Raw genomic sequence first — 56,368 nt, forward strand, 5'->3', positions numbered from 1 at the left:
CGCCGCGCCGGGCACGGCGGCCGGGAGGGACGCTTCCGGCTCCCCACCGGATGCGGGCCCGGCCCGGCGCCGCGTCCAGTCGGGGACGACCGGAGCGCCGGTGTCCTGCCCTCCCGAGCCGGTTCCCCCGCCCCGGGAGAGAATGGAGGCGCCGAACCGGGCGCCGACGGAGACGGCCTTCGCAGCGGCCCCGGCGTCGCCGCGCACCATGGCCCCGAGGGGGACCCGGCGGCGGTCGGAGGCGTCCGTGGAGCAGACGCCCGCGTCGCACCGCGCCTCCCCGTCGGCGCGGCGGCGCAGTTCCTTTCGCGGGGCCGCGACGTCCACGGGAGTGCCCTTGCCCGCGGCCGGACCGGAGACTGCGCTTTTCGGCATGGGGGCAGCGTTCCCGCAGGCGGTGTCGGCCACGCCGGGAATTCGGGACGGTCGGCAAAAAATGGCCCGGGCGGCGGCAAAGAAGGCAATGGGAGTGTCTTCGGGAAGAAATTCATGGCCCTGGTGAAGGGAAACGCTGTACGCATTCCCCTTTCCGTTTCCGATCGGGAGGCGTGCGTCGGGCCGCCCCGCCGGAGCCGCCCCCCGCGACGGCCTCCTCCACCTGGAGGCGCGCGGCCACCCCGGGAACCGGTACAGCCACCGCGTCGCCCCGGCCTCCCGGCGGGGCTCCGGGCGCAGGCCGCCGGACCGGGCCGCGCGGTGAGCCCGCCCGCCCGGGCGGGCTCGCCGAACGGCTACTGGCGGAGCGCGCGGCGCGTCAGAGCAGCCCCTTCAGATAGGCGCCGGTCCTGCTGTCCGGGGCGGCGGCGATCCTCGCCGGATCCCCCTGGGCGACGATCCGGCCGCCCTCGGAGCCGCCGCCCGGGCCCAGGTCGATGACGTGGTCGGCGGTGGCCACGACCCGCATGTCGTGCTCGGCCGCCACGACGGTGGCGCCGGCCCCGACCAGGTCGTGCAGGCGGCCCATCAGCACGTCGGTGTCGTACGGGTGGAGCCCGGTGGTGGGCTCGTCGAGCAGGTAGAGGGAGTCGGCGACCCGGCGGCGCTGGAGCTCGGTGGCCAGTTTGATCCGCTGAGCCTCGCCGCCGGAGAGCTCGGTGGCCGGCTGGCCCAGGCGCAGGTAGCCCAGCCCGACCCCGGCCAGGGTCTGCAGCGACCGCCGCACCGACGGCTCCCCGGTGAAGAAGCCCTCCGCCTCCTCGACCGACATGGCCAGCACGTCCGCCACCGTGCGCCCCCGGTACCGCACCCGGAGGGTGTCCTCGTTGTAGCGGGACCCGCCGCAGGCCGGGCACGGGGCGTAGGCGGTGGGCAGGAACAGCAGCTCCACCGACACGAACCCCTCCCCCTCACAGGTCGGGCAGCGCCCGCCCACGACGTTGAAGGAGAACCGGCCCGGCCCGTAGTCCAGGGCCCGCGCCTCCTCGGTGGCGGCGAAGAGCTTGCGCACCGTGTCGAAGAGCCCGGTGTAGGTGGCCAGGTTGGAGCGCGGGGTCCGCCCGATCGGCTGCTGGCTGACCCACACCACCCGCCCGTGCCCGGCGGCGCGGTCCGCGACCGCCGCCAGCAGGGTGGACTTGCCCGAACCGGAGACCCCGGTGACGGCGGTGAACACCCCCAGGGGGACGTCGGCGTCCAGCCCCCTGAGGTTGTTGCGGATGACCCCGCGCAGTTCCAGGTGTCCGCGGGGCGTGTGGGGGCGCCTCTCCGGCAGGGCGTCGTGGAACAGGTAGCGGCGGGTCACCGACTCCGGGACGTCGCGCAGCCCCGCCACCGGACCGCTGTAGAGGACCCTCCCGCCGCGCTCGCCCGCCTCCGGGCCCACGTCCACGATCCAGTCGGCCCCGCGCACGATGTCCAGGTCGTGCTCGACGAAGCACACGGTGTTGCCCCCGTCCCGCAGGCGCCGCAGGATCCCCGACAGCGCCTCGCAGTCGGCCGGGTGCAGGCCCGCCGAGGGCTCGTCCAGGACGTAGACCACGCCGAACAGGCCCGTGCCCAGCTGGGTGGCCAGCCGGATCCGCTGGAACTCGCCGGTGGACAGGGTCGGGGCCGGGCGGTCCACGCTCAGGTAGCCCAGCCCCAGTTCCTCCAGCACCTCGACCCGGCCGGTGATCTCCCCGGCCAGCGCCCCGGCGGCGCCGGCGTCCTCCCGCCAGGGGCGCAGCAGGGCGGCCAGCTCGGTCAGGGGCAGCCCCGCCACCTCGGTGATGGTGCGGCCCGCGAAGGTGACCCGCAGCGCCTCCCGGCGCAGCCGCCTCCCGCCGCACTCGGGACAGGTCCGGTCGACCATGAACCCCGCCGCCCGGCGGCGCCGCGCCTCGCTGGCCGAGGAGGCGTACGCCTTGAGCACCAGACGCCGGGCGCTGCTGTACTCGCCCTGGTAGCTGCGGTGCACGCGGCCCGCCTCCCGGACCGGGTGGACGGTCACCACCGGCTGCTCCTCGGTGAACAGGATCCACTCGCGCTCCTCCCGGGGCAGCTCCCGCCAGGGCCGGTGGATGTTGTACCCGAGGGTGTCGAGGATGTCGCGCAGGTTCTTGCCCTGCCAGGCCCCCGGCCAGGAGGCGACGGCGCCGTCGGCGATGCTCAGCGAGGGGTCGGGCACCAGCGACTCCTCGGTGACCTCGTGCTCGACCCCCTCCCCGTGGCAGACGGGGCAGGCTCCGGCCACGGTGTTGGGGGAGAAGGAGTCCGAGTCCAGGCGGTCCGCGCCGGGCGGGTAGGTCCCGGCGCGGGAGAACAGCATGCGCAGCGTGTTGGAGACCGTGGTGAGGGTGCCCACGGTGGACCGGACCGACGGCGCGGTGCGCGGCTGGGCCAGGGCCACGGCCGGGGGCATGCCGGTGATGTCGTCCACCTCCGGGGCCGGGAGCTGTTGGAGCAGGCGCCGCGCGTACGGCGCCACGGACTCCAGGTACCGGTGCTGGGACTCGGCGTACAGCGTCCCGAAGGCCAGCGAGGACTTGCCCGACCCCGAGACGCCGGTGAAGGCCACCAGCGCGTCGCGGGGCAGCTCCGCGTCCACGTTCCTCAGGTTGTGGATGCGGGCTCCGCGCACCCGGATGCGGTCGTCGTGGTTTTCCATGGGACCAGGCTTACCCGGTCGCGGTCCCCGCCGGATCCATGGACCGTCCGGGTACGGCAAACACCCCGGGCCCCGCACGCCCCGGGCCGGACGGGGCCGGCCCGGGAAGGGCGTGCGCGCTCCCCGGTCACGGGTTCCGGGAGACCCGGCCACGTTCTGTCCAACTCCGGTCGCCCCGGCCGCCGTCGGCGGGCGCGGTCCCGGCCGCCCCGCCCACAGCCCCCGCACCGAGGCGGTCCCGGGGCCCGGCCGCCTCCCCGCCGTACGGGCGCCCGACGCGGCTCTGTGCGCCCCCGGTCGGCCCCGTGTCAGCGGTCGGCGGGACCGCTGTGCGCGCTGCGCGTGCGCCCGGCGGGACCGGTGCCGGCCCCGCGTGGGCGGCCCCTCCTTTCGTGGCCTGGTCCCGACCGCCCACCGAGGGAGACACACCATGTGGACCGGACTGCTGCACACCGCCGAGCGCGAGTTCCTGCGTTCGGACCTGGACCCGCGAGAACTCGCCGCCCTGCTCGAACCGTTCACCGACCCGCGCCCCGCGACGCTGCTGGAGGTGCGCGAGGCCCTGCTCTCGGGCGCGGTCGCGCGCCAGGTGCGCGACGCCGTCTGGCGGCGGGTGATCATCGACGCCCGCCTGTCGGAGGAGTGGATGGTCGCCGCCGTCGGCCTGGCCGTGCCCGGGTTGAAGGCGTGCGCGCGGCGGCTGTGCGAGGGCCTGGAAGCCTGCGCGGCCGAGGACGTCCAGGGGGAGGTCCTGGCGGGTTTCATCGCCGCCGTCCACGAGATCGACACCGGCTGGTACCGGCTGCCGTGGATGCTGCGCTGCCGCGCCCAGCGAGCCGGCCTGCGTGCGCGCCGTGACGCCCTCGCCCACCCGGTGGCGGGGGAGGGGCCCGAGCGGGGCGCCCTCGCGCCCCGGCCGCCCGGGAGCCCCGACCTGGTGCTCCGGGACGCCGTCCGCCAGGGCGTGCTCAGCGAGTCGGAGGCGTGCGTCATCGGCCTCACCCGGCTGGAGGGCGTCCCGCTGACCCGGTTGGCGAGAGAACGGGGGACCGCGTACTGGAAGCTCGCCAAGCGGCGCTCCCGCGCCGAGAAGCGCCTGGCGGACGCGGTCCGCTCCGGCCGGGTCGCCGCCCGCTCGCCGGTCCCGGCGCCGGCCTGAGGGTCCGGACCGGGTAAAGGAATGCCTTGACCCGGTCCAATCCCGCCCCTCCACCGGCTTCTTTCCCAGTAGGCGAGCGGAAGGGGGCGGGATGGGGGATCCGCGCGGTACGGGACGGACGCGGCGCCTGCCGGCGGCACGGACCTGCGTCCTCGCGGCGGGAGCGGCCCTGGCGCTCGTCGCCCTCGGCGGCGACCCGGCCGCGGCCGAGGTGGAGGCCTACACCGTCCACATCAACGAGGTCGTCCGGCGCCTGACCCGGGTGGGGCAGAGCATCGCCGTCTCCTTCGCCGTCCTGTTCACCGTGGTCGCCGGTCTGCGCTGGATCCTGGCGGGCGGCGAGCCGGGGGAGATCGACAAGTCCAAGCGCGCCTTCGCCGGCGCGGGCATGGGCTACCTCGTCGCCTTCTCCGGCGAGGTGATCCTCCTGGCCCTGGACTACGTCAACGGCTACGACGCGTGACGGGGGCGCCGGTGAGGCCGGGGGAGCCGGAGGAGCACGGGGACGCCGCCACGGAGCAGACCTACGCGGAGGTCTTCGACTGCGGTGCCCTCGAGGTCTCCTGCCACATCACCCAGTGGTTCCACGGGCTGGTCGTCGGCGTCCTGGACCCCCTGCTGGGCTGGGTCGCGGGAAAGCTGTTCGCGACCCCCGGGCCGACCGCGGGGGTGACCGCCGTGTGGGAGGGCGTGTCCGCCACGGCCAACGCCCTCTACCTGCTCCTCGTCCTCGCCGCCGGGTTCGTCCTCATGGCACACCACAGCGTCCAGGCCCAGTACGGGGCCAGGGAGGTCCTGCCGCGCCTGGTGGTGGGGTTCGTCGCCTCCAACGCGTCGCTGAACGTGGTGGGCCTGGCGGCGGAGGCCTCCACCGCCGTAGCCCGGGCCGTCGGCGACGACGGCATCGACGCCGGCGCCGCCGCCCGCCACCTGAGCAGCAGGTCCACCCCCTTCCTCGCCGACGAGACCTCGGCGGTGGTGCTGTTCCTGCTGGTCCTCGTGGTCCTGCTCGTGCTGTGGGTGGTCGTGGAGATCGTCCGCGTGGTCATCGTGATCCTGCTGATGGTCGGCGGCCCGCTCATGCTGATGTTCCACGGGCTGCCGCAGACCAACCGGGTCGCGCAGATGTGGTGGCGGACCCTGGCCGCGGTGTGCCTCGTCCCGGTCGCCCAGGCGATCGCGTTCGTGGCGCTGACCCGCGTCTTCTTCGAGGGCGACACCCGTGCGCTGTTCGGGGTCGTGCACATCGTGCGCGGCGAGGCCGACCTCTTCGACCTCTTCCTCCTCCTGGTGCTCGTCTACGTTCAGATCCGCATCCCCGTGTGGGCCTACAGGGCCGTGTGGTCCCCGCCGGCCGGAAGGTCTCCGGCGGCGGACGCCGCCAGGTCCCTGGCCTCGACCGCGGTCCTGGTCGCGGTCACGGCCGCCACCGGAGGGGGAGGGGCGCTCGCCGCCGCGGCCCGGAGCACGGGCGGCCGGACCGGCGCGCTCCTGCGGGCGGTCGAGCGCCGCCCGCGCGCCGAGGCGAGCGTCCCCGCCCTCCCCAGGCGCGTGCGCACCTGGCGCTTCGGCACCCCGGACTCCGGATCCTCCCCCGGCTCCGCGTCCTCCGCGCCGCACCGGTCGGCCGCCGCCCCCACCTCCCGGAGCGCACCGGGACCCGCGCACGCCCCGCCACGGGGACGGGGAGGGCCGGCGGACGCGGCCGCGCACCGGAGGCCCCGCAACGCCCCGGCCCCGCCGCCCGCAGGACCGCCGGACGGACGGGGAGGGACGCCCCGGGCCGTCCCGCGCCGCCCGGGCACACCGCCCGCGACCGGGGCCGACGCCTCCGCCGTCCGGCCGGAGCCGCCACGGGACCGCGGCGCCGAGCCGCGGCGCGGCCGGAACCCGCCGGACCCCGACGCCCGGCCGGTACGACCCCGGGCCGAGCCCGGGCACCGCCGACCCGTTCCGCCCCGGCACCGGCCGCGGCGCGAGACCTGAACCGACACCGAAGGACGGCCTCATGGACCAGGACGCCTCCACCTGGCGGGCACGCGTGCCCGCCGACATCGACCGCCCCGAACCCGTGCTGTGGAACCTCACCGCGCGCCAACTGCTGCTCATGGCCCCCGCGGCACTGGCCTCCTGGGCCGTGTTCTCCGCCGGATCCGGACACCTGCCGGCGTGGCTGCCGGGGATCGCGGCGGCCGTACTGCTCGGCCCCGCCTGGGCCCTGGCGTGCGGACGCAGGGACGGCGTCGGCCTCGACCGCCTCGCCTGGTCGGCCCTGCGCTGGAGGACCGCCCCCCGCACGCGGCGGGCGGACGAGGCCCTGCCCGCGGTCGGCGCCGACGGGGTGGTGGACCTGGGCGGCAGGTCCGCCGTCGTCCTCGCCTGCACCAGCGTCCCGCTCCACCTCCTCTCCGGGGAGGAGCAGGACCGGGCCCTGGCCACGTTCGCCGCCCTGCTCGACTCCCTGGCCGAACCCGTCCAGATCCTCGTCCGGCGGCGCCCCACGGACCTGGCCCCGCACGCCCGGCGGCTGCGCCGCGACGTCCCGAGGCTCCCCGCGGGGCTGCGCCGCGCGGCCCTGGCCCACGCCGCGTTCCTCGACGACCTGCAGGCCCGCCACGAACCCACCCGCCACAGCGTCCTGCTCGTCCTCACCTCCGACGGCGCCCCGGAGACGGCGGGGGAGGCGCTCCTGCGCCGCGCCGAGGACACCGCCTCCCACCTGGCGGCGCTCGACGTCCGCGCCCTGACCTGCGACGGACCCACCGCCGAACGGCTCATCCGGGAGTCCCTCCCCACCGCCGGCACCGAGGGGGCCCACCGGTGACCGCACCCGAGATCCGCCTGCGCCCGCGCCGCCTGGACTCGGACGGCTGGTTCGCCCGGACGATGGTCGTCACCGGCTACCCGCACCAGGTGCGCGCCGGATGGGCCGACCCGCTCCTGTCCTTCCCCGGCAGGGTGGACGTGGCCTGCCACCTCACCCCGGTGCCCGGACCGCTCGCCGCCCGACGCCTGCGCCGGCGCCGCGCACGCCTGGAATCGGCGTGGCGCACCGACACCGCCCACGGACGCCTGGAGGACCCCCAGCGCACCGCCGCGGCCGAGGACGCCGCGGACCTGGCCGAACGCGTGGCGCTGGGGGAGACGCGCCTGTTCCGGCTCGCCGTCTACGCCACCGTGCACGCGCCCACACCGGAGGAGCTGGACGCCGACGTGCGCCGCCTGGCGGCGCTGGCCGGATCGATCCTGGTCGACCTGTCGCCCGCCACCTACCGCGCCTGGGAGGGATGGCGCTCCACCCTGCCGCTGGGCACCGACACCCTGCGCACCGGGCGCACCGTGGACACCGAGGCCGTCGCGGCGCTGATGCCCTTCGCCGGGGCCGAACTCCCCACCGGCGCCGGGCGCACCGCCGTCGTCCACGGGGAGAACGCCCACTCCGGCGGGCTGGTGGTCTGGGACCGCTTCCACGGCGGCCTGGACAACGGCAACGCCGTCATCCTCGCCCGCAGCGGCGCCGGAAAGTCCTACCTCGCCAAACTCGAACTCCTGCGCTCCCTCTACACCGGTGTGCAGGCGAGCGTGATCGACCCCGCCGACGAGTACGGGCGCCTGGCCGAGGCCGTCGGCGGCGACCGCGTCCGGCTCGGGCTGCCCGGGGGCCGCCTCAACCCCTTCGACCTGCCCGCCGCCGAGGACCGGGCCCCCACCACCCGGGCCCTGTTCCTGCACACCCTGGTGACCGCCATGGTCGGCGCCCTCACCGCGGACGAGGGCGCCGTCCTCGACCGTGCCGTCCTGGACGCCTACGCCGGACGCGGCATCACCCCCGACCCCGCCACCTGGCAACGCACACCACCGGTCATGGCGGATCTGGGCACGGCCCTGCGCGACTGGACCGGCCCGGCCGAGCAGGCCGGCGCCGCACGCACCCTGGCCGCCAGGCTCGGCCCCTTCACCCACGGCTCCCGCCGGGACCTGTTCGACGGACCCACCACCGCCCGCCTCACGGGCCACCTCACCGTCGTCTCGCTGCGCCACCTGCCCGAGGAGCTCAAGACCGTCGGACTGCTCCTGATCCTGGACGCCCTGTGGCGCCGGGCCCGCGACCCCGCCGACCGCAGACCCCGGCTCATCACCATCGACGAGGGCTGGACCCTGCTCCGCGACCCGGTCGGGGCCCGCTACCTGTTCGACCTCGCCAAGAACGCCCGCCGCCACTGGACCGGGCTCACGCTCGTCACCCAGGACGTCGCCGACCTGCTCGCCACCGACCTCGGCCGCGCCGTCGCCGCCAACGCCGCCACCCAGATCCTGCTCCGCCAGGCCCCGCAGAACCTCGACGCCGTGTGCGAGTCCTTCCACCTCTCCCGGGGAGAGCGCCGGATCGTCGCCACCGCCGAACGCGGCAGCGCCCTCCTAGCCGCCGGCCGCCACCGCGCCGTGTTCCGCGCCCTCGCCTCACCCGTCGAACACCGGCTGATCACCACCGACCCCGCCGAACTCGCGCACCTGGAAGGCGAAGACCGATGAGCGCCCTGTTCCCGGCCACCGCTGCCGCCACCGCCGGATCCGCCCTGCTGCTGTGGGCCGCCTCCGTCATCGCCCTGCGCCTCGCGCGCACCGCCTACCTCTCCCGAGGGGCCCACACCCTGGAGATCCACGCGCCGCCCCGGACCACCGTCGACCACGCCCTCGCCTTCTGGACCCACACCCTCGGACTCCTGCGCCCGCGCTGGACCCACCGACTCGTCCCACCCCACCTGGCCTGGGAGTACGTCGCCTCCGCCGACGGGGTGCGCATCCAGATCTGGGTCCCGGGCACCGTCGACGCCCACGCCCTCGCCCGCGCCGTGGCCGCCGACTGGCCCGGCGCCACCACCCGCCTGCGCCGCGCCACCGCCGCCGTCCCGCGGGGCGAGCACGTCACCGGGAGCTGGCAGCGGCTGGCCCGCGGGGACCAGTACCCGCTCCGCACCGGCTTCGCCGACGACCCCCTGCGCAACCTGTTCGGCGAACTCTCCGACCTGACCCCGGGCCAGCACGCCGTGGTCCGCGTCTGCGCCCGCCCCGCCGGACCGCGCCGGGCGGCCGGCGCCCGCACCGCCGCCGCACGCCTGCGCGGCCTCGGCACCCCGCTCCTGGCGACCGGCACGCCCTTTCGCGGCGGCGGCCGCACCACCCTGTACCCCGGGACCGCCGACGACGTGCGCGCCATCCTCACCAAGGCCGCCTCACCCCGACTGGCCTGCCAGGTCATCGTCCTGACCAGCACCGAGCACCCCGGCCGCCCGGCGGCCGGACGCCTGCGCGCCCGGGCCAAGGGCATCACCGCCTTCCTGTCCGCCTACACCTCCGGCCTCAACGGGTTCCGCCGCCAGTGGACCCCCTTCCCCGGCCTGTGGACGGGCCGCCGCCACCTGGCCCGCGGCTCCCTGCTCAGCACCGCCGAACTCGCCGCCATCGCCCACCTGCCCACCGACGCAGCCGTCCCCGGACTCACCCGTGCGGGCGCCCGCCGCGTCGCCCCCGACCCGCGGGTGCCCCGCGCCGGCCGCGTCCTGGGCGAGGCCGACGCCGGTCCCCGCCGCCCCGTCGCCACGGGGATCGCGGAGGCCCGCCAGCACACCCACGTCATCGGCAAGACCGGCTCCGGCAAGTCCACGCTCCTGGCGCGCATGGTCCTCCAGGACGCCGAGGCCGGACGCAGCGCCCTGCTCCTCGACCCGCGCGGCGACCTCGTCCTGGACGTCCTCGACCGCCTGCCCAGACGCTCCGTCGACGCCACCGTGCTGTTCGACCCGGCCGACCCGACGCCGCCGCCCCGGCTCAACGTCCTGCGCCTCGGCACCCCCGAGCACGCCGCCGACACCCTCACCGGCATCTTCCGCAGGATCCACGCCTCCTCCTGGGGGCCGCGGACCGAGGACATCCTCAGGGCCACCTCCCTGACCCTCGCCCGGGCCCAGGACCCCGGCCTGACCATCGGGCACATCCCGCGCCTCCTGGCCGACGACGCCTTCCGGGCGGGAGTCCTCACCGGACAGCGCCCCGATACCGCGCTCGACGACTTCTGGCACTGGTACACGCTCCAGTCGCCGCAGATGCGCGCCGCCGCCACCGACCCGCTCCTGAACAAGCTCCGCGCGATCCTGCTCCGACCCTGGGCCGCGTCCGTCCTGGCCTCCGGGGCCTCCACCGTCGACCTGCCCCACCTGCTCGACCACGGCGGCCTGATCCTCATGCGCCTGCCCAAGGGCCGCCTGGGCGAGGACACCGCGTCGCTCGTCGGCACCCTGGTCCTGGCCGCCGCCTGGAACGCCGTCACCGCCCGCGCCACCACGCCCGAGCACCGGCGCCCGGACACCTGCCTCTACCTGGACGAGGCCGCGAACTTCCTGCGCCTGCCCGGCTCGGTCGCCGACATGCTCGCCGAGGCCCGCGGCTACCGCACCGCCATGGTCATCGCCCACCAGGAACTCGGCCAGCTCCCGCCCGCCACCCGCGCCGCCGTGGCCGCGAACTGCCGCACCAAGGTCTTCTTCACCACCTCACCGGACGACGCCGCCACGCTCGCCCAGCACACGCTCCCGCACCTGAACGCCCACGACCTCTCCCACCTGGGACCCCACCAGGCCGCCGTGCGCACTCTGCACGGCGCCGCCGAACTGCCCGCGTCCACCATGCGCACCGAGCCCCTGCCCGAACCCGTCAACGGCCGCGCACGCCAGGTCCGCAAGGCCGCCCGCCGCTTCGCCCCGCAGCCCGAACGCACCCGACGTACCGACCCGCGCCGACAGGAGCACCACCGCTGATGGCCACCATCCGACTCACCGAGCGCGACCTGCGCATCCTGGACACCCTGCACCTCCACCGCGTCCTGACCACCCCGCAGATCGGCGAACTGTTCTTCTCCGGCACCGCCTCGCGCGCGGCACAGCGCCGCCTGCTCGGATTCGCCGAGAACGACCTCGCCGACCGCTTCACACCCCGCCACCACGGCTGGAACGCGCCCCACCACTGGACGCTCGGACCCGAGGGCGCCAGGGTCGTCGCCACCCGGCTCGGCCTCACCCCGAAGCAGATCGGCTACCGGCCCGACACCCACCTGCGCCTGCGCGCCTCCACCCGGCTCGGCCACGCCACCGGCCTGGCCCAGACCTACGTGCGCTTCGCCACCACCGCCCGCGCCACACCCGGCGCCACGCTCCAGCGCTGGTGGTCCGAGGCCCGCTGCCGCACCGCCTGGGGGCACCGCGTCTGCCCCGACGGCTACCTGCGCTGGCGCCAGGACGGAACCACCCTGGACGCCTTCGTCGAGTACGACACCGGCACCGAGCCGCTGGTCCGCCTCACCGAGAAGATCAGCCGCTACCGCGACCTCGCCGTGGAGACACGGCTGGCCACCCCGGTCCTGTTCGTCGTCCCCGGCCCCAGGCGCCTGACCAGCCTGTGCCGCGTCCTGGACGGCGGCCCCCGGGTACCGGTCCACGTGACCACGCACGCCCGGCTCGCCTACCCCGGCCCCACCCGCCCCGTCTGGCGCAGGGCGGGCGACCCCGACTGCGGTGTCCGCCCGCTCGTCGAACTCGCCTGACCGGTGCTCAAACCGGTCGTCGGGACCGCCGCCCTCGTCATGGTGCTGGTCACGGTGCTCGGCGCGGTCGGGACGGGGAGCGGCGAGCGCGAACGCGTCGAGGACGCGCGGGCGCAGGCGGGGGAGGTGCCCGGAATACCCGCGGTCCTCCTCGACGCCTACCGGCGCGCCGCCCGCGGCCTGGAGCAGCGGCACCCGGGCTGCACGGGGATGAGCTGGGCGGTCCTGGCGGGCATCGGCCGTGAGGAGTCCGACCACGCCGCCGGCCACACCATCGCGCCCGACGGGGACACCGACCCGCCCGTCGTCGGACCGAGGCTGGACGGCACCGGAGCGGGCGGCAACCGCACCGCCCACACGGACAGTGACAAGGGACGTTGGGACGGTGACACGGAGTACGACGCCGCGGTGGGGGTAACCCAGTTACTACCGGCGTGGTGGGCCGGGCACGGAGTGGACGGCGACGGGGACGGCGAGGCCGACCCGCACAACGTCTACGACGCCACCGCCTCCACCGCCGCGGAACTGTGCACCGGCCACCCCCTGGCGACGGTGGACTTCACCCACGAGGAACAGCTCGCCGACGCGCTCTCGCGCTATAACCCCTGGGACACCTACGTTGAGAACGTCCTGGCCAACATCGCCGAGTACGAGGAGTTCGACACCGCAGCGGACGGAGGGCACGCCGTGAGCGGATCCGGCGGCGAGAAGGGCCGGACCGCCGCCGAATGGGCCCTCGAACAGGTCGGCAAGCCCTACGTGTGGGGCGGGACGGGCCCCGAGGGGTTCGACTGCTCGGGCCTGGTCATGAAGGCCTGGCAGGCCGCGGGGGTGCGGATCCCGCGCGTGACCACCGACCAGGTCGATGCCGGGGAGACGGTCGCCCTCGACTCCCTCGTCCCCGGCGACCTGCTCTTCTACGACACCGGCAGCGGCCCCGCCCCCTCCCACGTGACCATCTACGCCGGCGACGGCACGATGGTCAACGCCGCCCGGTCGGGGACGGACATCCGCGTCGAGCCCGTCGAGGGGCCGTACTACTCCGCCCGCTTCATGTCCGCGACCCGCCCGGGGTAGGGGAGGGAGAGGGAACCGGGGAGCCGGTGACCTCTGCCGTGCCGAGGTGGTTCAGGGCGGTCGCGATCTGCGCCGATGAGTGCTCGCCCAGGTCGTAAGGTTGCGTTGGGAGACGGTCGCGGCTGTGGAGAGCCACTGGGCGACGGGTGTCCCTCACTCTGGAGCGCAGGGTGGTTTCCGTCCCGGCGAAGGTCCCTCGGTCACCGGAATGGTTGATCGGATGGAGTCCTCCCGCTGGTCACGACGGATCACCGTCGCGGCCGTGCTGCTGCTCGCGGGCATCGCCGCAGTGGTGTCCCGCTCCCACATGTACGAACTCGCCCTGCGCCACGGCTCGGCCCGCCCCGGTGCAGGAGTTCGTGTGTCGACGTCCGGCCCGAAGGGAGCCCCTGCCCATGATGGTCCCCACCGACGCGCTGGCGGAACTGCGGCGGATCCACGAGCACGAGCCCGCACTGCTGGACGGCCCGCTGCCCGAGTGGGGACTCACTCCGTTGTCGGGAGGCCGCAGCAACCGCGTTTACCGATGGGACAGCCCGGCCGGCCCGGTGTGCCTGAAGCTGTACCGCACCGACAAGCGCGACCGCTCCGGCAGCGAAGCCCTGGCTCTGTCCCATCTGGAACGGCACGGTGTGGACCGGGTGCCCCGGCTGTTGTGGCACGACGACCATGATGTGCTGCCTGCCGCAGCCTTGACGCTGCTGCCCGGCGCCCTGCTGGAAGCCGATGCGCACCTGGGCAGGCCCTGGCCTGCGCTGGTCGAAAAGCTGCGCGAGATGCTGAACGTGCCGGTCGGCCCGTTCGCCGAGCTGTCGCGGTCGGAGTCGGCCGGCCACTACATCCACCGCATCACCCGGGTGTGGGCGCCCGCCCTGCGCGAGGCCGAACCGGGCCCGCTCACCCGCGACCTGGAGGCGATGTCGGCGGTGTGGGAGGACGCCGGTGACGCCCACACCTTGGCCGCCCCTGCGCCACGGGTGTTCTCCCATGGCGACAGCAACCTGCTCAACTGGCTGTGGAACGAGGCCACCGGAACGATCGCGGTGGTGGACTTCGAGTTCGCCGGGTACAGCGATACGGCCTACGAGGCCGCCGAACTGGTCGAGCACATCAGCATGCGCCACATCGACGACGACACCCTGCGCGCCCTGGCCGTGGACATAGGCGTCGACGGCGGTCACCGGGAGCGGTTCCTGGCCGCGCAGCGCACCTGCGCGCTGCGGTGGCTGGCGGTGCTGTGGCGGCAGCGCGGCAAGCGGGCAGAGGAGTTCGACGTCCAACGCGAGCGGGTGCGGCTCCTCCAGCAGGCGCCGTTCCTGTGAGCCGCGGGCTCGCCCCCTGAAAGGGTCGGGCCCGCGCCTGCCATCGATAGCTCCGAGCACGGCTGTGCTGGACGCCTCTTTCACGCGCTGAGTTGCCGGGCCTGTGATGCCGTGTCCGCGGTGGGCAGGGCCGCCGAGGCCAGGAGGGCCAGCTTCTCCGCGTCCGAGGACCCGGCGTCCGGGTGGTACACCACGAGTTGCAGGGTCTCGGCCCCGCCGATACTCAGCCGCTCCCTGTTGAGGTTGAGCTCCCCGACCTGCGGGTGGTCGAACCGGAGCTTCTCCCCGCGCTGTCCCCGCACCTCGTGCCGGGCCCAGAGCTGGCGGAACCGGGCGCTGGCCAGGGCCAGCTCTCCGGTGAGTTCGATGAACCGGGGGTCGTCGATCTCGTTGCCCACGGCCTGCCGCAAGTTCGCGATGTAGCATTCCGTGACGTTCTCCCACTCCGGGTGCAGAGCCTGCTCCGCCGGATCCAGGAACATGTCCCGCAGTTGGTTGCCCCCCACCACCAGGCGCGGAGAGAGCTGCCTGGCCAGGGCGTTCGAGGCCAGGATGTCGAAATACCGATCCTCGACGAAGGCCGGTTGGGCGAGGGAGTCCAAGAGCTTGAGCGTGCCAGGAGGCACACTCTCCTTGCGCGGCCGCCGTCTGCGCCTGCGCGGTGTCTCGGCGACCAGGGTCGACAGGTGGGCGAAGTGGGCGTCGTCGAGGCGCAGCACCCGCGCGATCGACTCGAGCACCTGCGCCGAGGGGTTGCGATCGCGGCCCCGCTCCAGCCGCAGGTAGTAGTCCGCGCTGATCCCGGCGAGCATGGCGACCTCCTCGCGCCGCAGCCCGGGAACACGCCGCACGCCGAACTCGGGGATACCCGCCTGCTCGGGTGACACCAGTTCGCGTCGAGCACGCAGGAAAGCGCCCAGGGGGTTCGATGTCTCACTCATACGACCAGCCTAAAGAGTGCCGGGGCGGACAGAGGGGGCCCTGTCGCACCCCAGGCTCCGGAGGGCCCTGTCGTCGACGCGCGACCGTGCATAGCGTTCCCCACGACCCGATCGCGACACCTACTCCGAGGGGACGGGCATGACCGTCACATTGATCACCGGCGCCAACAAAGGCATCGGTTTCGAGACAGCCCAACAGCTGGTGGCGTTGGGCCACACCGTTTACATCGGCGCGCGTGACGTCGGACGGGGCGAGAAGGCGGCGGCGGAGGCCGGCGCGCGCTTCGTGCAGCTCGACGTGACCGACGACGCGTCGGTGGCCGATGCGCTGGGCGCCATCGACTCGGCCGAGGGCCGGCTCGACGTCCTGGTGAACAACGCGGGAATCCAGGTGCTCGGGGCCCCCGACGGTCCCACGGCCCTGCGGGTCTTCGACACCAACGTGGTGGGCATCGTGCGCGTCACGGAAGCGGCGCTGCCCCTGCTGCGCAGATCCTCCAACCCCACGGTGGTGACCGTGTCGAGCAGTGCCGGGTCGTTCTGGGCGGTGACCAACCCCGACCGGCCGGAGTTCCACCTGCCGTCCGCTCTCGCCCTCTACTCCGCGTCCAAGACGGCGGCCACCATGCTGACGCTCCAGTACGCCAAGTCCGAGCCGGGCATCAGGTTCAACGCACTGGAGCCCGGCACCACCGCCACGGACATGACGGCCGCCTTCGGAATCGGAAGGCCGCCCGCGGAGAGCGCGAGGGCCGTCGTGCGTCTGGCGGGTCTCGACGCCCACGGTCCGACCGGGACCTTCCAGGACGAATTCGGGGAGTTGCCCTGGTGAGCCCGTGCGGACCCCGGAGGAGAAGCAGGAGCGACCGCCGTCACGACCGGTCCGCGGAGGGCATCGCGAGTCGTCGGGATTCCGGTGCGGTTCCCGACCGGGTCCGGAGAGGAAGACATCATGGCCGACTTTGACATCCACGAGTTCTACCGTCGTTACGTCGGGGAGCTCAACGCCCACAAGTTCGACGGCATGGACGAGTTCATCCACGACGAAGTCGTGCTGAACGGTGTTCCGGGCACCCGGGACACCGTCATCGCGCTCCAGAAGGCGGACATCGAAGCAGTGCCGGACCTCCACTGGGAGGTCCAGGAGTTCCTCGTCGACGGCGACCGCGCGGCGGTCCGTGCGATCAACACGGGAACCCCCGTGAGGGAATGGCTCGGAGCGGCTCCCACCGGAGCCTCGTTCGAGATCGTCGAATACGCCGTCTACGAGATCCGGGACGGACGCTTCGCACAGATGACAGCCCTGCACGACGCCTCGGACCTGGAACGGCAACTGGCCGGCTGACCACCGGGGCCGCGGCCGGGCCCTCATCGAACCTTCCGGACACCCCGGTCCCCGCCTGCCTCCGCACGAACGCCTCCCGGGCGGCGCCGTAGCGGTTCCGGCAGGCGGGGAGCGTTCTCTCCGTGGGCTTCCGGCGCGGGGGCCTCAGGTCGCCCCGGCCGTCCTCCCGGCCTCGGAAGCCGGTCGTCCTGATCGCCGGGCCCCGGGAGGCCCGCTCCCTCACGCCTCCCAGGCGGATCGGCGCAGCAGGCGTGCGCCGTTGAGCGCGACCAGCACGGTGGATCCCTCGTGCCCTGCCACCGCCAGTGCCAGCGGCAGTGTGGCGACCAGGTCCCACGTGACCAGGACCGTGATCACGGTGGCGGCGACGGCGAGGTTGGCGATCACGTACCGGCGGGCCCTGCGGGACAGCCGCACCAGATTGGCCACCGAGCCGAGCTCGTCCCGCACGATGATCACGTCGGCGGTGTCCAGGGCCAGGTCCGAGCCCCGGCGGCCCATGGCCGCCCCCGTGGAGGCGGCCGCCAGGGCGGGGGCGTCGTTGATGCCGTCGCCGACCAGCAGGACCCTCTCGCCCCGGGCCTCCAGGCCGGTGACGAGGGCGACCTTGTCCGGTGGCAGCAGAGAGGCGTGTACCGTGCCGATGCCGGTGCGCTCGGCCACCGTGGCCGCGGCGGCCGGGTTGTCGCCGGTCAGCAGTACCGCGGGAGCCCCGGTGAGACCGGCTGCGGCACGGACCGCCGCGGGGGCGTCCGGACGCAGCCGGTCCGTCAGCGTGATCGTTCCGATCAGCGACCCGTCGCGTCGCACCTGTACCAGGGTGCCGGTGGTGGAGGAGTCGGCGGCGCCCCGCTCGACGGTCACGGTGCTCCCGTCCACACGGCCGACGACCCCGAGTCCGGGCAGGGCCCGAAAGCCGGTGACCTCCTGCAGGGGCAGGCCGCGTTCGGCGGCGGCGCGCACGATCGCCCGGCCCAAGGGGTGTTCGCTGTAGTGCTCGACCGCCGCGGCCAGGGCCAGGACCGTGTCGGCGCCGTGGCCGGTCACGGGACCGATGTCCGTGACCTCGGGGGCACCCTCGGTGAGGGTGCCGGTCTTGTCGAAGGCGACCACAGTGGTGCGGCCGATGCCCTCCATGACGGTCGCGGACTTGACCAGGACGCCGTGGCGGCCGGCGTTGGCGATGGAGGCCAGCAGCGGCGGCATGGTGGAGAGCACCACCGCGCAGGGGGAGGCGACGATCATGAACACGATCGCGCGCAGCAGCGCGTCCTCGAAGGCGTGGCCGAAGAACAGCATCGGCACGGCCAGTACCAGGAGGGTGGCGACGACCACGCCGAAGGAGTAGGTCTGTTCGACCTTCTCGATGAACAGCTGGGTCCTGGCCTTGGTCTCGGAGGCTTCCTCGACCAGGGTGGCGATGCGCGCGATCACGGAGGCGGAGGCGGGCCGGGTGACCTGCACGGTGAGGGTCCCGGTGCCGTTGACGGTGCCCGAGAGGACCTCGTCGCCCACCCCGCGGACCACGGGCACGGACTCGCCGGTGATGGCCTGCTGGTCGACCTCGCTGGTTCCGTCGACCACGGTCCCGTCACCGCCGATGCGCTCCCCGGGGCGGACCAGGATGCGCTCCCCGGGCTCCAGCTCGCGGCTGGCGACCGTGGTCGTGGTGCCGTCCCCGTGCAGGAGGGTGGCCTGTTCGGGGGCCAGGTTCAGCAGGGAGTCGACCGAGTCCGCGGTGCGCTGGGTGACGACGACCTCCAGTGCGCCGGAGGTCGCGAAGATGACGATGAGCAGGGCCCCGTCGAAGACCTGCCCGATCGAGGCTGCGGCGATGGCGGCGACGATCATCAGGAGGTCGACGTCCAGGGTCTTCTCGCGCAGGGCGCGCAGCCCGGCCAGGGCGGGTTCCCAGCCGCCGGTGGCGTAGCAGGCCAGGTAGAGGCTCCACCACAGCGGCGCCGGGGCGCCGCTCAGCTGGAGCCCCCAACCCAGGAGGAACAGGACCAGCGCGGCCAGGGCCCAGCGCACCTCGGGCAGCTTCAGTCCGGTGGCGAGGACCGAAGGGGGCCGGGGCAGGACCCGGTCCTGGACGACGGCCGGAGCCCGGGGCGGTGTCATGCCTGTTCCTGGGCGGTGTCGCCGGTGTCTGCGGCGGGGCAGGAGGCGGCCGTGCCCCGGTGCGGGCGCGCATCGACTCCGGCACGGTGGTGGGCGGGGGTCTCGTCCAGGGCGTGCTCGGCCTGGAAGACCGCCTGGGCGACCAGTTCTCGGGCGTGCTCGTCCTGGAGGCGGTAGAAGACCCGGGTGCCCTCCTGGCGGGTGGCCACGATCCGGCCCCAGCGCAGTTTGGCCAGGTGCTGGGAGACGGTGGTCGGTGACTTGCCGACGGCTTCGGCGAGCTCGCCGACCGAGTGCTCGGTCTCGCGCAGGGCCAGGATGATCCTGATCCTGGTGGGGTCGGCGAGGAGTCTGAACACCTCCGCCGCGAGATCCACGTAGGGGCTGTCCGGTCCGAAGCTGCAAACCTTCTTACCTTCACTCATGCGAATATAATAAGGTTCGAGTACTCCGAGGGCAAAGCGGGGTGTGAGGCGGCGGGGACGGTGCGGCGCCGACGCGCTCGGGCGCGGGGGCGCCTCGGCCCGCTCCCGGACGGGGTGGGCTCGAAGGCGGGGGCCGGGCCGTCCCACGGGTCGTCACCGACGCCGTGGAACGGCCCGGCCCCGGTGAACGGGGCCGCCTCTCGCGGGGATCTCCGGCCTGGACGACGTCACCGGGGTGCTGCGCGGCGGTGCGGCCCGGCAGGAGATCCTGGTTCAGAAGGCGTCGGGGTAGAGGCGGTGGGCGATCGTCTCCACCGCCTCGATGTTGCCGAGGGTACCGGGGTGCAGATCGCTGGAGGGAACGGCGATGAGGAGGTCGTTCTCCACGGCGGGAAGGTCGGGGAAGGTGCTGCGAAGGTAGTCGAGCGACCGCTCCTCGTTCCCGGGGCCGCTCACTCCGAACACGATGGCGTCGGGGGCACGGCTGATGATCTCCTCGGGGTTGATCTCGGCGGCGAAGAAGTCGGCGAACTCGGGGGAGTCGGGATCGAAGACGTTGTCCCCGCCGGCCGTGGCGATGATGTCCGCCTCGACGCCGGCGCCGATCGCCGACAGCGAGTTGCCCTCGATGAAGACCTGGGCGACGGTGGGGCGCGGCGAGCCGCTGATCGCGGATTCGACGGCGGCCAGCCGTTCCTCCGACTCCTGGGTGAGTTCCTCCGCGGCGTCGGGAACACGCAGGATCTCACCGAGGTTGGCGATGTCCGTCAACAGGTCGGTGACCTCTGCGGTGTTGCGGCGCTCCGCGCATCCCCCGGTCGCGACATAGGCCTCGGCGCCGTTCTGGTTCAGCTGGTCGATTCCGGCGAAGCCCTGTTCGGCGGTGAACTCGTACTCCGTGGGGGAGACGACGAGATCGGGTTCGACGGCGAGCAGGTCCTCACGTGCCGGCGGCGCGTCGGTGCTGATCTCAGGGACGTCGGCCGCGTGTTCGGCGATGTCGTCCGACAACGGTGAGACGGCGGTCTGTGCCTGGCCGACCAGGGAGTCCTGGACGCCGAGCCGGATGAGCAGTTCGGTCTGGGAGGGCATCATCCCGACGATGCTGGTGGGCGTGGTCCCGAAGGAGAGTTCGCGTCCGCAGTTGGTGATCACCACTGCTTCCCCCGCATCTGCGGTCTCCTCCGGGCTGACGACCCCCGTGCCGCAGGCGGTCAGCAGCAAGGGCGTCACGAGAGCGGTGCACGCGACCGCGAGGTTCGGGAGACGGCCGCGGAACACCGACGGGGTCTCGGCTGAGGGATGTGTCATGGGGCTTCGGTCTCTTCCTGGGTTCGGGAGAACTGGTGGGTCGTGGGACGGCCGTCCGGACTCTCCGGACTGCGGGAGTCGAAGAGGAAATGGCGCCGTCCGGAAAGGGGGTGGGCGACCGAGGTCGAGTCCACACCGAAGACCGAGCGGATCAGGTCGGTGTGGAGGACTTCCTCCGGAGCGCCGAGGGAGAGCAGGCGTCCCTGGTGGAGAACGCCGACGGTGTCGCATGAGCGCGCCGCGAGGTTCAGGTCGTGCAGAGCGACCAGGACGGTGCGGTCGGTGGACCTGATCAGATCGAGGAGTTCGATCTGGTGGGCGATGTCGAGGTGGTTCGTCGGTTCGTCGAGGACCAGGACCGGGGTGTCCTGGGCGAGCGCGCGGGCGAACAGGACCCGTTGCCGCTCGCCCCCGGACAGGGCGGAGAACGAGCGGTCCGCCAGGTGCGCGGCTCCCACGCGTTCCAGGGCCTGTTGTGCCGTGGCGATGTCCTGGTCGGAGTCGCGACCGTATCCGCGCCCGTGCGGGATCCGCCCGAGCAGGACCATGTCGAGCACGGGCATCTCGAACTCCTCGCTGTGCTCCTGGGCCATCACCGCCACGCGACGGGCCAGGTCCGTGCGTTTCAGGGCGGTGATGTCGGTGCCGTCCAGGCTCACACGTCCGGACGAGGGCGCGGCCAGGCCGGAGACCACCCGGAGCAGCGTGGACTTGCCGCTCCCGTTGGGACCGAGCAGTCCCAGCACGGAGCCCGAGGGCACCTGGATGCTCACATCGCTCACGACCGGCCGTCCACCGCGGTGGGCGGCCAGGTTCTCGATGTCCACTCTCATCGGTCCACCCCCACGCTTCCCGCGCGGTCCCGTCGCAACAGCCACAGGAAGAAGGGCGCTCCGACCAGTGCGGTGAGCACGCCCAGCGGGATCTCCGACGGGGCTGCGAGGGTGCGGGCCAACAGGTCGCAGGTCGCGAGGAACGCCGCGCCTCCCAGGAGAGCGACCGGGAGCATCTTCCGGTGGTCGGCGCCGACGAGGATGCGTGAGATATGGGGGATGACCAGGCCGACGAAGCCGATGCCGCCGCAGACCGCGACCACGGACCCGGTCAGCAGGGCCGCGGCGACGAGGACCCCGCTGCGCATCCGGTTGACGTTGACGCCCAGTGACGCGGCCGCGTCGTCTCCGATGAGCAGGGCGTTGAGGGCACGCGCCCGGAACACCGCGTAGAGTCCCACGGCGATCAGGGCCGCCACCGGCAGGGCGAGGTGTCCCATCGTGGCGGCGGAGACCGAGCCCAGAAGGAAGAACATGATGCTGAAGACGTTCTGGGCGTCGGTGGCGATGGTCAGGTAGCTGGTCACGGCGCTGAACAGGGAGCCGAGGGCGACCCCCGCGAGGATGAGGCGCTGTGGTGCGATGCGCCCGTTCTTGTGGGCGAGGAGGTAGACGGCCGCCGTGGCCATCAGGGCTCCCACGAACGCCGCGGTCCCCATCCCCAGGGAACTGACACCGACGCCCAGCACGATGAACGACACCGCGCCGACGCCTGCGCCGGCGGAGACGCCCAGAATGTAGGGCTCGGCCAGGGAGTTGTGCACCACGGCCTGCATCAGAGCACCGGCCAGGGCGAGTGCGGCCCCGGCGGTCGCGGCCAGGAGCGCGCGGGGGAGCCGGAACTGCCAGATGGCGTTGTCCTGCAATGTGCTCAGTGATCCGTCGGACATCCAGGGCATGCCGGGCACGAGGTGGCCGATGACGATACGCAGGGCGTCCGTCGGGGAGACGGCGATCGTCCCGACGGTCGTCGACAACAGCAGGACCGCCACCAGGACGAGCACGAGGGTCGGCACGAGTAGGCGAACGGCGAGGGCGCCGCGTCGTCGGCGGCCGGCTGCTTGCGTGGTTCCGGGAGGACCCTGCGGGCCGTCGGGCGCGTCACCCTCTGGCCGCGCCTTGCGCAGCAGGAGGTGAAGGAGGGACGGCGCGCGTCCCCCCGTGGTTGTTCTTGCCATCAGCGGTGGTTGCTCTTTCAGGTGGTCTGTGACCAGGTCGTGCGTGACCCGGTCGGGGCGGCGAAGCTGAGGACGGTCGCCCCGGGAAGGTGGGGGCTGTCGAGGTGGTCGCTGCCGTGACCGGTGCGCGGCACGCGCCACACGGTGGCGTCGCCGCCTGCGCGCCGCACCGCTCGGACCGCCGCGGTGTCGACGGTGTTCACCCGGGCGTCCTCAGCGGGCACGACGCCGAGAACGCGAGGGGGAGCGCAGCCGGGAGTGGGGCCATGGCGCGTTCCAGGGGGAGATCCGGCGCAGGTGCTCGACGCCCTCAGGGGTGTCCGGGTCACCGAACCCACCGAGCCGTCGTCGCCCCAGGGGGTGGGCCCTCATCCCTCACCGCCTGATGTGTCGGTGTCGCCACCGCGCCGGTGGAGGCGTCCGCCCTCGGCGAGCGGGCCGGGCACGGCGACGGTGTCGGGTTCGTCCCCCTCGGTCACGTGCGGCTGTCCGTCGCCGCCCCGCGTGACCGGGAACCCCGTCCCGCCGGGATCGACGGCTACGGCCCGCCTCTGTGCCGGTGAGCCGCCGGCCGGGTCCCGCGGTAGGCGCCCGGGGGCCGGTGGACGCGACATCGGGGGGAGCGGTGTCCGGTGAGGTACGTCCGTCCCGGGCTCGGCGCGGTCGACGGCGAAGGTCGGCGCGGAGCTCCCCCGGCCGCGCGGAGGCAGCTTGAGAACCCCGGCGTGTCCGGCCGGGACCGCGTCGCCGAGCTCACTCGCGGCCCCGCCGCCGACGGCGTACGTGCGTACCGCACGGTAGTCGGGCACAAGGAGCTTCTGGGGGTTCATGGGGCAAAGCTATTGTAAGTGAAAATCATTTTCAAGTACGGTGTGTGGCGTTCGCCCCCACGGACACGCGTCGGTGCGGAGCACCGGCGCGCGATCCGACCGTAAAAGGGGTCTCGTCGTGAACGACCGGATCGTCACCGAGATCGACGAGTCCGCGTAGCCGGCACATCTGCCGGCCTCGCACAGCAACGCCCTCGTCGAGAACCCTTGCGGGTGACCGCCGTCCCCCGACGTGGTCAGTGAGATCCCCCACCCGGTCGGGCGGCCTCCGTGCCGTTCAACCGGTTCGTCGCCACACACAACCGCCGGATCGTCCACGCCCCGGCGATGCTTCCCGGCGGACACGTCCTCGACAAGGAGCCCGACGCATGATGATCGTCCCCCAGCTGTGGCGGGAGGCAGCTCGTTTTCCCGCGGCTCTGGCCTGGAGCGTCGGGCTGCTGGTGCTCGTCTTCCTCACCCATCTCGGCCAGGCCGGGGCGATCGCCTGGTCGATGTCGGCGGTGCTGGACGGACGCCCCCGGGACGTGCTCGTGGCGGTCGCGCTCATCGTCGGTATCGCGCTGCTGAGACTGGCGCTCTCCCTGGCACAGACCTCTGCCGCGACGCTGCTGGGAGGCCGGGTCCGACAAGCGGTGCGCGGCCGCGCCATGGCGGCGGCGCTCGTACCCCGGCGCCTGCACGACACGGTCGCCCGCGACGGGTCGATGCGTTCGGGCCTCAGCGACGGCGTCGACGGCACCGACGCCTACGTTTCCAAGTACATCCCCGCCGTCGCGCACATCTTTCCCACCTGCGCGATCGCCGTGTCCGGCCTGTTCCTGCTCTCACCGGGAGCCGGGCTGCTGGTCGCCGCCGCCATCGTGTTCGCGCTGCTGGGACCCCTGGCCTGGAAGCGGATGATGGCCCGGCGCGGGCTCGATCACTGGGACAGTTACGACGCGCTCAGCGCCGACCTGCTCGAATCACTCCGCGGCATGGCCACCCTGCGCACCCTGGGCGACGTGTCGGGAACCCGGGAACGGTTGGACGACCGTTCAGAGGCACTGCGCCGCGCCACCGAGCGCGTCATGCGCGGTTCCCTGGCCGAAACGGCCGTCACCGACCTCGCCGTCCAGGCAGGGGTGGTCGCCGCCGCGATCGCCGCCACCGCGCACGCGGTCACAGGACAGGCCCCGGCCGTCGAGGTCTACCTGATCCTCCTCCTGGCCTCGGAGGCCTTCCGGCCCGTCCGCGACCTCTCACGGCACTGGCACGCCGGATTCCTCGGCCTCACCGCGGTTCCCGCCCTGGACCGCATCGGGGCGTTCACCGAACCGCGCGGCACCGCTCCGGATCCCGCGACGCCCGCTCCCGGGGGGCGGGCCCCCGCCGACGGTACGGCGGAACTGCTGAGCGTGAGGGGGTTGACCTTCCGCTACCCCGACGCCCACCGGGACGTCCTCCAGGACTTTGACCTGACCGCCCGGCGGGGGACCCTCACAGCCGTCGTCGGAGCCTCCGGAGCGGGAAAGTCCACCTTCTTCGACCTCCTCCTCGGCTTCCTCGCTCCACGTGCGGGGCACGTCGAACTCGACGGGCGGCCTCTGCGCACCTCCGATATCGCCGTGGTCTCCCAACGGCCCGTGCTCTTCGCCGGGACCATCCGCGACAACCTCGCCGTCACCGGCGACCCCGAGGAGGCGGAGCTGTTCGCCGCCTGCGACGCCGCCGGGATCCTGGACGAGATCCGGAGTCTTCCACTCGGTTTCTCCACCGAGGTCGCCGAAGCCGGCACGAACCTGTCAGGCGGTCAACGCCAGCGCCTCGCCCTCGCCCGTGCGCTGCTCGCGCGCCGGCCGGTTCTCCTCGTGGACGAACCCACGAGCGCGTTGGACGCGGATCGGGCCGCCGGTGTCATCGACACGCTGCACCGCGTCGCCCGCGATCGCGTCGTCGTGATGATCAGCCACCGTCCCGAATCCCTCACCGGGGTCTCTCACATACTGCGCCTCGACCCGGTGCACCTGGACAGGAACCCGTCATGATCACCCTCTCCGCAGCCGACACCTTCCGCGGGCTGCTTCCCGTGCTGCGACCGGAATGGCGCGGAATGCTGTGGAGCTATGCCGTCGGTACCGCGAGCGCGCTGACCCTGGCCGGCGTCACGATCCTCACCGCCTGGGTCGTCGGCCACGCCGTCGTGGAGCGGACAGCGCCGGAACCCGCGTGGTGGGCCGTCATCATCGGGCTCGTGCTGCTGCGCGTCGTCCTGACATGGCGTGAGATGGACGTCTCGCATGCTCTGGCCTACCGAGTTCTGGCCCGGCTGCGCATGGCGTTGTTCGACGCCTACGCGCGCAGCGTCCCCGGCCGGCGCCGCGAGCACTCGGGCCGCGCCGCCACCGTGGCGATGGACGACATCGAGAAGCTCGAGTTCTTCTACGCCCACACGATCGCCCAGATCGGCGCCTCCCTCACGCTGTTCACCGCTTCCCTGACCACCGCCTCGATCCTGTTGCCTGAGGCCGGGATCGTCGTCTTCACGGGCAGTCTCGTCCTGGCGAGCAGCGCGCTGTACTGGGCGCGAACGGCCAGACGCCTGGGGGAACAGGAGCAGCGGGAACGATCCGACCTGTCCACACGGATCGTCGACGCCCTGGGCGCACTGCGCGAGGTGCTCGCCTACGGCCTGTCCCCGCAGGTCGTCGCCGAGACGGGTGCGGCCACCGCACGCGCCACCGCCATCGCGCGCCGCCGCGAACTGCTCGCGCAACTGGTCACCTCGCTGCGCGAGTTCGTCACCACCGCAGTGGTCATCGGCGTCATCGTCGTGGGCAGCGCCGCCGCCGGCGTCCTCTCGGACACCGCGCAGACGCGGCTGTCCCCCGCCGAGCTGCCCGCCCTGATCGCCCTGGCCCTGGTCGGCGTCGCGGCGGTCACGGACGCCACCGCCACCTTCACGCGGCTGCACCCCCTCGTTGCCGGCGCCGAGCGCGTGTCATCCGGGATCAACCGGCCACCGGTCGTCGCGGTGTCCGACAACCCACGGCAGCTGCCGCCCGGAGCGCTCGGTCTGCGCTTCCGCGACGTGTGCTTCGCCTACGAGGACCGGCCGCCCGTTCTCACCTCCTGGTCCATGGAAGTGGCCCCCGGGGCACACGTGGGGCTGAAGGGGCCCTCCGGCTCGGGCAAGAGCACGGTGATCGCCCTCGCGGCCCGTCTCTGGGATCCTTCGTCCGGCATCGTGGAACTCGTCACGCCCCGAGGCGAGGGAGTGTCCGTCGCGGACGTCGACGACCGCGCTCTACGCGAGGCGGTCGCCCTGGTCGACCAGGATTCCGTGCTCTTCCACGGCACCGTCCGGGACAACCTGCTGCGCGGCGGCGCTCCGCGGCCGGACAGTGAGTTGAACACGATGATGGAACGCGTCGGCGCAGCCGACTGGATCGGTCTCGACGACGATCTCGGTGAAGCCGGTGTACGCCTCTCGGGGGGCCAGCGAGCACGCCTGTGCCTTGCCCGTGCACTCGTACGGCGGCCGCGGGTCCTCCTCGTCGACGAGGTGACGGCCAGCCTCGACCCCGCCACCGAGCGGGTGATCTCGGACGTCATCGCCGACTTCCCCGGTACGGTCCTTGTCGCCTCCCACCGTGCCGAGACCCTCGCGCGTCTGGAACACGTCGTGGAAGTCGCCGGGGCCGCTTCTGCCCGGCCGGGCAGCGCACCCTCCCGCGGACCGGACCCCGATTGCACGTGAGCGGGAGGACCGGCATCCACCGTTCGGTGGATGCCGGGGGTCGGCCGGATGCGCGGGGGATCGGGACCGGACGGGCGATCCGCTCCGGGGCCCGGGCGGACAGGCTTGTGGGCATGGCGATCGTCGAGGTCACAGAGCTCAGCAAGAGGTACGGCAAGCAGGTGGTCCTGGACCGGGTCTCCTTCTCCGTGGAGGAGGGGGAGGTCTTCGGGATCCTCGGGCCCAACGGGGCGGGCAAGACCACCGCCGTCGAGTGCGTGGAGGGCCTGCGGCGCCCCGACTCCGGGACCGTGCGGGTGCTCGGGCTGGACCCCGTGGGGCAGGGGACGGAGCTCCGGGAGCACATCGGGGTCCAGCTCCAGCACACGCAGCTGCCCGAGAACATCAAGGTGTGGGAGGCGCTGGACCTGTACGCCTCGTTCTACGCGAGGCCCCGCGACTGGCGGGAGCTGCTGGAGCGGTGGGGCCTCGCGGACAAGCGCGACGCCCGGTTCGCGAAGCTGTCCGGCGGGCAGAAGCAGCGCCTGTTCATCGCCCTGGCCCTGGTCGGGGACCCCAGGATCGCGTTCCTGGACGAGCTCACCACCGGGCTCGACCCCCAGGCCCGCCGGGCCACGTGGGAGCTGGTCAAGCGGGTGCGCGCCGAGGGCGTGACCGTGGTCCTGGTCAGCCACTTCATGGACGAGGTCGAGGAGCTGTGCGACAGGGTCGCGGTCTTCGACCGGGGCGGGGTCGTGGCCCTCGACAGCCCCGAGGGGCTGATCGACGGCGTCGACGCCGAGTACCGGATGAGCTTCCGGTTCATGGACGGGCAGGCCCCCGAGCCGGGCGGCCTGCTGGGGAGCCTCCCCGGGGTGGCCTCGGTGTCCCGCACCGGCGACCTGGTCGTCGTGGCCGGGCGGGGGGACTTCGCGACCGAGGTCACCGCGTCCCTGGCCCGGGAGCACGTGCTCGTCCGCGACCTGCGCATCGACAAGCGCACCCTGGACGACGCCTTCATCGCCCTGACCGGCCGCTCCCTCCAGGGCTGGCCTCCACCTCCGGGCCCGAGCGGCCCGGCCCCGAGAACGGAAGAACCGTCGTGAAGACGCTTGCCAAGCTCACCGTCGTCGAGACCAAGCTGCTCGTCCGCGAACCCGGAGCGGTGTTCGCCCTGGCCATCCCCCTCTTCATCCTCGTGGCCTTCGGCAGCGGGATCACGGAGGGCGACACCGTCCTGCTGCCGATGGCGGTGACGCTGGCGATCGGCATGGTCGGCCTCTACCTGCTCCCCACGACCCTGGCCTCCTACCGGGAGAGGGGCATCCTGCGCAGGCTCTCGGTGACCCCGGTCCGCCCCGGCAACCTGCTGGCCGTCCAGCTCCTGCTCCAGCTGGCCCTCACCGTGTTCGCGGTCTCCCTGCTGCTCGTCGCCGGCATCGGCCTCCTCGGGGCCCACGCGCCCGGGGCCGCGGGGTTCCTGGCGGCCTTCCTGGCCGGCACGGCCGCGATGTTCTCCGTCGGTCTGCTCATCGCCGCGCTCGCCCCCAACGGACGGTCCGCCAACGGCTTCGGCGTGCTGCTGTTCTTCCCTCTGGCCTACCTGGGCGGACTCATGCAGCCCGTCGAGCACATGCCCGATATCCTGGCGCTCGCCGGGGGGTACACCCCGATGGGCGCCCTGCGGCAGAGCCTCGACGACGCCTGGAGCGGTGGCGTCCCCGCGCCGCTGCCCCTGGTCACCATGGCCGCGTACGCCGTGGTCCTGGGCCTCGCCGCGGCCAGGTCCTTCCGCTGGGAGTGAGTATGGAGACGGTGTCCGAGCGCGACCTCGGGCTGCGGGAGGAGCGGCTGCGCCGCCACCTGGCCTCCGTGCCCTACGTCCTCCTGGCGGCCTCCACCCTCCTGACCCTGGTCACCCACGACCTCTCCCGGGCGCGGCTCATGGAGACGCTCGGCCTCGCGGCGCTCACGGCGGCCCTGTTGTGGGCGATGACCGCACTGAACCCGGACCCGGCCTCCCGCCCGGGGATGACGGCCGCCTCCGTCGCCGTACTGGTCGTCATGATCGCCGTGCTCAGCACCCGCAGTGTCTGGTTCGCGGGCTTCTTCGGCTTCACCGGCTACGTGTACTCCTGGCAGTTCCTGCGGGACCGGTGGAGGTTCGCGGGGGTGACGGCCACCGCCGCCGTCACGGTCGCCGCCTACATGGGCGGACTGCCCGATCCCACGCCCTCGTCGGTCCTCCTGTACCTGTTCTTCATCGCCGCCATGGTGGTCGTCGTCGCGGCGTTCAGCCTGCTCGGCGAGGTCACCACGGAGCACAGCGACGAGCGCGGGCGCATGGTGGAGCGGCTGCGGGAGACCATCCGGGAGAACGAGGGCCTCCACGCCCAGCTGCTGGTGCAGGCACGCGAGGCCGGGGCGCACGACGAGCGCGAGCGCATGGCCAGGGAGATCCACGACACCCTGGCCCAGGGGTTCGTCGGCATCATCGCGCAGCTCCAGGCGGCCGAGCGGGCCGAGGCCGGGGGAGGGGGCGGGAGCACGCCGGAGGGCGGCGGGACCGCAGGGAGCTCCGCCGGCGGGGCGGAGGGGGACCGTGCCGAGTGGCGGCTCCGGGTCGCCAACGCGATCCGCCTGGCCCGCGAGAACCTGGCGGAGGCGCGCAGGTCCGTGCACGCCCTGGGACCGGCGCCCCTGGAGGACACCCCGTTGCCCGAGGCCCTGGCCGGCCTCACGACCGAGTGGTCCCGGCTGAACGGTGTGCGCGCCGACTTCACCGCGACCGGACCGGTCCGCCCCCTGCACGGGGAGGTCGAGGCCGTCCTGCTCCGCACCTTCCAGGAGTCGCTGGCCAACGTGGCCAGGCACGCCCGGGCCGCCCGGGTCGGCGTGACCCTGTCGTACATGGAGGACCTGGTCGTCCTGGACGTGCGCGACGACGGTGCGGGCTTCGAGCCGCCCCCGGTCCCGGGGACCGACGGCCGGGGTCCGGACGGCGGGTTCGGCCTGACGTCGATGCGGCAGCGGGTGGGCCGCCTGGCGGGGACACTGGAGATCGAGTCCGAGCCCGGTTCCGGGACGGCGGTCTCCGCCTCCGTCCCGGCCGTTCCCAGGGAGGACCCCGGTGCGTGAGGCCCCCGTCCGCGTCCTGATCGCCGACGACCACCCCGTCGTCCGGGACGGCATCCGCGGCATGTTCGCCCGCGACCCGGGGTTCGAGGTCGTGGGGGAGGCCGCCGACGGCGCCCGTGCCGTCGAGCTCGCGCGGTCCCTGGAGCCCGACGTGGTCCTCATGGACCTGCGCATGCCGGGGACGGGCGGTGTGCACGCCATCCGCGAGCTGGCCCGGCTGGGACTCCCGGCCCGGGTCCTGGTCCTGACCACCTACGCGACCGACAGCGACGTCGGTCCCGCCATCGAGGCCGGGGCCACCGGATACCTCCTCAAGGACGCCCTGCCCGAGGAGCTGATGCGCGCCGTCCGCCTGGCCGCGCGCGGCGAGACCGTGCTCTCCCCGCTGGTGGCGACCCGGCTGGTCGGCCGCGTCCGCGAGCCCGCCGCGGCACTGAGCGACCGGGAACTGGAGATCCTGCGGCTCATCGCCGACGGCTCCACCAACAGGGAGGCGGCGGCCCGTCTGTTCATCAGCGAGGCCACGGTCAAGACCCACGTCCTGCACATCTACGGCAAGCTCGGCGTCAACGACCGGGCCGCCGCCGTCGCGGCGGGTTTCCGGCGCGGCCTGCTGGACCTGGGCGAGGGGTAGACCCCGGTTTCCCGGCAGACCCTGTGCGGTCCGGGCCGTGGGTCCGGGCGAGCAGTCGGCAGTGCCCCGGCCCGTCGGCATACTCGGACCGAGCCCTCCGCCGGGCGTGCGGGGCTGCCGGTCGGCGAACCCTCGGGGGTCGCGGGAGGGAGGGCCGTGCCCGTTAGGTGAACAGATGTGCGCGCGCCTGCGCGGCGGCGTGATCCGCGCCGATTCGGACGGGTGGCCGGGTCCGTAAGCGTTCGTCCTCAATGCACTTCCACCCCGGGTCGCAGATGCCTGCAAAAGCACCCATCTCCGCTGTGCACAAGGCGTAAAGCTCCGTTTTCTGTTTGCCATCGGGGCGTCTCCGGCAATGATCAGGGCGCACGCGGACATCACCGGCGACGCCGTGTCCTCCCCGTCCCCGAAAGCCCCGCAGCATCCGAGAGGCCGCACATGCTCCCTGCCATGACCCGAGCCGCACGCGAGGAGTTCCTCGCCGGAGTCCACGTGGGCGTCCTCGGCGTCGACGACCCCCGAGCGGGCGGCGCCCCGCTGGTCGTGCCGGTCTGGTACTCCTACGCCCCCGGCGGCGACGTGGTCGTGCAGACCGGCCGCGACTCCCTCAAGGCGCGCCTCATCGGCGCCGCGGGCAGGTTCAGCCTGTGCGCGCAACAGGAGGAGCCCCCCTACCGCTACGTCAGTGTGGAGGGGCCGGTCGTGGACGTCGCCGACCCCGCCGACCCGGACGAGCGCCGCGCCATCGCGGTCCGCTACCTGGGCGCGCGGGAGGCCGGGGACTACCTGGCCGCGACCTCCGGCCAACTCGACGACGACGTCACCTTCCGCATGTGCCCCGAACGCTGGCGGACGGCGGACTTCTCCTCTTTCGCCGCGTCGGTGTTCACCTGACGCCGGCACGACCTCGACTCGACGAGAGGAACCCCTCGTGACGAAGAGTCCGGCAACGCACGCCCCCTCCGAGGCGGACCTACGCGGTCCGGTCACCGACCACCTCCGCGACGCGCTCCTGCACGACATCTTCGCCACCTGGGCAGCCAGACAGCCGGGGGCCCCCGCCGTCCGCCACAGGGGGCGCGAACTCACCTACGGGGAGCTGGCCCGGCGCTCCCGGGACGTGGCCGCGGGCCTGCTGGCCGCCGGGGCGCGTCCCGGCGACGCGGTCGGCGTCTGCGGGCGCCGGTCCCCCGAGGCGCTCGTCGCCTTCCTCGGGGTCCTGCGCGCGGGCTGCGCCTACGTGCCGCTGGACCAGGACCACCCGCCCGCCCGCGTCAACGCGATGGCGGAGGACGCGGGCGTGCGCGTCGCGGTGGTCCTTCCGGGGGCGGTGTGCCGGGTGCGGCGCCTCGCCGCGCGGGTCGGGATCGAGGCCGACGCCGGGCCCGCGGCGGCCGGACCGCTCCCTCCGACGGGCGCCGCGGCCGGCGACTGCGCCTACGTCATGTTCACCTCGGGCTCCACCGGCCGGCCCAAGCCGGTCGCGGTGCCGCACCGGGGGGTCGTCCGCCTGGCGGTGTCCGACCCCCGCCTGCCCCGGCCCGGTCCGGGGGACCGGGTCCTGCACGGCTACGGCCTGTCCTCGGACGCCTCGACCATCGAGATCTGGTCGGCGCTGACGGGCGGCGCCTGCCTGGTCATCGCCGACCGGGAGGAACTGGTCTCCCCCGAGGCACTGCACCGGCGGCTGCGCGAGGACGCCGTCGACATCGCCTACCTCACCACGAGCGTCTTCCACCACGTCGCCCGGACGGACCCCGGGGCGTTCCGCGGCCTCGACTTCGTGTCGGCCGGGGGCGAGGCTATGGACCCGGACCTGGCCCGGGCCGTGCTGCGCGCCTGCCCGGACACCGAGGTCGTCAACTTCTACGGCCCCACCGAGAACACGGTGGTGTCCACGTTCCACAAGGTCCGCGGACTCGCGGACGGGGCGCGCTCGGTGCCCATCGGCCGACCGATCGCCAACTCCACCTGCCGCGTCGTGCGCGCCGACGGGACCACCGCCCCGGTCGGGGAGGAGGGCGAGCTGCTCGTCGGCGGCGCCGGCCTCGCGCTGGGCTACCTGGGCGACGCCGACCTGACCGCCGAGCGCTTCGTGGCGGCGCCCGACGGGAGCGGGGAGCGCCTCTACCGGACCGGCGACCGTGTGCTCCTGGGCGCGGACGGCGCCCTGGAGTACCGGGGCCGGATCGACCGCCAGCTGAAGATCCGGGGGCAGAGGATCGAACCCGACGAGGTCGAGGCGCGCCTGCGCGAACACCCCGACGTCGCCGAGGCCGTCGTGGAGGCCGGCGCCGCGCGCCTGACCGCCCACGTCACCCCGGCCGATCCCGGGCGCGGCGTCGACGTCGACGACCTGCGGGGCTTCTGCGCGGCCTGGCTGCCCCCGGCGGCCGTCCCCCGTGTGTTCCACCGGTGGGCGTCCTTCCCCGTCTCCTCGGCGGGCAAGGTCGACCGGGTCCTGCTCGCCGAGCGGTCCGCCCTCGCGGAGCGGTCCGCCCTCGCGGAGCGGTCCGCGGCCCCCGAACCGTGCGAGCCCGCGTCCCCCGGGCGGGAGGGCGGCGACGGGTCGCTGCGGGACGGTGTCGCCGCGGCCTGGCGGGAGACGCTGGGGGTGACGCCCCGTCCGGGGGACGACTTCTTCCGCATCGGCGGCGACTCGCTGCTGGCGGCGGAGGCGGTCAACCGCACCCGCGCCCTGCTCGGCATCGGCGCGGAGCACGGCAGCACCCTCGTCCGCTCCCTGATCGAGGGGCCGACGGTGGAGGAGTTCACCGCGGCCGTCCGGCGCGCCCGCGCCGGCGCACCCGCCGCACGTGAGCCCGGGGAGGCCACGGACTTCGGCGCCGAGGGGCGCCTCGGTTTCGCGCTGCCCGCACGGCGCGGCCCGGCCCCCGACCCGCGCGACCCCGCGGACGTGCTGGTCACCGGGGCCACCGGCTTCGTCGGCGCCTACCTGGTCGACCGGTTCCTCTCGCGCACCGGCGCACGGGTGCACTGCCCCGTCCGCGCCCGCGACCCCCGGCACGCCCGCCGCAGGGTGCTCGCCAACCTCGCCCGCTACGGGCTGCCGGCACGCGACCACGAGGAACGCCTCGTCTGTTTCCCCGCCGAACTGGAGGCCGACCGGCTCGGTCTGGCCGCCGGCCACGCGGCGGACCTGGCCGACCGGCTCGACCTGATCGTGCACTCCGGCGCCCAGGTCAACTTCATCTACCCCTACTCGGCCCTGCGGTCGGCCAACGTCGAGGGCACCCGCCGGATCGTGCGGCTGGCCGCGCCGCGCCGCGTACCCGTCCACTTCCTGTCCACGATCGCCGTCCTGGCCGGGTTCGGCAGCGCGGGTGTGGGCCTGGTGGGCGAGGAGACGCCCCTGGCCCACGCCGAACGCCTCACCCTGGGCTACGCCGAGAGCAAGTGGGTGGCCGAGCAGGTGCTGCGCGACGCCGCCGGGGCGGGGCTGCCGGTGACCGTCTACCGCCCCTACGAGATCACCGGGGACCGGCGCGGCGGGATCTGCAACACCGAGACCGCGATCTGCTCGATGTTCAAGATGATCGCCGAGACCGGCACGGCGCCCGACATCGACCTGCCGATGGACTTCGTGCCGGTGGACCACCTGGCCGACACCATCGCGCACGTGGCCACGGGCCCCTCCCCGGCGCGCGGGACCTACCACCTCACCAACCCGGCACCGGGCCGCCTGGCCGACGTCGTGCGGCGCATGCGCGCCGCCGGGTGCGAGATCACGACCCTGTCCTACGCGGAGTGGGTCGCCGAACTGGTGCGCCACGTCGCCGAGGACCCCACCAGCCCCACCGCGCCCTTCGTGTCGCTGTGCGTGGACCGGGGCCGGGGCACCGACCTGTCGGTCAAGGAGCTGTACCTGGAGGGGGTCTTCCCGCGCCTGGACCGGACCAACGCCGAGGCGGCCACGGCCGAGGCGGGACTGGCCTGCCCGCCGGTCGACGACGCCCTCATCGACCACTACCTGGACCACCTCTTCGGCTGCGGGTTCATGCGAAGGCCCAGGCCCACCGCCGCGGCCGGGGCCGACCGCCGGCTCGCGGAAGGGGGGAGGGCGTGATGGACGACGCCGCCGGCCTGCGGGCGGTCCTGCCACCGGTCCCCGAGGCGGAGACCGGCTCCCCGGGGTCCCCCTGCGCCTACGCCGCCCTGCGCGCCGACGGCCCGGTGACCCGCGCGCGGCTCCCCGAGGGCGATCCGGTCTGGCTGGTCAGCCGGCACGACGACGTGCGCCGGGCGCTCGCCGACCCCCGGCTGGTGCGCCCCGTCATCGCGACGTGGCCGCCGAGGGAGGGGGAGCAGTGGCCCCGCCGGGTCCTGACCCTGCTGGAGCTGAACGGCGCCGACCACGCCCGGGTGCGCGGCGCGGTCGCGCCCGCCTTCACACCCCGCCGCCTCCAGGACCTCGAGCCCCGTGTCCGGGCCCTGGCCGAGGACCTGACCGCCGACCTGGTACGGCAGGGGCCGCCGGGCGACCTGGTGGCGGGCTTCACCGAACCCTTCCCGCTGCGCGTGCTGTGCGCGTTCCTGGGCATCGACCACACGGGGTTCGCCGCCGTCGCCGAGCACATCGAGACCGTCCTGCAGGCCACCCGGGTCCCGCTCGGCAAGACCCTGGCCGCCCTGGACGCGCTGCGCGACCACGCCGCCGCACTGGTCGACGCCTGTGCGCGCGGGGGCGGCGACGGCCTGCTCGCCAGGCTGGCCGCCACCCCCGCCCACGAGGGCGGCCTCGGGCACGAGGACCTGGTCAGCGTGACCATCAGCATGCTCATGGCGGGCTACAGGACCAACGTCCAGCACTTCGGGGCCGCGCTGGTGACGCTCCTGGAGCGCCCCGGACTGGTCCGGCGCCTGCGGGAGCGGCCCGGGGAGATCCCCGGGGCGGTGGAGGAGCTGCTGCGCCACGTGCCGCTCATGAACGCCATCGTCGTCCTGGTCGCCACCGAGGACCTGGACATCGGTGGGCGGCGCATCCGTGAGGGGGAGGCGGTCATGCCGGTCATCGCCTCCGCCAACCGGGACGGCGACGCCTTCGAGCGCGCCGACGAGTTCGACCCCGGGCGGGACCCCAACCGCCACCTGGTCTTCGGCCGGGGACCGCACTACTGCCCGGGCGGCCACCTGACCCGCATGGAGCTGCGCATCGGACTGGAGACCCTGCTCGCCCGCCTGCCGGACCTGCGCCCGGCCGAGCCGACGGAGCGGCTCGCCTGGAACGAGGACTCGCCGCTGCGCGCACCGCTGCGGCTGCCCGTCCTCTGGTGAGGCCCGCACCCGATCCGACCGCCCACCGGAGGGAGACCACCGCCGTGACCACCACCGACCAGGCGCTGCCGCACTATCCGTTCAGCACCCGGGGAGACCGTCTGGCCGACGAGCTCCGAGGCACCTGCCCCGTCACGCGCGTGACCACCAACGCCGGACACGAGGCGTGGCTCGTCACCGGCTATCCCGAGGCGCGCCGGGTGCTGCGCGAGGAGCGGTTCCGCCGCTCCCGGGTGGCCGACGAGGGCAGCCCCGTCCAGGACGTCCCGGTCTTCGCGCCCGAACTGCTCGACGCCATGGCCTACCTGGGCAGGGCCGGCCTGCTGGAGGAGGCACGGCGCCTGCTGAGCGACCTGCCGGACCTGCCGGAGGAGGAGCTCCGCGCCGAGGCGCGACGGGGGCTGGAGGAGATGGTGGCGCAAGGGGCGCCGGGCGACCTCCAGCACCACTTCGCGGAGCGGGTGGCCGGGCCGGCGATGTGCCGCGTGATGGGGCTGCCCATCGGCGACCTGCCCCGCCTCAGGCACTGGGCCGACACCGACCTCACCATGCTCCTGCCGACCGAGGAGGTCCACCGCAACTGGGAGCAGCTGCGCGACCACCTGCTCGAACGGGCACAGCGATGTGACCCCGGCGCCCCGGGCCTCGTCCCCCGGCTCACGGCGATGAACACCGGGAGCGACGCGCTCACACCGCACCAGCTCGCCAACGTGCTCGGCGTCGTCTTCGTCGCCGGCTACGAGGACCTCGCCAGCTTCCTGGGCGGCGCCGCCTTCCACCTCGCCCGGATGCCCGGCGCCCTCGCCCAGATCCGCACCGACCCCGGAGCCGTCGAGGGGCACGTCGAGGAGCTGTTGCGCTACAGCGTCCTCATGGGCAATGCCCTGGCCCGGATCTGTACCGATGGCACGGAGCTGGGCGGACGGCGGCTGCGCACGGGGGACCTCGTGCTGGTCTCCACCGACGCCGCCAACTACGATCCCGCCACCTTCCCCGCCCCCGACGCCTACGACCCGTCCCGCCGCCCCAACCCGCACATGCGCTTCGGCCACGGTCCGCACTACTGCCCCGGGGCCAGGCTGACACGCCGGGTCGGGGCGCTCGCCCTGACCGAGCTGGCCCGTCTGGAGGGGCTGAGGCTCGCCGTTCCCCCGCAGGACGTCGAGTGGCACCCCGACCGGATGGCGATCATGCCCGCCGCCGTACCCGTCCTCTGGTGAGACCGGCCCCCACCCCGTGGACCGGCCGCCGACGAGCACCGGAACCGCCCCCGGACCCCGAGGAGTGTCCACCCGTGCAACGACCCCCGCCCGTACCGCGCAACGGCGGACCGGCCCCCGGCCCGGTCCGGCGCCCTCCGTCGACCGGGACACCCGGCCGCGCCCACCCGCAGAAGACCCCGGGGCAGGCCGAGGTCCTGTTCCCCGGCCTTCCCCGGCCCCGGACCGGGGGCGCCCCCGGTCCGCGGCCCGACACCACGACGGCGCCGGGGGTCAGCACGGACCGCCCGCGCCGGAGCCTGTGCCCGCAAGCCCACAAGTATCGGGGGATCCACTGATGGACACCACGGCCGCCACGTACGCACCGGCCCACCACGGCGTCACCGTGCGGCACAACTTCGAGACCGCGCACCGGCTGCCGCACCTGGGCGGCAAGTGCACGAACCTGCACGGCCACTCCTGGTGGGTCGAGGTGTCGGCGGTCGCCCCGGCCCTCGACTCCAGCACGGTGGTCGAGTTCGGGGCGTTCAAGGCCGAACTGCGCTCCTGGATCGACACCCACCTGGACCACGGGGCGATGCTCGGCGTCGACGACCCGCTGGCCAAGGTGCTGGCCGACCACGGCAGCAAGCTGTTCCGCTTCGGCGCCCCCCAGCCGCTCCCCGCCGAGGAGTTCGCGGCGAACCTGCCCCACCCGACGGTGGAGGCCGTGGCCGTGCTCCTGGGCCGGGTGGCGATGGACGTCCTGGTGGGGCTGGGCCACGCGCCCGGCGCCAGGATCGAGGGCGTCCGCGTGACGGAGACCCATGTGAACAGCGCCCTGTGGCGCGGCGGGAGCGCGTGAGCGGCCCGCCCCGAGCAGTCCAGAGCCCCCAGCGCGAACGAGGAGTCGGAGCCGTGACCACCAGCGCTACCGCAGCACCGTCCGACCGCCCCCTGCCCGCCTCTCCCGAACAGACAGCCGCCGAGCACGCCCGTGCCATGCTGGAGGCCCTCGGCATCCCCTGCACCGGCGAGTCCATGCACCGCACGCCCGAGCGGTACGTCCGGGCGATCGCGGAGATGACCCGCGGGCTGCGCCTGGACCCGGACCGCCACCTGGGCGTGCTGTTCCCGGCGGAGTCCACCAACCAGGGGATCATCGCGGCCGTGGACGTGCCGTTCGTGGCCCTGTGCGAGCACCACCTCCTGCCGTTCCCCGGCCGTGCCACGGTCGCCTACCTGCCGGCCCCGGGGGCGCGCATCGTCGGACTGTCCAAGCTGGCCCGTGTCCTGCAGGAGTACGCCGCCCGCCCCCAGGTGCAGGAGCGGATCGGCGAGCAGACGGTGGCCGCGCTCGACAAGAACCTGGACGTGCGGGGGGCGGCCTGCGTCATCCGGTCCCGGCACGCCTGCATGACCCTGCGCGGCGTGGAGGCGCACGGCGCCGCCATGCTCACCACACACCTGACCGGGGAGCTGGAGACCGATCCGGCGCTGCGGGCCCAGGTGCTCTCCTACGGGCCGTCGGAGGCGGTATAGCGACCCCCCGCTGAAGGCCCTGGTCGGAGGCGCCACTCCGACCGGGGCCTTCGGTGTGTCCGCGGTGCGCCGCGGCACGGCCGTCCCGGCGCGGGGCCGGCACGGGCGCGGTTCAGGACGGGGAGCCGGCGGACGCACCGCCCTTGCGGGCGACGATCGTCATGGTCTCCGGAGGGTGTCCGGGCTCCCCCCGGTCGGTGGTGGCGGAGTCGGGCCCGGGCATGTGGTGTGCCTCCACGCGCAGTCCCGCCGCGGCGAGCAGGCTCTCGACGCGCGCGGGGGGGAAGATCGTCAGGGCGTGACCGGACGTGGTGCGCCGCCACATCCCGCCTTCTTCCCGGGCGAAGTAGTCGATGCGCAGGTCGACCGCCTCCGTGCCCGACGTGGAGCGTTCGGCCCGGAAGACCGACATGCCGCCCTCGTGCTCGACCACCTTGGGCGCGCGGACGAGGGTCTCCACCCCGGCCCGGTCCATCATGTCGAAGACGAACAGGCCGCCCGGCGCCAGCACGCGTGCCGTGCTGCGGAAGGCGGCCGCCAACTCGTCCTCGTCGGCCAGGTAGTTGAGTACCGCGCCCGTGCTCAGCACCGCGTCGAAGGGGCCCAGAGGGGGCAGGTCACGGGCGTCGCCCACGACGAACTCCACTCGCTCGGCCCCGGGCTTGGCCCTGGCGACCTCCAGCATGCGCGCGGAGGAGTCCACCCCCGTGACCTCGAACCCGTCCTCGGCGAGCGGGATCGCGCCCTTGCCGGTGCCGCACCCCAGGTCCAGGAGCCGTCGGCCGGGCGTTCCGTGATGCCGGAGCGCGCGCCGACAGGTGGCGAGCAGGTCCGTGAGGTTGTGGTCCCTGGCCATGCGGTCGTAGGAGTCGGCCGCGACGTCGTAGTCGTTGTAGACGATCGTGTCCATGGGGGGAGTTGTTCCCGGAAAGCGGTCGGCGGGTGCGGCCGCGGTGCGGCTCCCGCCGTGCCCGCCCGGTCTTGTCCGGACTCAGGTGTTTCGTTCCGAGCTCCGACGCCGGATACGGGCATCCGATTCACGGGAAAGGGGCCTCGGAAGGGCAGGGGTCGGACGGTTTGCCGGGTGCCTTTCCCTCCTCCCGGAAGCGTGTCTCCGGAAACTGGGACCACATGACACACCCTCGTTGGAGGATGGTCGCTTTTTGCTCTTCCGGGTGTTGGGTCACGAGTTTCCCGGTGTGCCTCGGCGGGGCGGAGGGGGTCTTCCCGGAGTGGTCGGGGGCTGTGAGGGCGAAGCCCCCGAAGGAGGCTCTCGCCCGGTTCCACGGGTTATGTGCGTACCCGGGAAGGAGCGTCCCGCAGAGGAAAATCCACTGGGAATTCCTCCGTTGCGCGAATGCGGAGAGACGTTTCTCGGCGGGTGCGCGGCGGGTAGTAACCGATTGTCCTCCGAAACTGCAGGGAACGGCTCTTCGGTGTGGTGCTCCATCCCTCTTCATTGCGAAAGGCCGCATATGCCCTCCTCCTGTGTTCGTGTTCCCAGGGGTGGCGGCGCCCTCGCACCGGCGGCGTCCCGCACCGCACTCGGAGAGGCTTCCCGCGCACCGGGCGGGGTACGTCGATGAGCGCCCCCGACCCGTGTCGCGGCACCGTGCTGCGCGGGGCCGCACTGGTCCTGACGATGGACCCGGACATGGGCGAGGGGCCGCTCGGCACACTGGCGCACGCCGACGTCCTCATGGAGGACGGCGTGATCACGGCGGTCGGTCCCGACGTGCGCTGCGGTCCCGGCACGGAGGCCGTCGACGCGCGGGGACGCATCGTCCTCCCCGGGTTCGTCGACGCGCACACGCACCTGTGGCAGAGCGCCATCCGCGGACGCGGCGCCGAGCTGGGGTTCTACGACTGGTACGGAACGTGCGTGGGGCCGGCCCTTCCGGCGATCGGCCCAGAGGAGATGGACCGGTTCGTGCGGCTCTCCGCGGCCGACGCCCTCCAGTCGGGTGTGACCACCGTGGTCGACTGGGTGCCCGCCGTCGACTTCGCCGTGTCCGAGGCCTACGTGCGAGCGGTGGACGAGAGCGGACTGCGCTTCGTGCACGCCCCGTACCAGGAGCTGCCCGACATCGGCCTCGTCCGCAAGGTCGTACAGGACCTGGTGGCCCCGACCGCGCGGGGCACGGCGCAGGTGGGCTCGGCCGCCTGCCCGGGGTACGCGGACACGGTGCGCGCCCACGCCGACCTGGCCCGGGAACTGGGTGTGGGCCTCAACCTCCACCTGCTCGAACACCCCGACGACCGTGCGGACGACCCCGTCGGCATGCTCGAGGAGGCCGGCGCGCTGGGACCGCGCACGCTGCTCAACCACGTCATCCACATCACCGGCGCGGAACTGGACCTGCTCGCCCGCAGCGGCGCCGCCGTCGCCCACTGCCCCCTGAGCAACATGCGCCTGGCGACGGGGGTGATGCCGCTGCCCGAGTTCCGGAGGCGGGGGATCCGGGCCGGCCTGGGTCAGGACGGGGGCACCAACGACTGCGGGGACATGTTCGCCTCGATGAAGGCGGCCGTGGGGCTGCAGAGGGCCGTCTCCCTGGACGCCGGGGTGTATCCCGGACCCCGGGAGGCGTTGGCGATGGCCACCCTGGACGGCGCCCGGGCGATCGGGGAGGCCGATCGCCTCGGATCGCTCACACCCGGCAAACGCGCGGACGTGGTCGTGCTCGAACCGCGGGCGCTGAACTTCGCCCCACGCGGTGACTGGCCGGCGCAACTGGTCCTCAACGGTCGCCCGGACAACGTCACGGACGTGTACGTGGACGGGATACCGCGCAAGAGCGGGGGGATGCTGACCGGCGTGGACGCGCCCCGCCTGGTGGCGGACGCGGAGGCCGCGGCCGACCGGGTGTGGACCTGAGCAGGCGCCCCACGGCGCGGGACGCCTGCTCGGGCCGGCCCCGCACACGGGGCGGGGCGATCCGGGTCAGAGCCGTTCGGCCTCGACGAGCCACGCCGGGTCGCCCCCGGCCGAGGACGGGGCGTCGAGGGCCGAGGCGCGCATGCTCCTGACCCACCACCCGGCCGCGGACAGGGACGTGCGCAGCTCGTGTTCGGAGAGGCGGCGCAGACCGGGGGCGGACTCGGGGGCGCGGTCGGAGAGGCCGAGGAGGACGAGCCGGGTTCCGGGGTGGCTCACCCCGTGCAGTGCCTCCAGGTACAGGGAGCGTTCGGAATCGTCGAGGCAGTGGAAGTGCGCGATGTCCACGACGGTGGCGAAGTCGCCGACCGACGCATCGATCCGTGTGGCGTCCTCGACGCGGAAGTCCACGGACACCCCGGCCTCTCGCGCCCGCAGGGAGGCCTCCTCCACGGCGGTGGGGGAGACGTCGACGGCGACCACCCTGTGACCGTGGCGGGCGAGGTGGATGGCGTTGTCACCCAGCCCGCACCCGATCTCCAGCACCGGTGAGCGGATCCCTCCCTCGTCCTGGATCGCTACCAGCCCCCTCTGGGGGCCGGCGATGTCCCACGGAATGTCCTGGGGGCGTGCGGAGTCGTTCAGCCTGCTCCGGTAGAACACGTCGAAGTCGTTCTGGGTCATCGTTTCTCCGGTATTCATGAGGGTATTTCCCGGTCGAGTGGGGGGCGGCATTGTTGTCGTTCTGCCGGGAATATTCGTTCGCAAGGGGGAAGGGAACACCCTTTGCAGGACGGTAGCACCATGGTTGGCCGCTGTCCCCGCTTTGCGAATGCAGGGACCCCCGGTCGGCCCGGTCCGGATCGGCGTCCCCGGGTGGGACGACGTCGCAATGCCCGCCTGATGCGCCCCCGTGGCCCGGACGCCGGGCAACGCATCGGGGCGCGGTCGGCGAAAGCCGCAAGTCCGATGATTTCCTTTTCCGGGAACTCCGGGCGGTTATCAGGTTCTCTCGGCGTCGGCCGCGAAGGCGAAACGACTTCCCCGCTCCTGAACCCGGCCCCGCGGGCGCCGCCCCGACAGCCGGTGGCCATCGCGCGACGCGGAGAAGGCCCCCGGGGGGGTGGTGCCGGGAACTCCGGGAAGCGCGCCGGGCCGCTCAGGTCCCGGTGAGGCTCACCCGTTCGAGGTAGGCGTCGCGGGAGGGGATCAGGTGGGCCCGGCACGTGCTCGCCAGAAGGTCGCGGTCCCCCTCGCGCAGCGCGTCCAGCATCCGTCCGTGCTCGTGCCGGCTGAGGCGCAGAGACTCCGTCGAGGTGACGGTGACCGAGCGGATGGCGTGGGCGACCCTGGCGTACCGGTTGATCGCCTCCATCAGGGCCTCGTTGTCGGACAGCGCGAACAGCTTGCGGTGGAACTCCATGTTCGCGGTCACCACGGCGCGCGGGTCGTTGGCCTCGACCGCGGCGTCGTGGCGCCGCTGGGCCTCGGCCAGGTCCTCCAGACGGGCGGGGTCGACGGGGAACTCGATGAGCTCGGCGGCCCGCACCTCCAGCAGGTCGCGCAGGACGTAGAGGTCCCTGACCTCCTTGGCCGTGAACGACCGGACGAAGGCCCCGGCGTTGGGCCGGCGCTCGACCACGCCCCGGGACTCCAGGACCTGGAGGGCCTGGCGCACGGCGTGCCTCTTGGCGTCGAAGCGCGCCATCAGCTCGTCCTCGACGAGGCGCTCGCGGGGGAAGCGGACCCCGATGACGATCTCCTCCTCGAGGAGGTCCGCCAGCCTCGCCCCGGTCATCCGGGAGGCGGTGGTGGCCTCGGCCGTCTCGGGCATCTGCGTGCTCCCTTCCCGGCCCCGTAGGCCTTCGCGCTGGTCCGCGTCCAACGGTACTTGCGCCGGGCACGCCTCCTGTGGTTCGCTCTGCGGTGTTCATCACACATATTATCGATAATGAGGGCAATAATGCAGGACGGACCTCCCGGGCTCCGGGGCAACCTCACCAACTACGGGGACAGCGGGTTCGCGCTCTTCCTCCGGAAGGCGTTCATCAAGGGCAGCGGGTACACCGACGACGCCCTGGACCGCACCGTCGTGGGCATCGTGGACACGGGCAGCGGCTTCAACCCCTGCCACGGCAACATGCCCCAGCTCATCGAGGCCGTGAAGCGGGGCGTCATGCTGGCGGGCGGCCTGCCGGTGGAGTTCCCCACCATCTCCGTGCACGAGGCGTTCTCCCAGCCCACGAGCATGTTCCTGCGCAACCTGATGTCGATGGACACCGAGGAGATGATCCGCGCCCTCCCCGTCGACGCGGTCGTCCTCATCGGCGGCTGCGACAAGACCGTGCCCGCCCAGCTCATGGGCGCGGCCTCGGCCGGGAAACCCGCCATCCAGCTCGTCACCGGGTCGATGCTGACCGGCTCGCACCGCGGCGTCCGGGTCGGTGCGTGCACCGACTGCCGCTCCTTCTGGGGCCGCTACCGGGCCGAGGAGATCGACGACGAGGAGATCGCCGAGGTCAACGGGCGGTTGGTGGGCAGCGTGGGCACGTGCTCGGTCGCGGGCACCGCCAGCACCATGGCGTGCGTGGCCGAGGCACTGGGCGTCTCCCTCCCGGGCAGCGCGACCCCGCCCGCCGTCACCGCGGACCGCACGCGCTACGCCGAGATGACCGGCACCCGCGCGGTGGAGATGGCCCGTGAGGGCCTGACCGTCGACAGGATCCTCACACGGGGCGCGTTCGAGAACGCCCTCCGGGTGCTCCTCGCCCTGGGCGGCTCCACCAACGGACTGGTGCACCTGGCCGCCGTGGCGGGCCGGCTCGGCTACTCGCTGGACCTGGAGCGGTTCGACGCCATGAGCAGGGAGACCCCGGTCCTGGTCGACCTCAAACCCGCCGGCGACCACTACATGGAGGACCTCCACCGAGCCGGGGGCGTCCCCAGGCTCCTGCTGGAACTGCGCGACCTGCTCAACACCGACGAGCTCACGGTCACCGGCCGCACCCTCGGAGAGGAGCTCGACCGGGCCCCGGCGCCCTTCCCGCAGGAGGTCGTCCGTACCCGCTCCGCCCCGGTCTACCCCGCCGGGGGCATCGCGGTGCTGCGCGGCAACCTCGCCCCCAACGGCGCGATCATCAAACAGGCCGCCGCCGACCCCGTCCTCATGGAGCACCGGGGGCGCGCGGTCGTCTTCGAGGACTCCGAGGACCTCGCGCGCCGCATCGACGACGAGGACCTGGACGTGACCCCCGACGACGTGCTGGTGCTGCGCGGCATCGGCCCGATCGGCGCCCCCGGCATGCCGGAGGCCGGATACATCCCCATCCCCCGCAAACTGGCCCGCCAGGGGGTGAAGGACATGGTCCGCGTCTCCGACGGCCGCATGTCAGGGACGGCGGCGGGCACGATCGTCCTCCACGTCTCGCCGGAGGCCGCCGCCGGAGGGCCCCTCGCCCTCGTCCGCGACGGCGACACGATCCGGCTCAGCGTCGAGGAGCGCCTCATCCACCTCGACGTCCCCGACGACGAACTCGCCGCACGCGCCCAGGAGGCCCCGCGCGCCGCGGCCGCCCCCCGGCCGGGACGCGGGTACCGCAAGCTGTACGTCGACCACGTCAACCAGGCCGAGCACGGGTGCGACTTCGACTTCCTGAGATCGGAGACCGACCGGGGCGCCGTCCCCGGCGCCCCCGCGGTCCCAGGGGCCGGCGGCGGAGGAGCGCATGTCTGAGACAGCCTGGATTCTGACCGCCTCGGTCCTGGCCGTGGTGCTCCTGCTCCTGCTCATCATCAGGTTCAGGTTCCAGCCCTTCGTCGCCCTGCTGGTCGCCGCGATCACCTTCGGCCTGGCGACCGGAACGGCCCCGCTCGACCTCGCCGAGCAGATCGTCGACCGCATGGGCGGGGCCCTGGGCCAGGTGGCCCTGATCATCGGGCTCGGCGCCATCTTCGGCGAGGTGCTGCAACGGGCGGGGGCAGCCGAGCGCCTGGCCACGACCCTGGTGGAGAGGGTCCCCGACCGCTACCTCTCCTGGGCCCTGGGCCTGGCCGGCTTCCTCGTCTCGATCGCCGTCTTCATCGACGTCGCGATCGTCATCCTCGTCCCCCTGCTCTACGCGATCGCGCGGCGTACGGGCCGCTCCCTGCTCTACTACGGCATCCCCCTGTGCGCCGGGCTGAGCGTCACCCACACCTTCATCCCGCCCACGCCGGGGCCGATCGCCACGGCGGGCATCCTGGGGGCGGACCTCGGCCTCGTCATCGTCTACGGCGTGGTCTGCGGCCTGCCCGCGATGGCGGTGGCGGGCCCGCTCTTCGGCCGGTTCGTCGCCAAGCGGATCTTCGTCCCGGTCCCCGCCGAGGCCGACGCCGTGAGCGTCACCGCCGGCAACGGGGCGGAGGGGGCGCGGAGCGGTTCCGGAGAGGGCCCGTCCGCCATCGGCGGGGCCGAGGACGGCGCGGCCGACCCGCTGCCGAGCTTCGGTTCCGTCCTCGGAGCCCTCCTGCTCCCCCTGGCCCTGATCCTGGGCGGAACCACCAGCAGCCTCCTGCTGCCCGAGGGCACCCAGGCCGCCACCGTTCTCGGATTCGTCGGCCACCCGGTGATCGCGCTCCTGCTCACCTGCCTGTACACCCTCTGGTTCTTCGGGGTGCGCAAGGGGCGCTCGGGCAAGGAGCTCCAGGAGATGGCGACCAAGGCCCTGGCGCCCGCGGGCGTGATCATCCTGATCACCGGCGCCGGCGGGGTGTTCGGCGGACTGCTTGTCGACTCGGGCCTCGGCGAGGTGCTGGCCGCGGGGATGCAGCAGATCAACATGCCGATCGTGCTCTTCGGCTTCCTCGCGGCCGCGGTCATCCGCGTCTCGCAGGGATCCGGGACCGTCGCCATGATCACCGGCGCGACGCTGACGGCGCCCCTGCTGGAGACGATCGGGGCGAGCCCGTCGCTCGCGGCGCTGACCTGTGTCGCCATCGCGTGCGGCGGAACGGCGTTCTCCCACGTGAACGACTCGGGCTTCTGGATGGCCAACCGCTATCTCGGGATGTCGGTCGGGGACACGCTCAGGTCGTGGACCGTGATGAAGACCCTGGTCGGACTGACGGGCCTCACCGTGGCGCTCGTCCTCACCCTGTTCGTCACCTGAGCCGCGGCCCCGGCGGAGGAGCGCCCGGAGGGCTCCTCCACCGGGACACGGGCCGCGGGCACCGGGTCCTCCCCGCCCCCTCGTGCGCGCCGGGCAGCGGACCGCGGCCGAATGAGCGGGGGAGCGCATGCGGCGTCCCGCCCGCGCCCTCTTCCCCGCACCGGAGGCAAGAAGGCGCGGGCCCGGGGAGTGTTTTTTTGGAGGCTTTCGGGTCGGCGAGCGGCCGTCCAGGCCATCTCTCGCAAGCCGATGTGCGAAGTTCAGCCTGGTTGTGCTTCACGAGCGCAGAGGCGCAGCGAGAGGCAGCCTGGTGGACGCGAGCCCGGAAGAATCCACAAAACACGACCTAGACTGAGCGGGTGTTCGGGAGAGTCCAGGGATGGTTGCGGCGGCACGAAACGCTCGTCGACGCGCTCTGTGTGGCCCCGTTCCTGGCGTGGTGCCTGATGAGGACACTCTCCTACGCCGGCCCGGACGACCCCGGCCATCTCACCGCGGCCGTCCGGATCGCCTTCACGCTCGTGCTGCTGCCCCTGGCGCTGCGGCGCAGGTATCCGGCGGGGGTCTTCGCGACCGTCGCCGCGGCGACCGTTCTGCAGCTGGCGTTCGGCGTCGACCTGTTCCTGGCCGAACTCGCCGTCGTCGCCGCCATGTACACGGTGGCCGCACACCGCCGCCTCGCGCCGGCGCTGGCCGCTCTGGCCGTGGTCGAGCTCTGCCTGCTGCTGATGATCGTGGGCTCCCCCTATGCGGACCGGGGCTCCTGGACCGTGTTCGTGTTCTACACGTTCTTCATCATGCTCTGCTGGGTCACCGGCCTCTACACGAACGTGCGCCGCAGCCACCTCATCGGCCTGGAGGAGCGCGCGCAGTGGCTCGAGCGCGAGCGCGACGCCCGTGCCCGGGCGGCCATCGCCGAGGAGCGCGCGCGTATCGCCCGGGAGCTGCACGACGTGGTGGCCCACAACGTGAGTGTGATGGTGGTGCAGGCCGACGGCGCCGCATACGCGATCGATGACGATCCCGCGCGGGCCAGGACCGCGATGGAGACCGTTTCCGAGGTGGGCCGGACGGCCCTGTCCGAGATGCGCGGCATCCTCGGGGTGCTCCGCGAGGGGGAACACGAGGAGGGGTTCACACCCCGGCCCGGTGTGGAGCAGTTGGACCAGTTGTTCGCCCAGGTCCGCCGTGCCGGGCTGCAGGTGGAGTACACCGTGGACGGCCCCGTCCGGCGGCTGTCGGCAGGGGCGGGGCTCGTCGTCCACCGGGTGGTGCAGGAGGCGCTGACCAACACCCTCAAGCACGCCGGACCCGGGACGGTCCGCGCCAAGGTACGCCTGCGCTTCGGGGACGACGCCCTGGGGGTCCGGATCCTCGACGACGGGCGCGGCGCGTCCGTGCCGGCGGGGGCGGGCCCCGGGGAGGGGCGCGGTCTGACCGGTATGCGGGAGCGGGTGTCCGTGTACGGGGGCTCCCTGCGCGCCGGGCCGTGCCCGGACGGGGGATACGAGGTCGTGGCATCGCTGCCGATGCGGGCGATCACCACGTGAGTGAACCGGAAGGGAACGCACCTGTGGGCACACCGCCCCGAGACCGGCGCCCGGAGGCGATCCGCGTCGTCCTCGTGGACGACCAGGAACTGGTCAGAACGGGTTTCGGCATGGTCCTGGACGCCCAACCCGACATCCGGGTCGTCGGTGAGGCCGGCGACGGGCACACCGCGCTCGAACTCCTGCGCACCCTCACAGCCGACGTCGCACTCGTCGACGTCCGCATGCCCGGTATGGACGGCATCGAGGCCACACGCCGCATCTGCGCCGACGGCGGAGGGCCGCGGGTCCTGATCCTGACCACCTTCGACATGGACGAGTACGCCTACGCGGCCCTGAGGGCCGGGGCGAGCGGTTTCCTGCTCAAGGACGCCCGGACGCAGGACCTGCTGTCGGCGATCCGCTCCATCCACTCCGGCGACGCGGTGGTCGCCCCCAGCACGACGCGGCGCCTCCTCGACCGTTTCGCGGGCCACCTGCCCACCGGTGACGGGAGGCCGCCCGCCCCCGAGTCCCTCGGCGTGCTGACCCCGCGCGAGAGGGAGGTGCTCGCCCTGGTGGCCCGCGCGCTGTCGAACACCGAGATAGCCGACCGGCTGCACGTGTCCGAGGCCACGGTCAAGACGCACGTGGGGCGGATCCTGACCAAGCTCGGCCTGCGCGACCGCGTCCAGGCGGTGGTCCTCGCCTACGAGACCGGTCTGGTCGACGTGCCCCGGTCCTGAGACGCCCGCGCCTCCCCGGAGCCGGCGGGAGTGCCCTCGGTACACCGCCCGCCCCGGGGCCGCCCCCCGACCTTCGACACGGGTGCGCCTGCCACCTGAGGACCAGGGCGGCGCCCCGGTCCTCCTGGAGGATGACGGAAAAGGTCATCCTCCGGCGAGATGTCCGGAGACCGCCCCGCGGACATGCTGGACCTGTGTCTCACATGATCACGACCCATGACCTGGGCAAGACGTACGGCGACCGAACGGTGGTCGCGAACCTGGACCTGCGCGTGCCCGAAGGGTGCGTGTACGGCTTCCTCGGCCCCAACGGGTCGGGGAAGACCACCACGATGAAGATGCTCCTGTCCCTGGTGCGCCCCACCACGGGCGAGATCCGCATCATGGGCCGCCCCATGGAGCGTTCCACCCGCCGCGAACTGCTGGGCCACATCGGTGCGCTCATCGAGACCCCGCCCTCGTACGAGCACCTCACGGGCCGGGAGAACATGCGCCTGGTGAAGCGGCTCCTGGATCTCGACGAGGGCCGGACCACCCGGGCGGTGCGGACCGTGCGCCTGCAGGACCACCTCGACAAGCGGGTCCGCGACTACTCGCTCGGCATGAGGCAGCGGCTGGGCATCGCGATGGCCCTGGCCCGCGAACCCCGGCTGCTGATCCTCGACGAACCCACCAACGGCCTCGACCCCGCCGGTATCGAGGAGATCCGCCGCCTCCTCGCACAGCTGGCCGAGAACGGGACCACCGTGATGGTCTCCAGCCACCTGCTGGGCGAGATCGACCGGACGGCCACCGTGCTCGGCATCCTCGGCGAGGGCCGCATGCTCTTCCAGGGCACGCGCGACCAGCTCCTCGCGAGGTCCACCCCCGACGTGCTGATCGACACCCCCGAACCCGAGCGGGCGACCGCGCTCACCGCCCGGTGGAGCGCGTACCGGGACGGCCCCGCCGTGCGCCTGCCCGGACTCGACCGGACGGGCACGGCTCGCGTGGTGGCCCATCTCGTGCACGAGCGCGTCGACGTCCACGGCGTGCGCCGCGACGCCCAGTCCCTCGAGGACGTCTTCATGGACCTCACCGGAGGGCGGGGCCTGTGATCGGTCGTGCCGTGGCGAACGAGTTCGCCAAGATGCGCCGCCTGCGCGTCGTGCCCGTGGCGGCCGCCATGACGGTCGGTGTCGTCGCACTGTCCTGCTACGCCCTCGCGGCGCCGGGTTTCCCGGAGTCGGTGGACGACCCCGCCGAGCGGCCCTGGCAGTGGCTGCTCGGAAGCATGGCACTGGCGGTGCTGCTGGTCTCGCCCGTCCTGCTGGCGGTGCTGGCCAGTCGACAGGTCGACATCGAGCACCGGGGAGGCGGCTGGCTGCTCTCCCAGACCTCGGGGCTCACCCCCGGGGCCCTGTGCCGGGCCAAGTTCGCGGCCTCCGGCGCGGTCGTGGTCGCGGCCACCCTGGCCCAGAGCGGCCTGGTGGCCGCCATCGGCGGGCTGGCAGGCATCACGGTGACCTTTCCGGTCGGGCAGTGGCTCGGGTACACCGCCTCGGCCGTCGTCGTGAACCTGGTGCTCTTCGCACTCCACCTCTGGCTGGCGGCACGGACCGCCAACCAGCTCGTGGGGCTCGGGGCCGGGGTGCTGGGCGTGTTCGCGGCCGTCTCCGGTACGGGGATGTCCACAGGGGTCGCCCACTTCCTCCCCCCGTGGGGGTACTACGCGCTGTCCGTGCCCGTCGACGTCCGCGAGGCCGGCGTGGTCTCCCTGGACCCGCCGTACCTGAGCGTGGCCGCCCTCGGGGTCGCGGGCGGGGCCCTGTTCCTGTTCGCCACCCGCCTGTTCGACCGTCGGGAGGTCTGAGCCATGGGTTCGGTCCGAGCCGAGTTCCTCAAGTTGAGGCGTTCCATGAGCTGGGTCGTGGTGGTGCTCCTGCCGCTGACGGCCGTCGTCGCGGGAGCGGTCAACACCGTCGTCGCCGGTGAGCCGCTCGAAGACCACTGGCACACCCTGTGGTTGCGGGCGGTGGTCTTCTACGGCCTGTTCCCCCTGGTCCTCGGCGTGGCCGTCCTGGCCTCGCTGGTCTGGCGCGTCGAGCACCGCGGCGGCAACTGGAACGCGCTCATGGGCCGCCAGGTGTCGAGTCTCCACGTGGTGGTCGGCAAGACGGCGGTGCTGGCCGCGCTCGCCGCGGCCATGCAGGCTGTGCTGGTGGTGGGCATCGTCGTGGTCGGCAAGCTGGTGTTCGCGCTCCCCGGCACCCTGCCGCCCGAGTACTTCCTGGTCAGCGCCGTCATCGTGCTGGCGTGCCTGCCGGTGGCGGCCTTCCAGTCCGGCCTGTCGATGCTCATGAGGTCCTTCGCCGCTCCCATCGCCGTGGCCCTCCTGGCGTCGGCCGCGGGGATGCTGCTGTGGATGACCCGCATCGAGGCCCTGGCGCTGCTCCTGCCCCACGGTCTGGTCGGCCGGGCCACGCAGATGGGGACGGGGATGCTCGCGGACAGCGGGACCGTCACGGCCGGTGCGGTGACCTCCGTCGTCGTGATCGCCCTCGGTCTCACAGCGGTGGTGACCCTGGGTACCGCAGCCGTTCTGGACCGGCGCGACATCCGCTGACCGGGGGCCGCCCGGCGGGGGTGATCCCGCGCCGGGCGTTCCGGGGGAGGGGACGGCACGACGACGGTTCCGCCGGTCCTGGCTCCCAGATCCGCGCCCGACCTCGTACGGTCATCCCACGGACGCGTAGATCACCGTCCAGTGGTCCCGCTCGGCGTCGTGCAGCATCTCGCTCTGGAAGGTCTGCCACCCCCGTGTCGGGTGGAACAGGTGCTTGACGGCGGAGTGCCCCACCCCGACCTCCCCCCGGGCCCAGAAGGACCGGAAATCGGCGCTGGTCGCCGAGAGTTCCGCGTGCAGGGACCTCAGGTACCCGTCGTCGGGGTAGCGGCCCATCGCCGAGCGCAGCTCCGCCGTGGCCCATCGGGCGTACCGGTGCGCCCCCTCCTCACCGAGGACATGGCGGGCGTGGGAGGTGAAGCCCTGGTGGACGATGTTGCGCCGGAAACGGCCTTCGCCGGAGAGCGGGCCGAGAAGCTCGGCCGCGGCCGCGTTGCGCGCCATCACGTCCAGGCGGCCGTCGTGAACGGTGACCGGGACGGTGCCGTCGAGGCTGCGCAGCAGCTGGAGCAGGCCCGGCCGGATCTCGCTGCCCGGCGCGAGCGGCTCGGGCGGCAGCTCACCGGCGAGCCGGAACAGGTGGCCGCGCTCGCCGGCGGTGAGACCGAGGACCTGAGCCAGGGCGGTGAGCACCTCGCGGGAGGGGCGGGGCGCCCGCCCCTGTTCGAGGCGGGTGTAGTACTCGACGGAGATCCCGGCGCTCTCGGCCAGTTCCTGCCGTCTCAGCCCGGGGACCCGGCGCCGTGAGGCCGGCACGACGGCCGACGGCTCGGAGGGGACCAGCATGGCCCGCCGACCACGCAGGAACTCCCCTAAGTCTGTTCTCAGCCGGGTTGGCATGCCCACGATGATACCGGGGCGCTCCGCACGATCCCCGCCGTTCTCCCGCCCACGGCGCTTCCCTGACTGGCCCTGCCAGTACCAGGCCCGACGGAGTCTTCCCCGCCTGTCGGGGTTCCCTCACAGTGGTCCTCGAACGCCCGACACAGGTGTTCGACCACCACACCACTACCATCCGAGGACTCTTCACATGCCCACGAACCGCGTCGCTTTGATCACCGGGGCCAACCAGGGCATGGGCAGGCACGTGGCCGGGGAACTGGTCTCCGACGGGGTCGCCGTGTTCCTCGGCTCCCGCGATCTCGCCCGCGGCGAGGCGGCGGCCGCCGAGATCGGCGACGGCGCCACCGCACTCCAGCTCGACGTGACCGACGCGAGGTCCGTCACCGCGGCCGCCGAGAGGATCGAGAAGGAGGCCGGACGGCTCGACCTCCTCGTCAACAACGCCGCCGTCTCCTCCACCCGTACCGGCCTCACCATGGCTCAGCTCCGGGCCACGGCCCGGCCGAGCACGGTCTCGCTCGACGAGGTGCGGGCGGTCTGGGAGGTGAACGTCTTCGGCCCGCTCGCGGTCTTCCAGGCCGTGCTGCCGCTGCTTCGCGCCTCCTCCGACGCACGCGTCGTGAACGTCACGAGCGCGATGGGTTCGCTGACCACCATGGGGGATCCGGCCTTCCCGTTCCACCGTGCCTTCGAACCGGTCTACTCCGCGTCCAAGACAGCGCTCAACGCCGTGACGCTGGCCATGATGGTCGAGCTCGAAGAGACCGACGTCAAGGTCAACCTCGTCTCGCCGGGGTTCGCGAACACCGCACTGGTCGAGTTCGAGGGGACGGAGACGGTCGGGGACGCTGCCCGGGAGGTGGTGCGGGTGGCCCGCCTCGGCCCCGACGGGCCGAGCGGCACCTTCACCTCCTGGGAGGGTGTGGACATCCCCTGGTGACCACCACCGGCAGCCGCCGTTCAGCCGTGCCGGGGATCCGGACAGGCAGATCCCAGGAGGTGGGCGCGCTCGGGGGCTGCCGTGGTGTCACCGTGGCCTCGGGCGGGGACTGCCGCCGCGTCCTGTGGCGACGCTCCTCGGTCCGGCGGCCTCGCGGATGTCCGTGGCTCCGGGGGAATCGGGCTCACGGGGTCGGACTACGACCGGGAGGACGGCGGTTCCTCCCGTGCCCCGGTGGTGCGGACCGGGCGGCCCGCCCCGCGGTAGGTCAGTGTGCGCAGCAGGACCTCGGCGGGTCCGCGCTTGCCCGCCCGGTCGAGCAGGTACGCCGCGAGGACGGTCAGCAGCCAGGTGCCCGCGGCCACCAGGACCGCCGACCAGCTGGACAGGTGCACCCCCAGGCCGAGCCCCCACGCCGCCAGGAAGGGTGCGAAGACCACCGACTGGGCGAGGTAGCCGCTCAGGGAGCGCCGTCCCAGGGCCACCAGGCCCCGGACCGGCAGGGACGGCCCGCCCCTTCTGCCGGCGAGGCGGTGGGCGAGCAGGCCGAAGAGCGCGGCGTAGCCCACCCCGGTGAAGATCCCGGTGTAGAAGTGCACCGAGGCCACCGCCGGGCCGTACACCGGGTCCAGGACCCCCACGTGCTGCAGGCCCAGCACCAGCCCGGGGACCCACCCGGCGGCGATGCCCCACACGGCCACCCGGCGCAGCAGGGGCAGGTGGCGCTGCGGCTCCTCCAGGAACCGGTGCCGCGCCGCGAGCAGGCCGATCAGGAACACCGTGGGCAGGGCCAGGGAGAGCAGGCCCGAGCCGAGCCCGAAGACCCAGGTGGGCAGGCGCACCGCGGCCGAGAGCAGGTAGCCGGTCTCGGCGATGCTGGCCCTTTGCACGGCGGCCGCGTCCACCCCGGGCGCGCCCGCCGGCGCGGCCATGGCACCGAGCACCGACAGGGCGGTGAACAGGGCGCCGGCCGCGAGCAGGACGGCGGTCCAGACCTTGAGGGTGCGGTCGGTGCGGTGCAGGAACAGCGGCACCATGAGCAGGCCGATGAGGCCGTAGGTGCCGATGATGTCGCCCTGCCACAGCAGGAGGGCGTGCACGGCGCCCAGGGCGAGCATCCACAGGTGGCGTGTGCGCAGGATCCTGCGGGCGTCCTCGTCCCGGGTTCCGTGGGCTTTCTGGCGGGCGTACATCTGCCCGATGCCGTAGGCGAACAGGAACCCGAACATGGTGTGGGTGCGGGCGTCCACCACGACCAGGGACGCGACCTGCGCGATCCGGTCGGCGAGGTTGCCCTGGTCGGGGTGGAGCATGGCCAGGCCCGAGGGGGCGTCGTAGATGAACCACGGCACATGGGCCAGCGCGATCAGCAGCAGCATCATGCCGCGGGCCAGGTCCGGGGCCAGGGCCCGTTCGGTGAGGGGGGTCGAACGCACCGGGGTCCCGGTGCCGGGGGTGGAGGGCGGACCCTCGGTACGGTGGGTCGTCATGCGGGTGGGCTCCCGGCTGTCTTCTCTGGTGATCGGTGGGTCGGGTCGCGCGGCCTGTCGTGACCACGCGGGGATCGCGCGGACTCCGCCCGAGGACATGACGCCACCCTCCTCCACCTGCACCGTTCTCCGGCAGTGGGACCGTGTCACCGTTCTCCCGTGACTTTTGCACGGGTGAACCCATGACACGGTGTCACTGGTGGAGGCGCCGGGGCTGCCGCCGACACAGGGGCCGGTCCTCCCGGCCGACCGGCTGTCGTGCCGGAGCCGGTGGTGCACGGCGCGACCGACTTTTCCGGGCGCACGCCGAATCCTTTCGGTGGCCCCGCACCTCCTATACATGTGCCGACAGACGTCGGAACGGGACCAGGAGGCCTTCATGATCACAGGTATCGCCGTCGCCGTCGGGGCCGTGCTGCTCTGCACGTGCAGCTACGTCGTCATCCGCAAGCGCGGGAGAGCCCGTGGCTGACCCGTCCTGGCCCGGTGAGCAGCTGGTCGTCGCCGCCCAGCGCGGTGACGCCGAGGCGATCAGCGCGCTGGTGTCGGGTTCGCATCCGAACGTGCGGAGGTTCGCCCGCTCGCTCTGCGCCACCCCCGAGGACGCCGAGGATGCGGCGCAGGAAGCCCTGATCATCCTCTACCGCAAGATCGGGATGCTGCGGGCCTCCGGTGCGCTGGCGTCGTGGATGTTCCGCATCGTCCGCAACGAGTGCCTGCGGCGCGCACGGACACTGCGGACCCACGCGCCTCTGCCGGACGCGGCCGTGCACTCGGCCGAGGAGGTGGTCCTGCAGCGCATCGAGGCGGGCGAGGTGGCGGAGGCCATCGCCGCTCTTCCGGCCGAGCAGCGCGGCGTGCTCATCATGCGGGACATCCAGGGCTACAGCGGTCGCATGGTCGCCGAAGCGCTCGGTCTCAGCACCGCCGCGATGAAATCCCGGCTGCACCGCGCCCGCACCGCGGTCCAGCAGGCACTCCGCGCCACACCCGAACCTGAATCCGGAGACTCCCATGAGGACGTCCAGAGCCGACGGCCCTGACTTCGCGAGCTCGTCCCTGCCCCGCCACCTGGTTCGGGGGGTGGTCGGCTTCGGCAGCCTGATCGGCTCGGTCGCGCTGATCCCGGTCCTCGGCCCGGGCTGTCTGCTGCTCCTGCCTGTGGGCGTGCTGGCACTGCGCGGCTGTCCGACGTGTTGGACCATCGGCCTGATCCAGACCGTCTCGCGGGGGCGCCTGCAACGCACTTGCGAGGACGGCCGGTGCACGCTGACCCTCCCGGGGCGGGACCATGAGGAGCGCCCGACCGCGCCGGCGCCGCTGTAGCGGAGCCGGGCCCGGTGCTTGTGCCCGGGACACTGCGTCCGCCGAGGTCACCCC

47 protein-coding genes and 1 pseudogene are annotated in these 56,368 nt (G+C 73.4%); 34 read left to right on the plus strand and 14 right to left on the minus strand.

Annotated elements, in window-relative coordinates; translation table 11 throughout:
* A pseudogene (locus ACWGL3_RS01415) lies at positions 1–375 on the minus strand (hypothetical protein); the annotation flags it as partial.
* A 379-nt stretch (positions 376–754) separates the two neighbouring features.
* Entirely contained in the window at positions 755–3,085 is a 2,331-nt protein-coding gene (locus tag ACWGL3_RS01420; RefSeq protein WP_267945205.1) for an excinuclease ABC subunit UvrA, read from the minus strand.
* Positions 3,086–3,515: 430 nt separating this feature from the next.
* Between ACWGL3_RS01420 and ACWGL3_RS01425 the strand changes: the two genes are divergently transcribed.
* From ACWGL3_RS01425 to ACWGL3_RS01465, 9 genes are all read left to right on the plus strand, one after another.
* Positions 3,516–4,244: a hypothetical protein gene (locus tag ACWGL3_RS01425; RefSeq protein ID WP_267945204.1), complete on the plus strand. Its 729-nt coding sequence runs from the start codon at positions 3,516–3,518 to the stop codon at positions 4,242–4,244.
* Positions 4,245–4,335: 91 nt separating this feature from the next.
* Positions 4,336–4,707, plus strand: coding sequence for a hypothetical protein (locus ACWGL3_RS01430; RefSeq protein WP_267945203.1), 372 nt, complete (start codon positions 4,336–4,338; stop codon positions 4,705–4,707).
* The gene (locus ACWGL3_RS01435) at positions 4,704–6,230 is read left to right on the plus strand and encodes a hypothetical protein (protein ID WP_452460649.1); all 1,527 of its coding nucleotides are present in this window, start codon (positions 4,704–4,706) and stop codon (positions 6,228–6,230) included. Before ACWGL3_RS01430 ends, ACWGL3_RS01435 begins: the two co-directional genes overlap by 4 nt.
* A gap of 22 nt (positions 6,231–6,252) precedes the next feature.
* A complete protein-coding gene (locus ACWGL3_RS01440) occupies positions 6,253–7,068 on the plus strand; it encodes a PrgI family protein (RefSeq protein WP_267945201.1) in 816 nt (271 codons plus the stop codon).
* Positions 7,065–8,777 (plus strand): VirB4 family type IV secretion system protein, encoded by a 1,713-nt coding sequence (locus ACWGL3_RS01445; protein WP_267945200.1) that lies wholly within the window; start codon positions 7,065–7,067, stop codon positions 8,775–8,777. The genes ACWGL3_RS01440 and ACWGL3_RS01445 overlap by 4 nt, the downstream gene beginning before the upstream one ends.
* Positions 8,774–11,059: a type IV secretory system conjugative DNA transfer family protein gene (locus tag ACWGL3_RS01450; RefSeq protein WP_267945199.1), complete on the plus strand. Its 2,286-nt coding sequence runs from the start codon at positions 8,774–8,776 to the stop codon at positions 11,057–11,059. The genes ACWGL3_RS01445 and ACWGL3_RS01450 overlap by 4 nt, the downstream gene beginning before the upstream one ends.
* A complete protein-coding gene (locus ACWGL3_RS01455) occupies positions 11,059–11,841 on the plus strand; it encodes a replication-relaxation family protein (protein WP_267945198.1) in 783 nt (260 codons plus the stop codon). The genes ACWGL3_RS01450 and ACWGL3_RS01455 overlap by 1 nt, the downstream gene beginning before the upstream one ends.
* A 3-nt stretch (positions 11,842–11,844) precedes the next feature.
* The gene (locus tag ACWGL3_RS01460) at positions 11,845–12,918 is read left to right on the plus strand and encodes a C40 family peptidase (protein WP_267945197.1); all 1,074 of its coding nucleotides are present in this window, start codon (positions 11,845–11,847) and stop codon (positions 12,916–12,918) included.
* 395 nt (positions 12,919–13,313) lie between these two features.
* The gene (locus tag ACWGL3_RS01465) at positions 13,314–14,240 is read left to right on the plus strand and encodes an aminoglycoside phosphotransferase family protein (protein WP_267945196.1); all 927 of its coding nucleotides are present in this window, start codon (positions 13,314–13,316) and stop codon (positions 14,238–14,240) included.
* Positions 14,241–14,320: 80 nt separating this feature from the next.
* Here the strand turns inward: ACWGL3_RS01465 and ACWGL3_RS01470 are convergent, their stop codons facing one another.
* Complete coding sequence (locus ACWGL3_RS01470) at positions 14,321–15,181, minus strand: helix-turn-helix domain-containing protein (protein WP_267945195.1); 861 nt, start codon at positions 15,179–15,181, stop codon at positions 14,321–14,323.
* A gap of 139 nt (positions 15,182–15,320) precedes the next feature.
* Here ACWGL3_RS01470 and ACWGL3_RS01475 point away from each other — a divergent pair, with 139 nt between their 5' ends.
* Together ACWGL3_RS01475 and ACWGL3_RS01480 are read left to right on the plus strand one after the other, a co-directional pair.
* Positions 15,321–16,013, plus strand: a complete 693-nt coding sequence (locus ACWGL3_RS01475) for an SDR family NAD(P)-dependent oxidoreductase (RefSeq protein ID WP_267945194.1) — start codon at positions 15,321–15,323, stop codon at positions 16,011–16,013.
* A 120-nt stretch (positions 16,014–16,133) separates the two neighbouring features.
* Positions 16,134–16,526 carry an ester cyclase gene (locus ACWGL3_RS01480; protein ID WP_267945193.1) on the plus strand — a complete coding sequence of 131 codons (393 nt, stop codon included), beginning with the start codon at positions 16,134–16,136 and terminating at the stop codon, positions 16,524–16,526.
* A 219-nt stretch (positions 16,527–16,745) separates the two neighbouring features.
* On the opposite strand, the gene ACWGL3_RS01485 is transcribed toward ACWGL3_RS01480, so the two are convergent.
* The 6 genes from ACWGL3_RS01485 to ACWGL3_RS01510 all read right to left on the minus strand — a co-directional run bounded on the left by ACWGL3_RS01485 (position 16,746) and on the right by ACWGL3_RS01510 (position 22,597).
* Positions 16,746–18,647, minus strand: coding sequence for a heavy metal translocating P-type ATPase (locus ACWGL3_RS01485; RefSeq protein WP_452460650.1), 1,902 nt, complete (start codon positions 18,645–18,647; stop codon positions 16,746–16,748).
* Positions 18,644–19,072 (minus strand): ArsR/SmtB family transcription factor, encoded by a 429-nt coding sequence (locus ACWGL3_RS01490; protein WP_267945191.1) that lies wholly within the window; start codon positions 19,070–19,072, stop codon positions 18,644–18,646. Before ACWGL3_RS01490 ends, ACWGL3_RS01485 begins: the two co-directional genes overlap by 4 nt.
* A 273-nt stretch (positions 19,073–19,345) precedes the next feature.
* Positions 19,346–20,383, minus strand: a complete 1,038-nt coding sequence (locus tag ACWGL3_RS01495; RefSeq protein ID WP_267945190.1) for an ABC transporter substrate-binding protein — start codon at positions 20,381–20,383, stop codon at positions 19,346–19,348.
* Positions 20,380–21,216, minus strand: coding sequence for an ABC transporter ATP-binding protein (locus ACWGL3_RS01500; protein WP_267945189.1), 837 nt, complete (start codon positions 21,214–21,216; stop codon positions 20,380–20,382). Before ACWGL3_RS01500 ends, ACWGL3_RS01495 begins: the two co-directional genes overlap by 4 nt.
* Entirely contained in the window at positions 21,213–22,232 is a 1,020-nt protein-coding gene (locus ACWGL3_RS01505; RefSeq protein ID WP_267945188.1) for a FecCD family ABC transporter permease, read from the minus strand. The genes ACWGL3_RS01500 and ACWGL3_RS01505 overlap by 4 nt, the downstream gene beginning before the upstream one ends.
* A 179-nt stretch (positions 22,233–22,411) precedes the next feature.
* On the minus strand, positions 22,412–22,597 hold the full coding sequence (locus ACWGL3_RS01510; RefSeq protein WP_267945187.1) for a hypothetical protein: 186 nt from the start codon (positions 22,595–22,597) through the stop codon (positions 22,412–22,414).
* A gap of 995 nt (positions 22,598–23,592) precedes the next feature.
* Here ACWGL3_RS01510 and ACWGL3_RS01515 point away from each other — a divergent pair.
* The 12 genes from ACWGL3_RS01515 to folE all read left to right on the plus strand — a co-directional run bounded on the left by ACWGL3_RS01515 (position 23,593) and on the right by folE (position 38,750).
* On the plus strand, positions 23,593–25,251 hold the full coding sequence (locus ACWGL3_RS01515; RefSeq protein ID WP_452460651.1) for an ATP-binding cassette domain-containing protein: 1,659 nt from the start codon (positions 23,593–23,595) through the stop codon (positions 25,249–25,251).
* Positions 25,248–26,963, plus strand: a complete 1,716-nt coding sequence (locus ACWGL3_RS01520; protein ID WP_452460652.1) for an ABC transporter ATP-binding protein — start codon at positions 25,248–25,250, stop codon at positions 26,961–26,963. The genes ACWGL3_RS01515 and ACWGL3_RS01520 overlap by 4 nt, the downstream gene beginning before the upstream one ends.
* Positions 26,964–27,076: 113 nt before the next feature.
* Positions 27,077–28,048, plus strand: a complete 972-nt coding sequence (locus tag ACWGL3_RS01525) for an ABC transporter ATP-binding protein (RefSeq protein ID WP_452460653.1) — start codon at positions 27,077–27,079, stop codon at positions 28,046–28,048.
* Positions 28,045–28,746: an ABC transporter permease gene (locus tag ACWGL3_RS01530; protein ID WP_452460654.1), complete on the plus strand. Its 702-nt coding sequence runs from the start codon at positions 28,045–28,047 to the stop codon at positions 28,744–28,746. Before ACWGL3_RS01525 ends, ACWGL3_RS01530 begins: the two co-directional genes overlap by 4 nt.
* Before the next feature lie 2 nt (positions 28,747–28,748).
* Entirely contained in the window at positions 28,749–30,080 is a 1,332-nt protein-coding gene (locus ACWGL3_RS01535) for a sensor histidine kinase (protein ID WP_452460655.1), read from the plus strand.
* Entirely contained in the window at positions 30,073–30,714 is a 642-nt protein-coding gene (locus tag ACWGL3_RS01540; RefSeq protein ID WP_267945180.1) for a response regulator, read from the plus strand. Before ACWGL3_RS01535 ends, ACWGL3_RS01540 begins: the two co-directional genes overlap by 8 nt.
* 450 nt (positions 30,715–31,164) lie before the next feature.
* A complete protein-coding gene (locus tag ACWGL3_RS01545) occupies positions 31,165–31,608 on the plus strand; it encodes a pyridoxamine 5'-phosphate oxidase family protein (protein ID WP_267945179.1) in 444 nt (147 codons plus the stop codon).
* A 37-nt stretch (positions 31,609–31,645) separates the two neighbouring features.
* Positions 31,646–34,801: an amino acid adenylation domain-containing protein gene (locus ACWGL3_RS01550; RefSeq protein WP_452460656.1), complete on the plus strand. Its 3,156-nt coding sequence runs from the start codon at positions 31,646–31,648 to the stop codon at positions 34,799–34,801.
* Positions 34,801–36,009 carry a cytochrome P450 gene (locus ACWGL3_RS01555; RefSeq protein WP_267945177.1) on the plus strand — a complete coding sequence of 403 codons (1,209 nt, stop codon included), beginning with the start codon at positions 34,801–34,803 and terminating at the stop codon, positions 36,007–36,009. The genes ACWGL3_RS01550 and ACWGL3_RS01555 overlap by 1 nt, the downstream gene beginning before the upstream one ends.
* 44 nt (positions 36,010–36,053) lie before the next feature.
* Positions 36,054–37,229, plus strand: a complete 1,176-nt coding sequence (locus ACWGL3_RS01560) for a cytochrome P450 (RefSeq protein WP_452460657.1) — start codon at positions 36,054–36,056, stop codon at positions 37,227–37,229.
* Positions 37,230–37,566: 337 nt separating this feature from the next.
* Positions 37,567–38,073: a 6-pyruvoyl trahydropterin synthase family protein gene (locus ACWGL3_RS01565; RefSeq protein ID WP_267945175.1), complete on the plus strand. Its 507-nt coding sequence runs from the start codon at positions 37,567–37,569 to the stop codon at positions 38,071–38,073.
* Positions 38,074–38,126: 53 nt separating this feature from the next.
* Positions 38,127–38,750 carry a GTP cyclohydrolase I gene (folE, locus tag ACWGL3_RS01570; RefSeq protein WP_267945174.1) on the plus strand — a complete coding sequence of 208 codons (624 nt, stop codon included), beginning with the start codon at positions 38,127–38,129 and terminating at the stop codon, positions 38,748–38,750.
* 112 nt (positions 38,751–38,862) lie between these two features.
* Here folE and ACWGL3_RS01575 read toward each other — a convergent pair whose 3' ends face one another.
* Positions 38,863–39,660 carry a class I SAM-dependent DNA methyltransferase gene (locus ACWGL3_RS01575; RefSeq protein ID WP_452460658.1) on the minus strand — a complete coding sequence of 266 codons (798 nt, stop codon included), beginning with the start codon at positions 39,658–39,660 and terminating at the stop codon, positions 38,863–38,865.
* Positions 39,661–40,332: 672 nt separating this feature from the next.
* Here ACWGL3_RS01575 and ACWGL3_RS01580 point away from each other — a divergent pair.
* Positions 40,333–41,628, plus strand: a complete 1,296-nt coding sequence (locus ACWGL3_RS01580; RefSeq protein WP_452460659.1) for an amidohydrolase family protein — start codon at positions 40,333–40,335, stop codon at positions 41,626–41,628.
* Between the two features lie 66 nt (positions 41,629–41,694).
* Here ACWGL3_RS01580 and ACWGL3_RS01585 read toward each other — a convergent pair whose 3' ends face one another.
* Both ACWGL3_RS01585 and ACWGL3_RS01590 read right to left on the minus strand, forming a co-directional pair.
* Entirely contained in the window at positions 41,695–42,312 is a 618-nt protein-coding gene (locus ACWGL3_RS01585; RefSeq protein ID WP_267945171.1) for a class I SAM-dependent methyltransferase, read from the minus strand.
* A 475-nt stretch (positions 42,313–42,787) separates the two neighbouring features.
* Positions 42,788–43,462 carry a GntR family transcriptional regulator gene (locus ACWGL3_RS01590; protein WP_452460660.1) on the minus strand — a complete coding sequence of 225 codons (675 nt, stop codon included), beginning with the start codon at positions 43,460–43,462 and terminating at the stop codon, positions 42,788–42,790.
* Between the two features lie 129 nt (positions 43,463–43,591).
* Between ACWGL3_RS01590 and ACWGL3_RS01595 the strand changes: the two genes are divergently transcribed.
* The 7 genes from ACWGL3_RS01595 (at position 43,592) to ACWGL3_RS01625 (ending at position 51,655) form a co-directional block, all read left to right on the plus strand.
* Positions 43,592–45,361, plus strand: coding sequence for an IlvD/Edd family dehydratase (locus tag ACWGL3_RS01595; protein WP_267945169.1), 1,770 nt, complete (start codon positions 43,592–43,594; stop codon positions 45,359–45,361).
* Entirely contained in the window at positions 45,354–46,775 is a 1,422-nt protein-coding gene (locus ACWGL3_RS01600) for a GntP family permease (protein WP_267945168.1), read from the plus strand. Before ACWGL3_RS01595 ends, ACWGL3_RS01600 begins: the two co-directional genes overlap by 8 nt.
* Positions 46,776–47,134: 359 nt before the next feature.
* On the plus strand, positions 47,135–48,325 hold the full coding sequence (locus tag ACWGL3_RS01605) for a sensor histidine kinase (RefSeq protein WP_452460661.1): 1,191 nt from the start codon (positions 47,135–47,137) through the stop codon (positions 48,323–48,325).
* Between the two features lie 23 nt (positions 48,326–48,348).
* On the plus strand, positions 48,349–49,050 hold the full coding sequence (locus tag ACWGL3_RS01610; RefSeq protein WP_267945166.1) for a response regulator: 702 nt from the start codon (positions 48,349–48,351) through the stop codon (positions 49,048–49,050).
* 194 nt (positions 49,051–49,244) lie between these two features.
* Positions 49,245–50,147, plus strand: a complete 903-nt coding sequence (locus ACWGL3_RS01615) for an ABC transporter ATP-binding protein (protein ID WP_452460662.1) — start codon at positions 49,245–49,247, stop codon at positions 50,145–50,147.
* The gene (locus ACWGL3_RS01620; RefSeq protein ID WP_267945164.1) at positions 50,144–50,902 is read left to right on the plus strand and encodes an ABC transporter permease; all 759 of its coding nucleotides are present in this window, start codon (positions 50,144–50,146) and stop codon (positions 50,900–50,902) included. Before ACWGL3_RS01615 ends, ACWGL3_RS01620 begins: the two co-directional genes overlap by 4 nt.
* A 3-nt stretch (positions 50,903–50,905) precedes the next feature.
* A complete protein-coding gene (locus ACWGL3_RS01625; RefSeq protein WP_267945163.1) occupies positions 50,906–51,655 on the plus strand; it encodes an ABC transporter permease in 750 nt (249 codons plus the stop codon).
* 111 nt (positions 51,656–51,766) lie between these two features.
* On the opposite strand, the gene ACWGL3_RS01630 is transcribed toward ACWGL3_RS01625, so the two are convergent.
* Positions 51,767–52,555 (minus strand): helix-turn-helix domain-containing protein, encoded by a 789-nt coding sequence (locus tag ACWGL3_RS01630; RefSeq protein ID WP_452460663.1) that lies wholly within the window; start codon positions 52,553–52,555, stop codon positions 51,767–51,769.
* 190 nt (positions 52,556–52,745) lie between these two features.
* Here ACWGL3_RS01630 and ACWGL3_RS01635 point away from each other — a divergent pair, with 190 nt between their 5' ends.
* Complete coding sequence (locus ACWGL3_RS01635; protein ID WP_452460664.1) at positions 52,746–53,498, plus strand: SDR family NAD(P)-dependent oxidoreductase; 753 nt, start codon at positions 52,746–52,748, stop codon at positions 53,496–53,498.
* A 197-nt stretch (positions 53,499–53,695) separates the two neighbouring features.
* On the opposite strand, the gene ACWGL3_RS01640 is transcribed toward ACWGL3_RS01635, so the two are convergent.
* The gene (locus ACWGL3_RS01640) at positions 53,696–54,988 is read right to left on the minus strand and encodes a DUF418 domain-containing protein (RefSeq protein WP_452460665.1); all 1,293 of its coding nucleotides are present in this window, start codon (positions 54,986–54,988) and stop codon (positions 53,696–53,698) included.
* 464 nt (positions 54,989–55,452) lie between these two features.
* Between ACWGL3_RS01640 and ACWGL3_RS01645 the strand changes: the two genes are divergently transcribed.
* Positions 55,453–56,031 carry an RNA polymerase sigma factor gene (locus ACWGL3_RS01645; protein ID WP_452460666.1) on the plus strand — a complete coding sequence of 193 codons (579 nt, stop codon included), beginning with the start codon at positions 55,453–55,455 and terminating at the stop codon, positions 56,029–56,031.
* Positions 56,003–56,314 carry a hypothetical protein gene (locus ACWGL3_RS01650; protein WP_267945158.1) on the plus strand — a complete coding sequence of 104 codons (312 nt, stop codon included), beginning with the start codon at positions 56,003–56,005 and terminating at the stop codon, positions 56,312–56,314. Before ACWGL3_RS01645 ends, ACWGL3_RS01650 begins: the two co-directional genes overlap by 29 nt.
* Positions 56,315–56,368 lie beyond the last annotated feature (54 nt).

It is taken from the genome of Nocardiopsis sp. NPDC055824 (assembly GCF_053616335.1).

Coding starts and splice junctions, on each gene's coding strand:
- ACWGL3_RS01465 (WP_267945196.1), top strand. CDS start 13,314: ATGATGGTCCCCACCGACGCGCTGGCGGAACTGCGGCGGATCCACGAG.
- ACWGL3_RS01625 (WP_267945163.1), top strand. CDS start 50,906: ATGGGTTCGGTCCGAGCCGAGTTCCTCAAGTTGAGGCGTTCCATGAGC.
- ACWGL3_RS01500 (WP_267945189.1), bottom strand. CDS start 21,216: ATGAGAGTGGACATCGAGAACCTGGCCGCCCACCGCGGTGGACGGCCG.
- ACWGL3_RS01515 (WP_452460651.1), top strand. CDS start 23,593: ATGATGATCGTCCCCCAGCTGTGGCGGGAGGCAGCTCGTTTTCCCGCG.
- ACWGL3_RS01600 (WP_267945168.1), top strand. CDS start 45,354: ATGTCTGAGACAGCCTGGATTCTGACCGCCTCGGTCCTGGCCGTGGTG.
- ACWGL3_RS01455 (WP_267945198.1), top strand. CDS start 11,059: ATGGCCACCATCCGACTCACCGAGCGCGACCTGCGCATCCTGGACACC.
- ACWGL3_RS01485 (WP_452460650.1), bottom strand. CDS start 18,647: ATGACACCGCCCCGGGCTCCGGCCGTCGTCCAGGACCGGGTCCTGCCC.
- ACWGL3_RS01575 (WP_452460658.1), bottom strand. CDS start 39,660: ATGGACACGATCGTCTACAACGACTACGACGTCGCGGCCGACTCCTAC.
- ACWGL3_RS01425 (WP_267945204.1), top strand. CDS start 3,516: ATGTGGACCGGACTGCTGCACACCGCCGAGCGCGAGTTCCTGCGTTCG.
- ACWGL3_RS01595 (WP_267945169.1), top strand. CDS start 43,592: ATGCAGGACGGACCTCCCGGGCTCCGGGGCAACCTCACCAACTACGGG.
- ACWGL3_RS01450 (WP_267945199.1), top strand. CDS start 8,774: ATGAGCGCCCTGTTCCCGGCCACCGCTGCCGCCACCGCCGGATCCGCC.
- ACWGL3_RS01535 (WP_452460655.1), top strand. CDS start 28,749: ATGGAGACGGTGTCCGAGCGCGACCTCGGGCTGCGGGAGGAGCGGCTG.
- ACWGL3_RS01495 (WP_267945190.1), bottom strand. CDS start 20,383: ATGACACATCCCTCAGCCGAGACCCCGTCGGTGTTCCGCGGCCGTCTC.
- ACWGL3_RS01565 (WP_267945175.1), top strand. CDS start 37,567: ATGGACACCACGGCCGCCACGTACGCACCGGCCCACCACGGCGTCACC.
- ACWGL3_RS01650 (WP_267945158.1), top strand. CDS start 56,003: ATGAGGACGTCCAGAGCCGACGGCCCTGACTTCGCGAGCTCGTCCCTG.
- ACWGL3_RS01470 (WP_267945195.1), bottom strand. CDS start 15,181: ATGAGTGAGACATCGAACCCCCTGGGCGCTTTCCTGCGTGCTCGACGC.
- ACWGL3_RS01520 (WP_452460652.1), top strand. CDS start 25,248: ATGATCACCCTCTCCGCAGCCGACACCTTCCGCGGGCTGCTTCCCGTG.
- ACWGL3_RS01545 (WP_267945179.1), top strand. CDS start 31,165: ATGACCCGAGCCGCACGCGAGGAGTTCCTCGCCGGAGTCCACGTGGGC.
- ACWGL3_RS01630 (WP_452460663.1), bottom strand. CDS start 52,555: ATGCCAACCCGGCTGAGAACAGACTTAGGGGAGTTCCTGCGTGGTCGG.
- ACWGL3_RS01475 (WP_267945194.1), top strand. CDS start 15,321: ATGACCGTCACATTGATCACCGGCGCCAACAAAGGCATCGGTTTCGAG.
- ACWGL3_RS01525 (WP_452460653.1), top strand. CDS start 27,077: ATGGCGATCGTCGAGGTCACAGAGCTCAGCAAGAGGTACGGCAAGCAG.
- ACWGL3_RS01585 (WP_267945171.1), bottom strand. CDS start 42,312: ATGACCCAGAACGACTTCGACGTGTTCTACCGGAGCAGGCTGAACGAC.
- ACWGL3_RS01555 (WP_267945177.1), top strand. CDS start 34,801: ATGGACGACGCCGCCGGCCTGCGGGCGGTCCTGCCACCGGTCCCCGAG.
- ACWGL3_RS01635 (WP_452460664.1), top strand. CDS start 52,746: ATGCCCACGAACCGCGTCGCTTTGATCACCGGGGCCAACCAGGGCATG.
- ACWGL3_RS01440 (WP_267945201.1), top strand. CDS start 6,253: ATGGACCAGGACGCCTCCACCTGGCGGGCACGCGTGCCCGCCGACATC.
- ACWGL3_RS01430 (WP_267945203.1), top strand. CDS start 4,336: ATGGGGGATCCGCGCGGTACGGGACGGACGCGGCGCCTGCCGGCGGCA.
- ACWGL3_RS01640 (WP_452460665.1), bottom strand. CDS start 54,988: ATGACGACCCACCGTACCGAGGGTCCGCCCTCCACCCCCGGCACCGGG.
- ACWGL3_RS01590 (WP_452460660.1), bottom strand. CDS start 43,462: ATGCCCGAGACGGCCGAGGCCACCACCGCCTCCCGGATGACCGGGGCG.
- ACWGL3_RS01490 (WP_267945191.1), bottom strand. CDS start 19,072: ATGAGTGAAGGTAAGAAGGTTTGCAGCTTCGGACCGGACAGCCCCTAC.
- ACWGL3_RS01480 (WP_267945193.1), top strand. CDS start 16,134: ATGGCCGACTTTGACATCCACGAGTTCTACCGTCGTTACGTCGGGGAG.
- ACWGL3_RS01580 (WP_452460659.1), top strand. CDS start 40,333: ATGAGCGCCCCCGACCCGTGTCGCGGCACCGTGCTGCGCGGGGCCGCA.
- ACWGL3_RS01420 (WP_267945205.1), bottom strand. CDS start 3,085: ATGGAAAACCACGACGACCGCATCCGGGTGCGCGGAGCCCGCATCCAC.